Below are 55,498 nucleotides of genomic sequence, written 5' to 3'. Positions count from 1 at the left end.
TGCTTGTTCTCCAGCGCCACGTTCTGCTCGCCGGCGATGGTCTGGCCATTGATCCGGTAGCTGCTGGCGGCATTGAGCTCGAAGCCGCGCACGTTGAAGTTCTCGTAGTAGCCGACGGGGGCGTAGCTTTCGCCGACCGAGGCATCGCTTTGCAGCACTTCGCTGAGCGTGCGCACCTGGCGGTCGTCGAGCAACTGGCGGCTGAATACGCTGACCGAGGCCGGGGTGTCGAGCAGTGGCGCGGCATGCCAGCCGCCGACCTGGGCTTCACCAGGTTGATAGCCGTCGTCGCTGCGCTCGGTGACCTGCAAGGGGGCGAGGGTCACGCGTTCATCGGCCAGACCATGGCCAGCATGCAGCGCAAGGCCCAGGCCGAGCAGGCCGAGGGGCAGGCGGGGGCGAAGCGGGGTCATGCAAGGCTCCTTGGAAAACGGACGCGCCGGTATGCTCCGGCTATTGTCGGTGAGGCGGTTGGCAAAGGGGGCGCAATGGTAGCAGGGGTGTCAGGGGCTGTGCGGTGTTCTTTTCGCGGGCAAGCCCGCTCCCACGAACTCAGAGCAGTGTGATACCTGTGGGAGCGGGCTTGCCCGCGAAAAGAACACCTCGATCATTCAGACGAACTCGAATCAGCTTGCTTTATTGCTGACTTGGTTTTTGCCGCTGGCGCCAGGTGTCGTCGATCTTCGACCAGGTCTTGCCATCGGTAATGGCCAGCAGCTTGCGGCCATCCTTGAACGTGGCAAGAAAGGTGGCTTCTTCCTCTTTGCCGCCCAGCCACAAGCCGGCGAGCAGGCCGACCGGTCCGGCCACCAAGGCACCGGCCACACCCCAGCCGAGGGTGGCGCCCAGATTGCGGTTCGATTCCAGGCTGGCAAGCCTGAGGTCCTTGATACGGGCCAGTGAGATGCGCTCACCGGCCTGGCTGCGTGGGGTCTTGAGTGTGAGCGATCCGTTGCGATACTCGCCTTCACCTTGCAAGAAGTCGCCGGATTGCACCGTGAGTCTTGTCATTGTGTCGTCCTGTCAGTGGAAGGGCTGTGACCAGCACCTACTGAGCGCCGCACCCCTCGGCAAGTCAACGAGCAGGCGACGGAGGGTCATGCGACCGGTTGTCGCGACATCCGCGCCAATAACGAATGGCCTCATTGAAACACCAGCACTACGTCGCTTTTTCATAATAAAACTTCCCCGTCCTGAATATTAAACCGATCAGTCATTATCTGGATTGGGGGTATTCACTAATGCAATTGATCGATAACAGTTTGCGCAAATAACAGCGATACAGCAGATGATGATTCACGCAGAAAAAATGACGTCAAAAAACACTGGACAGAAAGTTTCAGGATGTGTCAGTTTTTTTGCGCCTCACAAGGGCGAGTGACAGGATGCTCTCGCCGAAAGTTTGAGCGTTCCTGTCGAACATCAACTATTCCGCAAACAAGGAAGTGTCTGCATGTCGAAAGTCAAAGCAAATGCTGTTGTTTCCGCCGCCTCGGTGTTGCAGCCGAACGGGCCGAGTTCGGCCTTCGGGCTGATCAACAACTTCGCCCACCAGTACGATCGCGGTGGCGCGAACATCAATGGCAAACCTTCGTTCACCGTCGACCAGGCAGCCACCCAGCTGCTGCGCGACGGGGCGTCCTGGAAGGACCTGAACAAGGACGGCACCATCAGTCTCACCTACACCTTCCTGACCAAGGCACCGGCGGACTTCGTCAGCCGTGGCCTGGGCAGCTTCAGCCAGTTCAACAACCAGCAGAAGGCCCAGGCCAAGCTGGCCATGGAGTCCTGGGGCGATGTGGCCAAGGTGACCTTTACCGAAGCCGCTTCGGGCGGCGACGGGCACATGACCTTCGGCAACTTCAGCGCCAGCAATGGCGGGGCGGCATTTGCCTACCTGCCGTTCGATGGCCGGGGTTCGCACAAGGGTGAGTCCTGGTACCTGATCAACAGCGGCTATCAGGTGAACATCAACCCGGACACCGGCAACTACGGCCGCCAGACCCTGACCCACGAGATCGGTCACGTACTCGGGCTGTCCCATCCCGGCGACTACAACGCCGGCGAAGGCAATCCGAGCTATCGTGACGCTTCGTATGCGCAGGACACCCGTGGCTACAGTGTCATGAGCTACTGGAGCGAGAGCAACACGGCGCAGAACTTCGTCAAGGGCGGCGGGCAGTACTATGCCTCGGCCCCGCTGATGGACGACATCGCCGCCATCCAGAAGCTCTACGGCGCCAACTACGCCACCCGCTCGGGCGATACCGTGTATGGCTTCAACTCCACCGCCGACCGCGATTTCTACTCGGCTACCTCGGCGTCGTCGAAGGTGGTGTTCAGCGTGTGGGATGGTGGTGGCAACGACACCCTGGATTTCTCCGGGTTCACCCAGAACCAGAAGATCAACCTCAACGAGGCTTCGTTCTCCGATGTTGGCGGCATGATCGGCAACGTCTCGATCGCCAAGGGCGTGACGGTGGAGAACGCCATCGGCGGTTCGGGCAACGACCTGCTGATTGGCAACGCGGTGGCCAACGTGCTCAAGGGCGGTGCCGGCAACGACATCATCTACGGCGGTGGCGGGGCTGACACCCTCTGGGGGGGAAGCGGTGCGGATACCTTCGTCTATGGCGCCATCAGCGACTCCACGGTCAGTGCGCCGGATCGGATCATGGATTTCGTCAGTGGTCAGGACAAGATCGATCTGTCTGCGATCTCGGCGTTTTCCCAGGGCAAGCTGCCGTTGGAGTTCGTCAGCGCCTTCACCGGACATGCCGGCGAGGCGGTCCTGAGCTATGACCAGGCGACCAACCTGGGCAGTCTGTCCATCGATTTCACCGGAAACAGCCTGGCTGACTTCCTGGTGACCACGGTGGGTCAGGCCGTCGCCACGGATATCGTGGTCTGATGGGCCGGGAGCGGCTCACGCTGTATTGCATGGGTCGCTCCCAGCCACGTGAGGTGGGTGGATGCGAGCAATCAAACGAATGATCGCGCTGGCCGCGATTTCCCTGATGTCGATGACCGAGGTAGGTATGGCGAGCAGCCTGCTACTCCCCAACGCCGCGCAACTGGCCGGGCGCTGGCAGCTTTATGCGCAACCGCAGCAGGCCAGCGCCTGCAGCCTGAACCTGGCCGCCAGCGAGGGCGCGCTGGACGGCGACCTGGCCTGCGCCGAAACCTTGCTCGGCGTGCGCCCGGGCAGTTGGCTGGTGACCCCCGACACCCTGGCCCTGGTGGGCAGCGACGGCAGCACGGTGGTGCATTTCAGCCGCCAGGGCGCCGGTCGCTATACCTGGACGTCTGCTGCCGGCAGTGCAGTGGTGCTGGAGCGTGTGGATAACTAATTACCCGGCCAGGTTATAACGGCCATAAGGGCGAAACATGAAACTTCCGAGCAACAGGCCCGGCGCACTTCTGTGGGCGGCACTTGGCGAATTCAAATCGACGTTGATCAGCGTCGGTTGTTTTACTGCGTTGATCAATATTCTCATGCTCGTGCCATCGATATATATGCTGCAAGTGTACGACCGTGTACTGACTTCGCAGAATGAAACCACCTTGTGGATGTTGACCCTGATGGTGGTGGGTTTCTTCGTCTATATGGGCGTACTGGAGGCGGTGCGCAGTTTCATTGTGATTCGAGTCGGCCATCGACTGGAGCAGCGCTTCAACCTGCGGATTTATCGCGCCGCGTTCGAGCGTCACTTGCGCCAAGGTGATGGCGCCGCTGGCCAGGCTTTGAACGACATGACCCAAGTGCGTCAGTTCGTCACCGGCCCCGCGTTGTTCGCCTTCTTCGATGCACCGTGGTTTCCGGTGTATCTGGCGGTGATCTTCCTGTTCAACGTCTGGCTGGGTGTGCTCGCCAGTGCCGGAGCCTTGCTGTTGGTGCTGCTGGCTGTGCTCAACGAACGCCTGACCCAGCGCCCGTTGGCCGAGGCAAGCAGCCTGCAGCAGCAGTCGAGCAGCCTGGCCGGCAGCCAACTGCTCAACGCCGAGAGCATCCAGGCCATGGGCATGCTCGGTGCGCTGCGTCAGCGCTGGTTTGCCTTGCACGGACGCTTTCTCGAGTTGCAGAACCGTGCCAGCGACACGTCGGCAGTGATCACGGCCACCAGCAAGTCCCTGCGCTTGTGTTTGCAGTCGCTGGTGCTGGGCCTTGGGGCGTTGCTGGTGATCGAGGGCCAGATGACGCCGGGCATGATGATTGCCGGCTCCATTCTCATGGGCCGGGTGCTGGCGCCAATCGACCAGCTCATCGCGGTGTGGAAGCAGTGGAGCGGTGCCCAGTTGGCCTACAAGCGTCTGGAAACCCTGCTGCAGGAGCACCCTGAACCGGCGCTACCAATGCCGCTACCGGCGCCTGGCGGCCAGTTGTCCATCGAGCAGGTCAGCGGCGGGCCACCGGGGCGCAGGGTGGCTACCGTGCAGCAGGTCAGTTTTGCCCTGGCACCCGGTGAGGTGCTGGGGGTGCTGGGGGCTTCGGGCTCTGGCAAGTCGACCCTGGCCAGGCTGCTGGTTGGCGTCTGGCAACCACTGGCGGGCCAGGTGCGCCTGGATGGCGCCGAGCTTTGCCAATGGGACCGCGATGCGCTTGGTCCGCATATCGGCTATCTGCCGCAAGGCATCGAGCTGCTGCGCGGCAGCATCGCCGAGAATATCGCCCGCTTCGGCGAACTTGATGGCCACAAAGTGGTGGAAGCGGCGCGCCTGGCGGGTGTGCATGAGTTGATCCTGCGCTTGCCGCAGGGTTACGACACACGCCTTGGCGAGGGCGGCGGCGACCTCTCCGGAGGCCAGAAACAACGCATTGCCCTGGCGCGTGCGCTCTATGGCAACCCGTGCCTGATCGTGCTCGACGAACCCAACTCCAACCTCGACAGCCTTGGCGAGGCGGCGCTGGCCAATGCCATCGTTCAGTTGAAGGCGCTGGGGCGCACTGTGGTGCTGGTGACCCATCGCAGTGCGGCTCTGGCCCAGGCCGACAAGCTGCTGGTGATGAACGACGGGCGTGTGCAGGCGTTTGGCCCTGCGCGGGATATTCTCCAGGCGCTGGGCCAGGGCACCACGCAGCGGCCGCTGCAAGCCGGAGGTGGCGCATGAGCCGCACGACAAGCGATGCGCGTTTTTATGTCCGCCTTGGTTGGCTGCTGACCCTGCTGGGGTTTGGCGGGTTCATGGCCTGGGCCAGCCTTGCGCCGCTGGATCAGGGCGTGGCGGTGCAGGGCACCGTGGTGGTGTCGGGCAAGCGCAAGGCAGTGCAGTCCATGGCTGCCGGGGTGGTCAGCCGGATTCTGGTCCGCGAAGGGCAGACGGTGCGTCAGGGTGAGCCGCTGTTCCGTCTCGACCGTACCCAGGTACAGGCAGATGTCGAGGCGCTGCAGGCCCAGTACCGCCTGGCCCTGGCCAGCCTGGCGCGTTGGCGCGGTGAGCGTGACAACGCGGGGCAGGTGCAGTTTCCTGCTGAGCTGATGGATGAGTCCGACGCGCAACTCGGCCTGGTTCTTGAAGGTCAGCGCCAGTTGTTCGACAGCCGTCGCCAGGCCCTGGCCCGTGAACAGGGCGCGGTGTCGGCCAGCATCGAAGGCTCCCAGGCCCAACTGGCCGGCATGCGCCGGGCACGGGGCGACCTGCAGGCCCAGGCCGACTCCCTGCGCGAGCAGTTGGACAACCTGCGCCCGCTGGCTGGCGAGGGCTACATCCCGCGCAATCGGGTGCTCGAATACCAGCGTCAGTTGTCCCAGGTGCAACGTGACCTGGCGCAGAATGCGGGCGACAGCGCGCGCCTGGAACAGGGCATCGTCGAGGCTCGGCTCAACCTGCAGCAGCGCCGTGAGGAATACCAGAAAGAGGTGCGCACCCAACTGGCCGAGGCCCAGGTCAAGGCCGCGACGCTGGAGCAGCAGCTCAACTCGGCGCGCTTCGAGTTGCGTCACAGCGAGATCCTCGCGCCAGCCGACGGCATCGCCGTCAACCTGGGGGTACACACCGAAGGTGCAGTGGTGCGGGCAGGCGACACGTTGCTGGAGATCGTGCCGCAAGGTACGGCGCTGGAGGTGGAAGGGCGCCTGCCGGTGAACCTGGTGGACAAGGTCGCGCCGCAGTTGCCGGTCGATATCCTGTTCACAGCCTTCAACCAGAACAGCACGCCACGGGTCACCGGCGAAGTGGCGCTGGTGTCGGCCGACCAGTTACTCGACGAGCGCAGTGGCCAGCCGTACTACGTGCTGCGCAGCACCGTCAGCGAAGAGGCGCTGGCGCGTTTGCAGGGCTTGGCGATCCGCCCGGGCATGCCAGCCGAACTGTTCGTGCGCACTGGCGAGCGCTCGCTGCTCAACTACCTGTTCAAGCCCCTGCTCGACCGTGCAGGCAGCGCCTTGACCGAACAATAAGGACGCGCTGATGAACACATCTGCAACCAGGCTGCTGCTGGCCTTCGTGCTGCTGCCGACACTGGCCCAGGCCAGCATGGGGCCGTTCCAGGTCTACGAGCAGGCGCTGCGCCGCGATCCGACCTACCTTGCAGCCTTCAAGGCCCGTGAGGCGGGCCAGGAGTACCGGGCCATCGGCCGCGCAGGCTTGCTGCCCAACCTTTCCTACAGCTACAACAAGGGCCGTAACGATTCGAAGGCCAGCTACCTCGGTGATTCGCGTCGCTCCAGCGAAGACAGGCGCTATGACAGCTATGGCTCGACCTTCATCCTCCAGCAACCGTTGTTCGACTACGAAGCCTATGCGGCCTATCGCAAAGGGGTGGCCCAGGCGCTGTTCGCCGACGAAAGCTTTCGCGACCAGAGCCAGCAGTTGCTGGTGCGAGTGATGACCAGCTATACCCAGGCCCTGTACGCCCGAGACCAGATCGCTATCAGCGTGGCAAGCAAGCAGGCCTACCGCCAGCAATTCCAGCAGAACCAGCGCCTGTTCCAGGCAGGCGAGGGGACGCGCACTGACATTCTCGAGGCCCAGGCGCGTTTCGAACTGGCCGATGCCGAGGAAATCCAGGCACGTAACGACGAGGATGCCGCCCTGCGTGAACTCGGCGCGTTGATTGGCGAACCGGCGGTGCAGATCGACATGCTCGCCCCCCTGCGCAGCGGCTTTGCCTTGCCGCAGGTGATGCCCAGCGGTTACGAGGCCTGGCAATCGCTGGCCCTGGCCAGCAACCCGCAGCTCGGCTCGCAGCGCCATGCGCTGGAAGTGGCGCGTTACGAGGTCGAGCGCAATCGTGCCGGGCACCTGCCCAAGGTCAGCGCCTTCGCGACTTCGCGGCGCCAGGAGTCGGACAGTGGTAACACCTACAACCAGCGCTACGACACCAACACCGTCGGTATCGAAATCAGCGTGCCGCTGTTTGCCGGTGGTGGCGTCAGCGCCTCGACGCGCCAGGCCAGCCGGCATCTGGAGCAGGCCGAGTACGAGCTCGACGGTAATACCCGCAGCACCTTGATCGAGCTGCGCAAGCAGTACAACGCCTGCGAGTCCGGTGCCAGTCGCCTGCGCGCCTACGAAAGGGCGCTGCAGGCGGCCGAGGCTCTGGTGGTGTCGACGCGCAAGAGTGTGCAAGGGGGCGAGCGGGTCAATCTGGATGTGCTCAATGCCGAACAGCAACTGGCGACCACCCGGCGTGACCTGGCGCGGGCGCGCTACGACTACCTGCTGGCCTGGATCAAGCTGCATTACCAGGCGGGGACCTTGAGCGAAGCGCAGCTGGCGCGGGTGGACGAAGCCTTCGTGGCGGCCGGCGGATAGGGGCGGCCATTGGGCCGCTCCCTGTCGCCATGGCCTCAGGCGGCGAACCCGCCATCGGCCAGCAGGCTGGCACCGGTGATGTAGCCAGCTTCCGGGCCGGCCAGATAGGCGACGAAGCTGGCGATTTCATCGGCATGCCCGTAGCGTCCGATCGCCATCAGCGGGATCAGGCTGTCGGCGAACTCGCCGTCGGCCGGATTCATATCGGTGTCCACCGGGCCAGGCTGCACATTGTTGACGGTGATGCCCTGGGGCCCGAGGTCGCGGGCCATGCCGCGGGTCAGGCCGACCAGCGCCGACTTGCTCATGGCGTAGGGCGCGCCGCCAGCGAACGGCATGCGTTCGGCGTTGGTGCTGCCGATGTTGATGATCCGGCCGCCCTGGCCCATGTGCCGGGCCGCAGCCTGGCTCGCCACGAACACGCTGCGCACGTTGATCGCCAGCATGCGGTCGAAGTCGTCGAGGTCGAATTCGGTCACTGGCGCCACGGCCAGTACACCGGCGTTGTTGACCAGGATGTCGAGGCGGCCGAAGGCTTTGACGGTGTCTTCCACCGCTTGCTGCACCGCACTGGCATCAGCGCTGTCGGCGCGCAAGGCCAGGGCGCGGCCACCCTCGGCGTTGATGGCATCAGCCAGGGCCTGCGCGGGGGCAGCGGAGCTGACATAAGTGAAGGCGACTTGCGCGCCTTCGCGGGCCAGGCGCCGGACGATGGCGGCGCCGATGCCGCGGGAACCGCCCTGGACGAGGGCGACTTTGCCTTCGAGGTTCGATACGTGGGACATGCTGCTCTCCTGAAGCGAGCAAGGCGGTGTGCCTTGGATGAGCCCAGTATCGGCTGGGTATTACCTGCTGATAAGATGGCAATCGCTATCGTCAGAGTGAACTTCTGGTTGGGAATCGCCCATGGAATCCTTCAGCAGCCTCGAGTGCTTCATCACCAGTGCCGAGGTCGGCAGCTTCGCCGAGGCCGCCCGGCGCTTGTCGATCACGCCTGCGGCGGTGGGCAAGAACGTCGCCCAGTTGGAGTCCCGTCTGGGTGTGCGCCTGTTCCAGCGCAGTACGCGCAAGTTGACCCTGACCGAGGCCGGGCAACGCTTTCTCGGTGAAGTGAGCGAGAGTTTTCGCAGCATCCAGTACGCCGTCGCCAACCTGGCCAGCAGCGAAGGCCAACCGGCCGGGGTGCTGCGGGTCAGCATGGGCATCGTGTTCGGGCGTTTGTACGTGCTGCCGTTGCTGGGGGAGTTCCTGCGCCGATACCCGGCAATCACCGCGGACTGGCATTTCGACAACCGCCAGGTCGATCTCATCGGCCAAGGGTTCGATGCCGCTATCGGCGGCGGCTTCGACCTGCCGCCGGGTGTCGTTGCGCGCAAGCTGGCGCCTGCACACCGGGTCTTGGTAGCGGCGCCTGAGTACCTGCAGCGGCACGCGCCGATCCAGATGCCGGAACAACTACCCCAGCACGACGGCATCCTGATCCGGTCGCCGCAGACCGGGCGAGTGCGTTCCTGGCCCCTGACCAGCCGCAGCCAGGAGCAGCGCCCGCTGCAATTGCGCCAGGCGATGACCATGAGCGACTCGGATGCCGCCTGTGCTGCGGCGGAGCAAGGGTTGGGGATTGCCTTGGTGAGCATGCCGTTCGCCGTGCCGTACTTCGCCAGCAAACGCCTGTGCAGGGTGTTGCCGGACTGGTATGTGGACGATGGCAGCGTCAGCGTCTACTACGCCGAGCGCAAGCTGCTGCCGGGCAAGACCCGCGCGTTCATCGACTATCTGGTGGCGTGTTTTGAGGCGCAGGGGTTGGCGAAGCAGTTCGATGCGATGGCAGGCGTCTGAATCCTGCCGTCAGTCGACTTCGACTACGAACTGCACCTGCGCCACCCCGGCGAGCATCAGGCTTACTTCGTCATCGAGTTTCTTGCCGATCAACTGCTTGCCAAGCGGCGAGCGCGGGGTGATCACGGTCACCAGTCCAGGGCCTTCGCCGATTTTCAGTCCGGCGCCCTCGGGGCCGAGAAACAGCAACTGCTGGCGACCTTGCTCGTCTTCAAGCGTTACCCGGTTGCTGAGCTGGATCCCCCGCGCCGGGTCGTAGTCGCGCAGCAGCAACTGCTGGTAGCTCAGCAGCGCCTGGCGGATTTCCGCGGTACGACGCGCCTGGCCGGTGGCGAGGTAGGAAGCTTCGAGCCCCAGGGTGTCGTACTTGTTCTCGGCGATGTTCTCTTCGGCAGTGGCGGTTTCGTAGGCGGTCTGGGCGGCGCGGCGCAGCACCTCCATGTCGTGCTCGAGGGTGTCGATGATGCGTGCGAGAAGGGTTGGCTTGTCCATGGTCAGCGGCAGAACTCCAGCACGTTGGCCTGGCTCTTGTCGGTCGGTGCATTGCGGTTCTGCTGTAGCCAGAACTGGCATTTGGGGTTGTTCAGGTTGCGCGGGTTGGCCTCGATGGCCTGTTGGGCTTGCTGCGTGTTCAGGATCTCCTTGTAGCGCTCGAACATCGCCTGCTGCGCGTCGGCCGGTTGCGGCGGGGCAACCGGGGCGGGGGCGGTGCGTGCCGGGGCCACTGCCTGGGCCAGTGGTGCGACCTGCTGCGGCCACAACTGCCAGGCCAGCCACAGGCTCAGGGCGATGGCCACGGCGCCGAGCCACAGGCCGAGGGCCACGCAGACAATCAACTGCAAAGGGTTCAGGGTGATCTTCAGTTCGCGGCGACGGGGCATCGTGGCCTCCTGGCAGGGGTCGATCGAGGGGCCATTGTCGCATGGCTGTGCGATTTGTTTTATTGCCGGATGCGGGTAGCGCTTTTGTCGGTGCCGGTTTATCCGCACAATCCATGGTTTTCTGCGCTGCGAGGGGAGTGGTCGTGAAAGCCACCTGGGACATTTTCTGCACGGTCGTCGACAACTACGGCGATATTGGCGTCACCTGGCGCCTGGGGCGCCAGCTCGCCGATGAGCATGCGTTGACCGTGCGCCTTTGGGTGGACGACCTGCAGGCGTTCGCACGCCTGTGCCCGGAGGCTGATCCACAGGCCGCGCGGCAATATCAGCGAGGCGTCGAGGTATGCCATTGGCCGGTCGATTGGCCCGCATGCGAAACCGCCGAGGTGGTGATCGGTGCCTTCGGTTGCCAACTACCGGCGGCCTATGTCGAAGCCTTGGCCGAGCGCTCGACACCGGCATTGTGGCTGAACCTCGAATACCTGAGCGCCGAGGACTGGGTCGAGGGTTGTCATGGGCTGCCTTCGCCACAACCCAATGGCCTGCGCAAAGTGTTTTTCTTCCCAGGCTTCACCGCCAATACCGGCGGCTTGCTGCGTGAAGGCGAACTGCTGGGCAAGCGTGCTGCGTTCGAGGAGGATGCTGCCGCGCGCAAGGCATTCCTTGCCGGCCTCGGCGTGAAACCTGCGCCCGAGGCGCGACTGATGTCGTTGTTCGCCTACGAGAACGCACAGTTGGGCCATTGGCTGGAAGCCCTGGCGGCAGACGATCAGCCCACCCACCTGTTGGTCCCCGAAGGTCGAATCCTGTCCGACCTGCATGCGTGGCTGGGTGAACGACTGGCCGTGGGCGAGGTGCGCCAGCGCGGGGCGCTGACCTTGCAGGTGCTGCCATTCGTCAGCCAGGACGACTACGACCGTATCCTCTGGTGCTGCGACTTCAATGCCGTGCGCGGCGAGGATTCCTTCGTGCGTGCCCAGTGGGCCGGGCGCCCTCTGCTGTGGCACATCTACGTGCAAGAGGAGAATGCTCACTGGGAAAAGCTCGAGGCTTTTCTCAAGATCTATCGACAGGGGCTGTCGGACGATGCCGCAGATGCGCTGGTGGCGTTGTGGCGTGCCTGGAACATGGATCGTGACATGGGCGAGGCCTGGCGCGGGGTGCTGAAACACTGGCCGCAACTGCAGACGCACGCCCGGCAATGGTGTCTGGAACAGGCCACTCGGCCGGACCTTGCCACAGCGCTGGTACAGTTTTACCGAAATTGGATATGATATGCGGCCTCGATTTTTATAAATCCATCCAGATTCGGATACTTCGTAATGAAAACTGGTAAAGAGCTGAAACCCGGTACCGTACTGCGGATCGACAACGACCCGTGGCTGGTCCAGAAAGCGGAATTCACCAAGTCGGGCCGTAACAGCGCGATCATGAAGACCAAGCTGAAGAACCTGCTGACCGGCTACAAGACCGAAACCGTCTACGGTGCGGACGACAAGCTGGACGACGTGATCCTGGATCGCAAAGAAGCGACCCTGTCGTTCATCAGCGGTGACTCGTACACCTTCATGGACACCACCGACTACACCATGTACGAGCTGAACGCCGAAGACATCGACGCCGTTCTGCCGTACATCGAAGAAGGCATGGAAGATGTCTGCGAAGCCGTCTTCTTCGAAGGCCGCCTGGTATCGGTTGAACTGCCGACCACCATCAGCCGTCAGGTTGTCTACACCGAGAACGCTGCTCGCGGCGATACCTCGGGCAAGGTCATGAAGCCTGCCAAGCTGAAGAACGGTACCGAGATTTCGGTAGCTGACTTCATCCAGATCGACGAGTGGATCGACATCGACACTCGCGACAACAGCTTCAAGGGCCGTTCCAAGAAGTAATCTTCTTGCGACCCACAAAAAACCCGGCCTTGGCCGGGTTTTTTGTGTCTGGCGTTTACTCAGACCGTCACGTGCAGGCGCACATCGACGTTGCCGCGGGTGGCGTTGGAGTATGGGCAGACTTTGTGCGCCTTCTCCACCAGGCCTTCGGCATCTGCCTGGGCCAGGCCCGGCAGGTTGATGTGCAGGTCGATGTCCAGGCCGAAACCACCGGGGATCTGGCCGATACCGACCTTGGCGGTGATCGAGGCGTCGGCAGGCAGGGCTTTCTTTTCCTGGCCGGCAACGAACTTCAGCGCGCCGATGAAGCAGGCCGAGTAGCCGGCAGCGAACAGCTGCTCGGGGTTGGTGCCTTCACCGCCAGCACCACCCAGCTCTTTAGGGGTGCTCAGCTTGGCTTCGAGCTTGCCGTCGCTGGAACGGGATTTGCCGTCGCGACCGCCAGTGGAGGTTGCTTCTGCGATGTACAGGGGAGTGACCTTTTGCATCTTGAGCCTCGCTTGTGTGCTGTGCGCCTTGGCGCTGGGTGGGTGTGGGTTTAAATTAGCGCGCAATCATTTAGTGCGCAAGATAAATTTTCGACCATTCGTCCGACAGGCTTTCACAGCATAGTCCTCAGAGGCTTTTTTGCAGGCTGTCGCGCAGGTCGAGCAGTTCGGCCTGCAGCTTCTGCAAGCGTTCCACCGTGCGCCCGGAGGCTTCCAGGATGCAGTGCGGCACCTTGCTGGCCTCATCGCGCAAATCACGGCCCTTGTCGGTCAGTTGCACCAGCACCACGCGCTCATCGTCGCGGCTGCGGGTGCGCTTGAGCAGGCCTTCGCTTTCCAGGCGCTTGAGCAGCGGGGTGAGCGAGCCGGGGTCGGTCAACAGGCGCTGGCTGATTTCGCCTACGGTCAGGCCGTCCTCCTCCCACAGCACGAGCATGGCCAGGTATTGCGGGTAGGTGAGGCCCAGGGCCTGCAACAAGGGTTTGTAGACCTTGGTCATCAGCAACGAGGTGGAGTGCAGGGCGAAGCACACCTGGTTGTCCAGCAGCAGCTCGTCGCAGGGGGCTTTGGTGTCGGCGTTCATGCAAGTCCTTGAATGAGTTCAGTTAAGAATCTAGCACGCAGATCGTTAGCGCGCTCATCAACCACGCATTCCACTGCGTAGCGCCAGGTCCCAGGGAGGGACCGGGCTGAAGCGGCTCTTGAGGAATTCGAGCAGCAAGCGGCTGCGAGAGTTCGTTTCATGTTCGAGCCGGAGTGCATAGATACCGGTGGTTTCCGGTTCGGGCAGGCCGTTTTCGCAGAATAGCGGCAGCAGTTCACCCCGTAGCAGGTATTCGCTGACCAGCCAGGTGGGCAGATGGGCGATGCCGAGGCCGGCGAGGGCGCCGAACAGCAGGGTTTCGGCGTTGTTGGCGGTCATACGCAGGCGTGCCGGGCGGTACAGGCGCACTTGGCCATCGACGGCGAAGCGCCAGGCGAACGGTGGTGCAAGGCCATCCCAGTCCAGGCCGTCGTGCTGCGGCAGCTCGCTGGGGCAGGTAGGCACCCCTCGCGCGGCCAGGTAGGCCGGGCTGGCGCAGGCGATGCGCACCATGTAGGCCAGCGGTGTGGCGACCAGTCGTGTGTCGGCCAGAGTGCCTGCGCGCAGCACCAGGTCGACCTCGCCCAGGTGGCTGCCGTGCATGTCGACGAAACTGTCGATCAGGCGCAGTTGCACATCGAGCCCGGGGTAGGCCACCAGGAAGTCGGCGATCGCGGGTGCCAGGTGACGGCGTCCGAAGGCTGCCGGGGCATCCATGCGGATCAGGCCTTCCGGTGCATTGCTCAGGGATACCGCTTCAGCGCGTGCCAGGCGCAGTTCCTCGATGATGCGCCGGGCGCGTTCGGCGAAGGCATTGCCCGCTGGGGTCGGGCGCACGGCATGGGTGCTGCGCACGAACAGGCGGCTGCCCACGGCGTTTTCCAGGTTGTCGATGCGTCGTGCGACTGCCGAAGGCGTCAAGGGGTGACGACGCGCGGCGGCAGAGAAGCTGCCGGTTTCCAGCACGTCGAGAAACAGACTCAGTTGTTCGGTGAGGATATCTGGACTCATGACCCTTCCCATGCTTTTGCGTAAAACGCAAAGCCATTGTGCGCTGCTGTGCGTTTCCCCGCCAGCCTGCACTGGGTAGCATGCCTGGATTGAGAATGCTGTCGGATGAGGCACTGATGATCGAGTGGGTGATGTACATCGTTTTAGGCGCGGCGCTGGGCACCATGGGTGGCCTGTTCGGCATCGGCGGCGGGTTGATTGCTATTCCCGCGCTGGGAGTGCTGTTCGGTCTCGACCAGCAACTGGCCCAGGGCACGGCGTTGGTGATGGTAGTGCCCAACGTGCTGCTGGCGCTGTGGCGCTACCATCAGCGCAACCGCATCGAGCTGCGCCATGCGGTGCCGCTTTCGCTGTGCAGTTTCATTTTTGCGTGGCTGGGGTCGATCTGGGCGGTCGGGCTCGATGCGCACTCCATGCGCCTGGGTTTCGTCGCGTTCCTGGTGGCGCTGGCGGTGTGGAACGTGGCACGCATGTTCATGAAGGTCAGCCCGCCGAGCAGCCAGTTGCGTTATCCCTGGCCTTGGCTGGGTGTGCTGGGTTGCTTCGCCGGTAGCATGGGCGGGCTGTTCGGTGTTGGCGGCGCGGTAGTGGCCACGCCGATCCTGACCAGCGTGTTCGGCACCACCCAGGTGGTGGCCCAGGGGCTGTCGCTGGCGCTTGCGGCGCCGAGCACCATGGTGACACTGCTCACCTATGGCGTTCATGGCAGCGTTGACTGGCATGCCGGTATTCCACTGGCGGTGGGCGGTCTGCTCAGCATCAGCTGGGGCGTGAAGCTGGCCCATGCGTTGCCCGAGAAAGTGCTGCGTACGCTGTTCTGCGTGTTTCTGATTGTCTGTGCGGTGATGCTGGGCCTGGAGCTGTAATCGCGTTTACCTGAAGCCGTCGATCACGTAGTCGGCCATGCAGTCGGTGATCGGCGAGTGGCTTTGCGCATTGCGCAGCAGCATCACATTGGCCACCGGTAACTGCGGCAGGCCCTGGTCTTCGCCGAGGATGCACAGAGGGTCGCTGATGAGGCTCTGCAACTGGGCTGTAACCGCCAGGCCTGCGCCGACGATGGCAAAGATGGCCGCCAGGCTTGGGCTTGTGTAGGCGATGCGGTAATCGATCCCCTGATGGTCCAGGGCGTTGCAGGCCCAGGTGCGGCAGAAACAGTCGGTGTTGAACATCGCCAGGGGCATCGGGCTCTGTTCGTGGGGGCAGAAGCCCTTGGCGGCTGCCCATACCAGGCGCTCCTGACGCAGCAGCTGGCCCACCTCGGCACCTGGCTCGCGGGTGATGATGGTCAGGTCCAGGTCCTGGCGCTGCATCAACTGCTTCGATGGCTCGCAATGCACCTCCACCTGGATCAGCGGATAGCTGCAGGCGAAGCTGGCGAGAATCGCCGGCAGAAAGCGCATGGCGTAGTCGTCTGGAGTGCCGATGCGCACCACGCCGACCATGTGCGGCATGCGCAAGGTGTTGAACACCTCACCGTGCAGCTTGAGGATGCGCCGGGCGTAACCCAGCAGCACCTGGCCCTCGGCGGTCAGGCGCACCTGGCGTCCGTCGCGTTCGAACAACTGGCGTTGGAGGATGTCTTCCTCCAGGCGTTTCATCTGCATGCTCACTGCCGACTGGGTACGGTTGACGACCTCCCCGGCGCGGGTGAAGCCGCCTTGTTCGGCGATGGCGACGAAGGTGCGCAAGACCTCGGCGTCGAGACTCTGGTAAGTGGACATTGCATCAATTCTCCAGATGCAAGACATAAGAAACATTCGTTGGATTGATCCTAAGCCCAGCGCGAGACTGAAGCCACTCACACGGAGGGCTTCACGATGAAAGGTCATTTCGGCGTCACGCACACCCCCTTCTCCTTGGGCCAACTTCTTGCACAGGCGCTTCAGCGACTGCTGCGCTGGCAACAGCTGTACCGCCAGCGGCGGCAATTGGCCAGCCTCAGCGACGATGCGCTGCACGATCTGGGGTTGAGTCGGGCGGATACCCTGCAGGAGGTGGAGCGCCCGTTCTGGGACGATCCATTGCGCAAATGAAGGTGTCGCTGCGGGGCAGGGCTGCCCCGCGGCGTTTACAGGCTGTAGTAGTAGCCGCGGCTGCGCAGGGCGACGATGCGGGGGCGGCCATCGGCGTGGGGGCCGATCTTCTTGCGCAGGTTGCTGACGTGCATGTCCAGGCTGCGGTCATAGAGCGTCAGTTTGCGGCCCAGGCCGATCTGTGCCAGCTCCTGCTTGTCCAATGGCTCGCCGGGTTGACGCAGCAGTGCTTCGAGGATGCGGCTCTCGGAGAGTGTCAGGCTCATCTCGCGCTGATCGATGCTGACCACCCCGCGCACGGGGCTGAAGGCCAGGTCGCCGATCTCGATCTGGGTGCTGGGCGCCGCCGGGTGGCTGCGGCGCAGCACGGCACGCAAGCGAGCGGTCAGCTCACGCGGGTCGCAGGGTTTGGCCAGGTAATCGTCGGCACCCAGTTCCAGGCCCAGGATGCGGTCCAGCGGTTCGCCACGGGCCGACAGCATCAGCACCGGCAGTTCGGCGTGGTCGCTGCGCAGTTGCTTGAGCAGTTCCAGACCGCTGCCATCGGGCAGCATTACATCCAGCACCACCGCCGCCGGGGCGTGGGCGGCCAGGGCCTGTCGCGCGCTCTCGCCGTCGTGGCAGGCGCGGACCGCAAAGCCTTCCTGGGTCAGCCAGCTGCCGAGCAGCTCGCACAACTCCTGGTCATCATCAATCAGTAACAGCTCGCTCATGACTCACTCAATTCAACCATTGTCGGCGTCTTCTGTGTCCGCCGCTGGCTAAGATACCGCAGACTGCCGACAACAGTGCAACGACCGATCCGATCAGGAACCATTGCTGCTGGTCGGTAAGCAGGTGCAGGGGGCTGCTGGCCTGCAGTTTTTCCACCGCAGCCTGCAGGCGCTGGTTGTCCTGGCGCAGGCGTTCGAGTTGGGTGCTTTCCCGGGCGCTGTCGGCATCTTGCAGCTGTTTGCTCAGCGCAGCGCGCTGTTTCTCGCTGTCTTCCAGGCGCTGCTGCAGCTCGGTGATGCGCGCGCCAGCTTCCAGCGACAGAGGTTGTTCGGCGAGAGCGAGGGGAGAGAGCAGCAACAGCCAGAAAAGCAGCAGGGACATCGGACCTTGGCGCATCGGAACTCCTGATTCTTGTTCGATTCAGAAGGTTGTCGGCAGTAGGTCGCAATAGATGAATCCGTGGATTGCCTGGGCCTGTTCGCGTGCAAGTCGTCGTCACGGCTTGCACGCGAACAGAAACGATCGGGCTCAGGGCAGCACTTGCTTGAACGGTTTGACTACCACCTTCTCGTACACGCCTGCTGCGATGTACGGGTCGGCGTCGGCCCAGGCCTGTGCGGCGGCAAGGGAGTCGAACTCGGCGACGATCAGGCTGCCAGTGAAACCGGCAGCGCCCGGGTCGTTGCTGTCGATGGCCGGATGCGGGCCGGCCAGGATCACTCGACCTTCGGCCTTGAGTTGCTGCAGGCGCTCGATGTGCGCAGGGCGGGCAGCCAGGCGTTTTTCCAGGGAGTTCGCGACGTCGCTGGCGATGATGGCGTAGAGCATGTCAATCCTTGGGTTTGGAGGTGGAAGGGTCGGCGTCGTGCAGATGGCGCGACAGGTACACGCCCTGGGCCACCAGGAAGATCACGGTCATGCCCAGGCTGCCGAAGACCTTGAAGTCGACCCAGAACTCCTGGAACGTGAAGGCGACGAACAGGTTGGCTGCGCCGCAGACCAGGAAGAACAGGATCCAGGCGACGTTCAGGCGGTTCCAGATCGTTTCGGGGAGTGTCAGTGCGTGCCCCATGATGCGCTTGATCAGAACCCGGTCGCCGATGAAGTGGCTGCCGGCGAAGGCCAGGGCGAACAACCAGTTGACCACCGGCGCCTTCCATTTGAGGAAGGTTTCGCTGTGGAAGGCCAGGGTGAGGCCACCGAAGACAAGGCACGCCACCAGTGTCAGCAACTGGCCTTTTTCGAGCTTGCGATGGCGCAGGAACAGCGCGCCGTAGACCACCACGGAGCTGAGGATGAGCATCGCCGTGGCGCTGTAGATACCGCCGAACTCAAAGCTTTGACCGGCAAACTCGACCGGGCGCGGGTCCAGCTTGTAGACGATGAAGAACAGCAGCAGCGGGATGAAATCGATGAATTGTTTCACAGTGGCAGCCAGAAGCGGGATGTGACGGCATAATAACAAACATCGATTCCGGCGAAAGCGCTCCTCCATGAATGTTGATCTGCACTGTCACAGCACGGCCTCCGACGGCGCCCTGTCGCCCACGGCACTGGTCGCCCGCGCCCACGAGCACGGGGTGCGCACGCTGGCGCTGACCGATCACGACACCCTCGAAGGGCTCCCCGAGGCGCGCCAGGCGTGTCTTGACCTGGGCATGCAATGGGTCAGCGGGGTGGAGCTGTCATGCACCTGGGGTGGGGCGACCATCCATGTGCTGGGTTACAACTTCCCCCTCGATGCACCGCCCCTGCTGGAGGCCATCGAGCAATTGCACCGTGGTCGCTGGCTGCGCGCCGAGGATATCGCCAGGCGTCTGGCGGGCAAGGGCATGCCGGATGCGCTCGAGGGCGCGCGTGCCGTACAGCAGGAGCTGGGTGACAGTGGCAACGCCCCGGCGCGCCCGCACTTCGCCGAGTTCCTGGTGCGCGCCGGGCACGTCAAGGACCGCGGTGAGGCGTTCCGCAAATGGCTGGGTGCCGGCAAGCTGGGCGACGTCAAGCTGCATTGGCCGACGCTCGAGGAAACTGTCGGGACCCTTCGCCAGTCCAACGCTTGGGTGAGCCTGGCCCATCCCATGCACTACGAACTGACTCGCAGCAAGCGCAGACGCCTGATCGCCGACTATATTCAAGCGGGAGGGCAGGCGCTTGAAGTGGTCAATGGCATGATGCCGCCCGAGCAAGTGGGCACGATGTCCATCCTTACCCGTGAGTTCGGCCTGCTGGCAAGCGCTGGCAGTGACTTCCACGGCCCCGGCACCTGGGGCGAGATCGGTGCCTACCGGCCATTGCCCGAGGACCTGCCACCTCTGTGGCGCCGATTCAGCCATGAACAGCCTATGGCGGTATGAACAGGACGATTACGTGAGTCAATTCTTCCAGATTCATGCGGAGAACCCGCAAGCGCGCCTGATCAAGCAGGCCGTGGAGATCATCCGCAAGGGCGGGGTGGTGGTGTATCCGACCGACTCGGCATACGCCTTGGGTTGCCAGATCGGCGACAAGGCGGCGATCGAGCGGGTCCGGCGCCTGCGCGGCCTGAATAAAACGCACAATTTCACCTTGATGTGCTGCGACATGTCGCAGCTGGGGTTGTATGCCAAGGTCGATACCGGCACCTTCCGCCTGCTCAAAGCCCATATCCCCGGCCCGTACACCTTCATTCTCAACGGGACCCGCGAGGTGCCGCGCCTGTTGCTGCATGAAAAACGCCGTACCATCGGCCTGCGCGTGCCGGACCATGGCATCACCCTGGCGCTGCTCGCGGAACTGGGCGAGCCGTTGATGAGCGTCAGCCTGATCCTGCCCGGCGACGATGAGCCGATGACCGATCCCTACGAAATCCGCGAACGCCTGGAGCACCACGTCGATCTGGTCATCGACGGTGGCTTCGGCGACCTGAAGGCGTCCACCATCATCGACCTGTCCGGTGACGAGCCACAGCTGATCCGCGAAGGCTGCGGCGACCCCACGCCCTTCTTGGTCAACGCGTGAGCCAGGTGCAGGCCCCCGAAGCGCCGCAGCAACTGCAGTTGGCGCTGGTCTACGGTGAAGCCCTCACCGAAATGCCGGTTGATCTGTACATTCCCCCGGATGCCCTGGAGGTCTTCCTCGAAGCCTTCGAGGGCCCGCTGGACCTGCTGCTGTACCTGATCCGCAAGCAGAACATCGACATCCTCGACATCCCCGTGGCCGAGATCACCCGGCAGTACATGGGCTACGTCGAGCTGATGAAGTCGGTGCGACTGGAGCTGGCTGCCGAGTACCTGGTGATGGCCGCGATGCTCGCCGAGATCAAGTCGCGCATGCTGCTGCCGCGCTCCAGTGAAGTCGAGGAAGAAGAGGGCGATCCGCGCGCCGAACTGATCCGCCGCCTGCAGGAGTACGAGCGTTTCAAGGCTGCCGCCGAGGGCATCGATGAGTTGCCGCGGATCGGTCGCGAAGTGCTGGTGCCGCAGTTGGAGGCGCCGCAGGCCAAGGTACGTAAGCTGCTGCCCGACGTTGCGCTGGAAGAAATCCTGCTGTCCATGGCCGAGGTCATGCGCCGCAACGACTTGTTCGAGAGCCACCAGATCACCCGCGAGACCTTGTCGACCCGCGAGCGCATGAGCGAGGTGCTCGAGCGTCTGAAGGGCGGCGGCTTCGTGCCCTTCATCGAGCTGTTCAGCGTCGAGGAGGGCAAGCTCGGCGTGGTGGTCACCTTCATGGCGATTCTCGAGCTGGTGAAGGAATCGCTGATCGAACTGGTGCAGAATGAGCCTTTCACCCCGATCCATGTCCGTGCCCGGGCCGAGTGACAGTTAAGAGCGCCGATGAACCTGAACGAACCCCGCGACCTGGCGTCGCTGATCGAGGCCTTTCTGCTGGCCTCTGGCAAGCCGCAGTCCCTGGAGCGCCTCTTCGAGTTGTTCGAGGAGGCAGAGCGCCCGGCGCCGGCCGTGTTCAAGAAGGCCCTGGAGGTGCTCGGCAAGTCGTGCAATGGCCGCGCCTTCGAGCTCAAGGAAGTGGCCAGCGGCTACCGCTTGCAGATTCGCGAGGACTTCGCGCCCTGGGTCGGTCGCCTGTGGGAGGAGCGCCCGCAGCGCTATTCCCGTGCGCTGCTCGAAACCATGGCCTTGATCGCCTACCGCCAGCCGATCACCCGGGGCGAGATCGAGGACGTGCGCGGGGTGGCCGTCAACAGCAACATCATCAAGACCCTGATGGAGCGCGAGTGGATCCGCATCGTCGGCTACCGCGAGGTGCCGGGCCGTCCGGCCATGTTCGCCACCACCAAGGCGTTCCTCGATCATTTCAACCTCAAGAGCCTCGATGAGTTGCCGCCGCTGGCCGAACTGCGCGAGATGGAGCCAGAGCCTGTGCTCGACGACCTGGACGATGCGCCGGTGCCCGCGCACCTGCAGGCGTTGGCCGATGCCAGCTTGGGCGAGGATGAGCTTGAGGGCGAGGGTGAGCCGAAGGAGGAAACCAGCTTCCGCAGCCTGCTGGTGGAGCTGGATGCCATGGAAGAGGGGCTCAAGATCGACTTTGATGATTTACGCGAGGAAGAGGATGTGGTCGAGGACGAGGACAAGCCTTGATCTGCGCTGGCGTTTTGCGGGCTAACCGCCGAGCAGAAAAACTTCATCACCCCGATGCATCCGCCCCATGAACCGCGTACAATGCGCGCCCCCTTGGCGCATTCGCCGCCAAACCGCTTTCACTACACCGTACACCGGGAGGTGCCCAGATGAGTGACAAAGACCTGCAAGAAACCCAGATCACCCCGCCGTCCGGCGAAAAGCTGCAGAAAGTGCTGGCACGCATCGGCGTGGGTTCACGCCGTGACGTCGAAGCCTGGATCAGCCAGGGTCGCATCAAGGTCAACGGCGTCGAGGCCACCCTCGGCCAGCGCGTCGACCTGCACGATGCCATCGCTGTCGACGGCAAGCTGATCAAGCGCGAGGAAGCCGCCGAGGCGACCCGCCGCGTCATCATGTACAACAAGCCAGACGGCGAGATCTGCACCCGTGATGACCCGGAAGGCCGTCCGACCGTGTTCGACCGCCTGCCGCGCCCGAAAGAAGGCCGCTGGATCAATATCGGTCGTCTCGACATCAACACCACGGGCTTGCTGCTGTTCACCACCGACGGTGAACTGGCCAACCGCCTGATGCACCCCTCCTATGAGATGGACCGCGAGTACGCGGTGCGTGTCCGTGGCGAGGTCGACGACGAGATGATCGAGCGCCTCAAGGCGGGCGTGATGCTCGAGGACGGCCCGGCCAAGTTCACCGATATCCAGAAGGCGCCGGGCGGTGAAGGCTTCAACCATTGGTACCATTGCGTGGTGATGGAAGGCCGCAACCGTGAGGTGCGTCGCCTGTGGGAGTCCCAGGGCATGGTGGTCAGCCGCCTGAAGCGCGTGCGTTTCGGCCCGGTGTTCCTCAACTCCGACCTGCCGATGGGCCGCTGGCGTGAAATGAGCCAGGGCGAGATCGACATCCTCGCTGCCGAAGTCGGGCTGCAGCCGGTGGCGCTGCCGACCCTCAACCTCAAGGCCAAGGACAAGCTCGAGCGTCTGCAGCGCAAGTCCACGCGCCCCATGGGTCGTGGCGAGCGCGTGCGTGACCTGCGCCCCGCCAAGGACGCCGGCGAGCGTCAGCCACGCGCGGCCAGCGAGCGCCCGGCGCGTCCGGCACGTGAGGAAGCGCCGCGCAAGGGTAGCCGCGGCAGCGCCGTTGCCGAACGTCCTAGCGAGATGCGCAAGCGTCCTGCGCGTGCGGAAGGCGACAAACCAGCCGGCCGTGGTCGCGGTAAACCGCGTGGTTGATCGCATGTGGCGGTAAAAGGGCCAGCCTTCGGGCTGGCTTTTTTGTGCCTGGTCGAAAAGTGCGAGCCTTCAAGCTGCTGAACAGGAAGCGTTTTTTGTCATGCTGGAAAGTATTTGAACCATCTTGTAACGAAATTTATACGGAATCTGCCGGGATTACCGTTCGGTTTCCTGCCTTCCAGGCTGGTGTAAACAGATCTTGCCGCATGCCGCGCCGCAGAGCCTTCCATCGGCCATTCGCGCTATTGCCCAAAGCCCCGTCCCGCGCTGATATGACGGACATTGCCAAGTGCATCAGCCCACTCCTGCAGTCGGGCCTACACAACAACAAATGGAGGCGCCATGTACGCCGATCACTACGCCATTGATGGCCCTTGCCCCAGGACCGCTGCGTTTTTTCTCGAGGAAACGACGCAACGCGTTGACGCCTGCGCGCTCGCAGGGGTATACAATGCGCCGCGTTTTACCTGTGACCCCCTCGCGTACCACGCATTCTCGCCGACTCCCGGCTGATCCGCCCCAGGCTCCGTGCCAGGCGCGGCGCCAGGGTCCGGGAACCCAAGGTAACCACCTTGCCTCATTCCGCTGTGCCACGAGCGCGGCGGGTCCGATTCCGTCACAGATAAAAACAAGCAGGTGACTTCGTTCATGAGTGGACACAATTCGCAGCCGTCAGGCGAACTCAAGCGTGGCTTGAAGAACCGCCATATCCAGCTGATCGCCCTGGGGGGCGCCATCGGTACCGGCCTGTTCCTCGGCTCGGCCGGGGTGATGAAATCCGCCGGGCCCTCGATGATCCTTGGCTACGCCATCTGCGGCTTCATCGCCTTCATGATCATGCGCCAGCTCGGCGAGATGATCGTCGAAGAGCCCGTGGCCGGCTCCTTCAGCCACTTTGCCCACAAGTATTGGGGCGGCTTTGCCGGGTTCCTGTCGGGCTGGAACTGCTGGGTGCTTTACATCCTGGTGGGCATGTCGGAGTTGTCCGCCGTCGGCAAGTACGTCCACTACTGGTGGCCGGAAATCCCGACCTGGGTGACGGCGGCGGGCTTCTTCCTGCTGATCAACGCGATCAACCTGATGAACGTCAAGGTGTTCGGCGAGGCCGAGTTCTGGTTCGCGATCATCAAGGTGGCCGCCATCGTCGGCATGATCGCCCTGGGCGCGTACCTGCTCACCAGCGGCAGTGGCGGCCCGGACGCCTCGGTGGCCAACCTGTGGAGCCATGGTGGTTTCTTCCCCAATGGCGTGAGCGGATTGGTGATGGCGCTGGCGATCATCATGTTCTCCTTCGGTGGCCTGGAAATGCTCGGCTTCACCGCCGCCGAGGCCGACAAGCCCAAGACCGTGATCCCGAAGGCGATCAACCAGGTCATCTACCGCATCCTGATCTTCTACATCGGCGCCTTGGTTGTGCTGCTGTCGCTGACCCCGTGGGACAGCCTGGTGGCCAGCATCGATGCGTCGGGTGGTAGCTATGGCAGCAGCCCGTTCGTCCAGGTGTTCTCGCTGCTGGGCAGTGATGTCGCGGCGCACCTGCTGAACTTCGTGGTACTGACCGCGGCACTGTCGGTGTACAACAGCGGCACCTACTGCAATGCGCGCATGCTCTACGGCATGGCCGACCAGGGCGATGCCCCGGCGGGCCTGGCGAAGATCGACCGTCGTGGCGTGCCGGTGCGGGCGATCCTGGCGTCGGCAGCGTTCACCCTGATTGCCGTGCTGCTCAACTACTTCATGCCGCAGCATGCCCTGGAGTTGCTGATGTCGCTGGTGGTCGCGGCGCTGGTGATCAACTGGGCGATGATCAGCTACTCGCACCTCAAGTTCCGCCAGCACCTTGACCGTACCGGCCAGAAGCCGCTGTTCAAGGCGCTGTGGTACCCGTACGGCAACTACCTGTGCCTGGCCTTCGTGGTGCTGATCCTGGGCATCATGCTGCAGATCCCGGGGATCCAGATTTCGGTCTATGCGATTCCGGTGTGGCTGGTGGTGATGTATGTGTTCTATGTGATCAAGAGCAAGCGCATGGCGCAGGCGGGTACTGCGGCGGGTAGCGTGGCCAAGTAAGCCGGTAGCTTGATTCGGGAAACCCGGTGCCAGGGGCTGGTGCCGGGTTTTTTGTTGTCTGCTCGGGCCCTGTGGGAGCGGGCTTGCCCGCGAAAGCGCCCAACCAGGCAACCGCTAAATCTGCTCCAACAACCACCCGCGAAACGCCCTGAGAGAGGGCAGCGCCTCGTTGCGCGGCGGGTAGATCAGGTAATAGCTGCGCTGGCTGGCGAACGCCTCGCCCGGGCTGAACAGCTCGCCCTTGGCCAACTCCTCGGCCACCAGAATCCTCGGCACCAGGCCGATGCCGATCCCGGCGCGTACTGCCTGGATCAGGTGCGATGTCAGCTCGAAGCTCGGCCCCAGCCGCATGGCGCGGTGCGCCAGGCCGTGATGAGAAAACCATTCGCCCCAGGCATGCGGGTTGTTGGCGACATTGAGCAGCAACTCTTCGCTGATCCGTGCCGGCGTCCATGTGTCAGCTGCGCCCGCAGCCTGCGGCGGCAGGATCACCACCAGTTCCTCGGCATGCAATCGATGGCAGATCAGGCCGGGCAGGTCGTGGCTGGCCACGCCGATGGCGGCATCGATCTCGCTGGTGTCGAAGTTTATCGCCTCGATGCGTGAATGGATGTGCACCAGCATCCCGGGATGCGCGCTGTAGAACGCGTTCAGGCGCGGCAGCAGCCATTTCGAACCGAAGGTGGGAAGTGTCGCCAGGCGCAGGGTGCCTACCCCGGACTGATAGGCGAGGGCCTGCAGCGTGGCGCTGCGAATGCGCCCGAGGGCTTCGCTCAACTCGCGCTGGTACAGGCGCCCGACATCGGTCAATTGCACCTGGCGCCCCTCGCGGCGGAACAAGGTCAGGCCCAGTTGCTGCTCCAGCGCCTGGACCTGGCGGCTGACGGCGCTCTGGGTCAGTGACAGCTCGACGGCCGCGCGGGTGTAGCTTTCATGCCGGGCAGCGGCCTCGAACGCCAGCAGCAAGGACATCGATGGGGTCAGGTGGCGGTAATTCATTCATGAAACTCATCGATAGCGGCAGGATTATCCGTTTGCCCTCGGCTGGAAAGTACAGGAACATTGGCCTACTCGTCATCCGGCTCTGAGTTATTCATGCCGGCTGAGCAACAGAGCGTCGCCCGCCGGGTGATGCCAGACCGTGAACCTGCCCATACAAGAGGCCATCCTTCGATGATCGCCCAGTTGCCTGTCCGTGCGCCTGCCGCCGGCTACCCCGAATTCCTCGAAGCCCTGAGCGCCAGCGGCTTCCGTGGCCAGATCAGCGCCGACTACGGCACCCGTACGGTGCTGGCCACCGACAACTCGATCTATCAGCGCCTGCCCCAGGCGGCCGTCTTCCCGCTCGACGCTGACGACGTGGCACGCGTCGCCACGTTGATGGCCGAGCCGCGTTTTCGCCAGGTCAAACTGACCCCGCGCGGCGGTGGTACAGGGACCAACGGCCAGTCATTGACCGACGGCATCGTCGTCGACCTGTCGCGGCACATGAACACCATCCTCGAAATCAACACCCAGGAGCGGTGGGTGCGGGTGCAGGCCGGTGTGGTGAAGGATCAGCTCAACGCTGCGCTCAAGCCGCACGGGCTGTTCTTCGCCCCTGAGCTGTCGACCTCCAACCGCGCCACGGTCGGCGGCATGATCAATACCGATGCCAGCGGCCAGGGCAGTTGCACCTACGGCAAGACCCGTGACCATGTGCTCGAGCTGCACAGCGTGCTGCTCGGTGGCGAACGCCTGCACAGCCTGCCGATCGACGACGCTGCGCTGGAGCAGGCCTGCGCCGCACCTGGCCGGGTCGGCGAGGTCTATCGCATGGCCCGCGAGATCCAGCAGACCCAAGGCGAGCTGATCGAGAACACCTTCCCCAAGCTAAACCGTTGCCTGACCGGTTACGACCTTGCGCACCTGCGCGACGAAGAGGGCCGCTTCAACCTCAACAGCGTGCTGTGCGGTGCCGAAGGTTCGTTGGGCTACGTGGTCGAGGCCAAGCTCAATGTACTGCCGATCCCGAAATACGCGGTGTTGGTCAACGTGCGTTACACCAGCTTCATGGACGCCCTGCGTGATGCCAATGCGTTGATGGCGCACAAGCCTCTGTCGATCGAGACCGTCGACTCCAAGGTACTGATGCTGGCGATGAAGGATATCGTCTGGCACAGCGTCGCCGAGTACTTCCCCGCCGACGCCGAGCGCCCGACCCTGGGTATCAACCTGGTCGAGTTCTGTGGCGACGAGCCGGCTGAGGTCAATGCCCGTGTCGAGGCGTTCGTCGAACACCTGCGCAGCGATACCAGCGTCGAGCGGTTGGGCCACACCCTCGCCGAGGGCGCCGAGGCCGTGACGCGCGTCTACACCATGCGCAAGCGTTCGGTCGGTTTGCTCGGCAACGTCGAAGGCGAGGTGCGGCCGCAGCCGTTCGTGGAAGATACCGCGGTACCGCCGGAGCAGTTGGCCGACTACATCGCCGAATTCCGTGCGCTGCTCGATGGCCATGGCCTGGCCTATGGCATGTTCGGTCATGTCGATGCCGGCGTGCTGCACGTGCGTCCGGCGCTGGACATGAAAGACCCCGCCCAGGCCGCGTTGGTCAAGCCGATCTCCGATGCGGTGGCGGCGCTGACCAAGCGCTATGGTGGTTTGCTCTGGGGCGAGCATGGCAAAGGGTTGCGTTCGGAATACGTGCCGGAGTACTTCGGTGAGCTGTATCCGGCCCTGCAGCGGCTCAAGGGTGCATTCGACCCGTACAACCAGCTCAATCCGGGCAAGATCTGCACGCCGCCAGACAGCGCCGAGGGCCTGACGCCGGTCGATGGTGTCACCCTGCGTGGCGACCTGGACCGAAACATCGACGAGCGCGTGTGGCAGAGCTTCGGCAGCGCCGTGCACTGCAACGGCAACGGCGCCTGCTACAACTATGACCCCAACGACGCCATGTGCCCGTCGTGGAAGGCCACCCGCGAGCGCCGCCATTCACCCAAGGGGCGCGCTTCGCTGATCCGTGAATGGCTGCGCCTGCAGGGCGAGGCCAACATCGATGTGCTGGCCTCGGCGCAGCGCAAGGCGTCGTGGATCAAGGGCCTGCCCAAGCGCCTGGGCAACCTGCGGGCCCAGCGTCAGGGCCAGGAGGACTTCTCTCACGAGGTGTACGACGCCATGGCCGGCTGCCTGGCGTGCAAGTCGTGCGCGGGGCAGTGCCCGATCAAGGTCAACGTACCGGACTTCCGTTCACGCTTCCTCGAGCTCTACCACGGTCGCTACCAGCGCCCGCTGCGTGATTATCTGATCGGCTCGCTGGAGTTCACCATTCCGTACCTGGCCCATGTGCCGGGCGTGTATAACGCGGTGATGGGGTCGAAGTGGGTCAGCCGTCTGCTGGCTGACAAGGTCGGGATGGTCGACAGCCCACTGATCAGCCGCTTCAATTTCCAGTCCACCCTGACCCGCTGCCGTGTGGGTGTGGCCAGTGTGCCCGCCCTGCGCGAGCTGACCCCGGCCCAGCGCGAGCGCAGCATCGTGCTGGTGCAGGACGCTTTCACGCGGTACTTCGAGACGCCGCTGCTGGCTTCGTTCATCGAGCTGGCCCACCGGCTGGGCTACAAGGTGTTCCTGGCGCCCTACAGCGCCAACGGCAAGCCGCTGCACGTGCAGGGTTTCCTTGGTGCCTTCGCCAAGGCGGCGATTCGCAATGGCCGGCAGCTCAAGGTCCTGGCGGATTGCGGTGTGCAGCTGGTGGGGCTGGACCCGGCGATGACCCTGGTCTATCGCCAGGAATACCAGAAGGTCGACGGCCTGCAAGGCTGTCCGACGGTGTTGTTGCCGCAGGAATGGCTGATGGAGGCGCTGCCCGAACAGGCCGCAGGGCAGGGTGGCAGCTTCCGCCTGATGGCGCACTGCACCGAGAAGACCAACGTCCCGGCCAGCACCCGGCAGTGGGAGCAGGTCTTCGCGCGGATGGGGCTGAAGCTTTCCACCGAGGCCACCGGATGTTGCGGGATGTCCGGGACCTACGGGCACGAGGCACGCAACCAGCAGGCTTCGAAGACCATCTTCGAGCAGTCGTGGGCGACCAAGCTGGACAAGGAGGGTGAGGCGTTGGCAACCGGTTATTCGTGCCGCAGCCAGGTCAAGCGCATGACCGAGAAGCAGCTGCGCCATCCGCTGGAGGTGGTGTTGCAGTACGTGGTGCGCTGATCTCGCGGCCTCTTCGCGGGCAAGTCCGTGAAGAGGCCAGCGCAACCTTCAGCCGTGCTGCTCCCGTCCGAGCCGTGCCTGGCGGTACAGGTACAGGCTCAATACCAGCCCGCACATCGCCGCCCCGGCGGCAAACAGGAAGATCGACCTGAAGCCGAACCCTGAGGCCACCGCGCCCACCAGTGGCCCGGTGATCCCCAGCGACAGGTCGATGAACAGCGAATAGGCGCCGACCGCCGCGCCACGGTTGGCTGCCGACACCTGGTTCACCGCTTCCACCCCCAGTGCCGGGAACACCAGCGAGAAGCCGAAGCCGCTCAAGGCCGCGCCCACCAAGGCCAGCTGGGCGTTGGGTGCCAGCCACAGCATCAACAGCCCCAGGGTTTCCACCGACAGGCAGGCGATGGCCACGCGAAAACCGCCGATGCGGTTGATCAGATTGCCGAACAGCAGGCGTGCGCAGATGAAGCTGGCGCCGAACAGGCTCAGGGTCAGCGCCGCATCTGGCCAGTTGCGGCTGGCGTAGTAGAGGGTGATGAAGGTCGCGATGGTGCCGAAGCCGATCGAGCCCAGCGCCAGCCCCGAACCATGCGGGAACACCTTGCCCAGCACCTGCAGGAAGGGCAGGCGCTTGCCCGCCACCACCGGCGCGGCCTGCTTGGGCCAGGCCAGTGCCAGGCCAAGAACGCCCAGCAGAATGATGCTCGCACCCATGCTCCACAGCCCCAGGCCCTTGACCATCAGCACCCCCAGCGGTGCGCCGACGGCCAGCGCACCATAGCTGGCGATGCCATTCCAGGAGATGACCTTGGCGGTGTGTTCGGCGCCGACGCGGCCGATGCCCCAGCCGATCGAACCCGAGCCCACGAGGCTTTCCGCGCTGCCCAGTACCAGGCGCCCGATGAGCAGGCAGGTGAGGCTCAGCCAGGGCAGGTGGGTGAGGAAGCTGCAGGCCAGCATGAACACCCCGCTCAGGCCGCAGCCGAACAGGCCCCACATTACCGCCTTCTTGCTACCGAGGTTGTCGATGATACGGCTGGCGGTCGGGCGGCTGAGCAGGGTTGCCAGGTACTGCACGCTGATGACCAGGCCTGCGAGCACGGCGCTGAAACCCAGGTCGTTGTGCACATAGCTGGGCAGTACGGCAAGGGGGATGCCGATGTTCAGGTAGCCGATGAAGGTGAAGAGAACGATGGAGACGACTTGCAGGGTGACCGCAAGAGGGCGCGGTGAGTCGGGCATGGGGGCCTTCGAGGTTCTGGACTGTGTGAAAACGCGATGACGGGGGGTAGCCGCAGGTCAGCCGTTTTCACACGGTCGGTGGGGATGCGCGGTTATTCCTGATCGGCGCTGGATTGATCGTCACCTTCCTGCGAAGCAGGTGCCGGCTCGGCGGCGTGGGCGGTAACGGTTTGCTCTTCGGGGTTCAGGCTTGGGAAGGGAAGATTCGGGATTTCATGCATCTCGTCGTTCCTCGCAAGTGTGAGTGAAAAGGCGGCGCGTAGCGCAGTGGAAGCTTTTGCAAAGCCGGGGCAGGATACAGCAGTCTGGATGACAGTTTATAAATTTTCCTGTTCGCCGGTCGATTTGCGGGCGAATAGCGGACGATGTTCGCTTGGGTTCTGCCGGGAATGCATTCGCGCCGAACCGCTGCGGACGGTTCGGCGCGATCTGCCGGGCGTTACTTGCGCCCTTCAGCCGTCTCGGCCACCTTGTCGGTGCGTGCGCACATTATGAAATCGTTGCGGTGCAGCCCCTTGATCGAGTGGCTCCACCAGGTCACGGTGACCTTGCCCCACTCGGTGAGCAGGCCAGGGTGATGGCCCTCGGCTTCGGCGATTTCGCCGACGGCGTTGGTGAACGCCAGGGCGTGCTTGAAGTTCTTGAACAGGAACACGCGCTCCAGTTCCATGTGACCGTCGCGCACTTCAACGCTCCAGTCCGGGATCTCGCGGATCAATTCGGCCAGCTCTTCGTCGCTGACCTTCGGGGCGTCGGCGCGGCAGGCTTCGCAGTGGGCTTGGTTCAAGGCATTCATGGAGGTTTTCCGCTTTCGAGTTGTTGTCGGTAAGGCGGCTCAGGCCGCCTTGGGTGGGAATTTCGGCGCGTGCAGACCCAGCTGCATGGCGTGCTGGACCATGCCCATGATGTCTTCGTGGGCCAGGTCGAACAGGCGTTTCATGTTCGGCAGGACAAAGTACACCGGCTGCAGGATATCGATCCGGTAGGGCGTACGCATGGCTTCGATCGGGTCGAACACCTGGTGCTCGGGCTCGCTGGACAGGCTGTAGACGGTCTCTTTCGGTGACGAGAGGATGCCGCCGCCATAGATCTTGCGGCCCTGGGCGGTTTCCATCAGGCCGAACTCGATGGTCATCCAGTACAGGCGCGCCAGGTACACCCGTTGTTCCTTGGTGGCCGCCAGGCCGAGCTTGCCATAAGTGTGGGTGAATTCGGCGAACCAGGGGTTGGTCAGCAGGGGGCAGTGGCCGAAGATCTCGTGGAAGATGTCCGGTTCCTGCAGGTAGTCCAGCTCCTCCGGGGTGCGGATGAAGGTGGCGACCGGGAAACGCTTGCTGGCCAGCAGTTCGAAGAAGGTCTGGAAGGGGATCAGCGCCGGCACGCGGGCGACCTGCCAGCCTGTGGTGGCGCCCAGTACCTTGTTGACTTCGCCCAGTTGCGGGATGCGGTCATGGGGCAGCTTGAGCTGGTCGATACCGTCCAGGTATTCCTGGCACGCGCGGCCCTCGATCACTTTCAGTTGGCGGGTGATCAGAGTGTTCCACACGGCGTGCTCTTGCTGCGGGTAGTCGATAAAACCCTGCGCATCGGGCTCGCGGGCCACGTATTGCGTCTGTTTCATGGAGCTCTCCTGGTGAGGGCTTTCTTGTTATGGGTGGGGCGTGCCCTAGGAATAGCCCTCCGGCGGCGGTTTTGCACTGGCCTACCTGACAGGGAAGAAGCAGGAGGTAGAGTGTTTCTGTAACGATAATTTTACAATTTTAGGGTTATCCCGGAAAATCAAGGGAATCACGCTGATAGCCAAGGTATTTCTGTCAGCTTATCTTTACGAATTTTCTGCGCACCGATGAAAAAGTCGGCTGCCTCGGGGCCTTCCATGCGTATCAAAGTCCATTGCCAGAACCGCATCGGCATCCTGCGCGACATCCTCAACCTGTTGGTGGAGTACGGCATCAACGTGTTGCGTGGCGAGGTCGGCGGCGACCATGGCAACGCCATCTACCTGCACTGCCCAAACCTGATCAACCTGCAGTTCCAGGCCTTGCGTCCGAAATTCGAGGCCATCGCCGGGGTGTTCGGGGTCAAGCGCGTCGGCCTGATGCCCAGCGAGCGGCGGCACATGGAGCTCAATGCGTTGCTCGGGGCGCTGGAGTTTCCGGTGTTGTCGGTCGACATGGGAGGCAGCATCGTCGCAGCCAACCGTGCTGCAGCCCATTTGCTCGGGGTGCGCGTCGATGAGGTGCCGGGGCTGCCGCTGGCGCGCTATGTCGAGGATTTCGACCTGCCGGAGCTGGTCCGGGCCAACAAATCGCGGATCAACGGATTGCGCATCAAGGTCAAGGGTGACGTGTTCCTGGCCGATATCGCGCCCTTGCAGTCCGAACATGACGACAGCGAAGCCCTGGCCGGCGCGGTGCTGACCTTGCACCGCGCCGATCGCATCGGCGAGCGCATCTACAACGTGCGCAAGCAGGAGCTGCGTGGTTTCGACAGCATCTTCCAGAGTTCACGGGTGATGGCCTCGGTAGTGCGCGAGGCGCGGCGCATGGCGCCGCTGGATGCGCCGCTGCTGATCGAGGGGGAAACCGGCACCGGCAAGGAGTTGCTGGCCCGTGCCTGTCACCTGGCCAGCCCGCGTGGACAGGCGCCGCTGATGGCACTCAACTGCGCAGGGTTGCCGGAGTCGATGGCCGAGACCGAGCTGTTCGGCTATGGCCCTGGTGCGTTCGAGGGGGCGCGGGCCGAGGGCAAGCTGGGGCTGCTGGAGTTGACCGCGGGCGGCACGCTGTTTCTGGACGGGGTGGGGGAGATGAGCCCGCGCTTGCAGGTGAAGTTGCTGCGCTTTCTGCAGGACGGCTGTTTTCGTCGGGTCGGCAGCGATGAGGAGGTCTATCTCGATGTGCGAGTGATCTGCGCCACCCAGGTCGATTTGTCGGAGCTGTGCGCGCGGGGCGAATTCCGCCAAGACCTCTATCACCGGCTCAACGTGCTGTCGTTGCACATTCCGCCACTGCGTGAGTGCATGGATGGGCTGGAGGGGCTGGCGCAGCACTTCCTCGACCAGGCCAGTCGGCAGATCGGCTGTGCGTTGCCACGTCTGGCGCCGGCGGCGATGGACAAGTTGAGTCAATATCACTGGCCGGGCAATGTCCGGCAACTGGAAAACGTATTGTTCCAGGCCGTGTCGTTATGCGAGGGCGGCGTGGTCAAGGGCGAACATATACGCCTGCCGGATTATGGGGCGCGACAACCCCTGGGTGAGTTTTCGCTGGAAGGGGAACTTGCGCAAATCGTCGGGCGCTTTGAAAAAGCGGTGTTGGAAAGTTTGATGGCGGAGTTTCCAACTAGTCGGGCACTGGGGAAAAGACTGGGTGTTTCCCATACCACGATTGCCAACAAGTTGCGGGAGTATTCGTTGGGCAAGTCGGTGGATTGAAGAAGGTCCGAGTAAAGAACATCTAATCGACGGTGTTGTTTTCGCGGGCAAGCCCGCTCCCACAGAAGTATCGAGATCGGCCGAAGGGAGCGGGCCTTGGCGTTAGCCGTTGGAGCAACCGTTGCCCATCACGCGGTATTCGAGAATGTGCTTCTGGCCCTTGGAGTCTTCGTAGGTCATGCGCGCCGGCACCACTTCACAGACATTCGGGACTTCGCTCATGGACAGCACCTTGGCAATGTCCAGGTGTTGCGAGTAACTGTACTGTTCAACCGGAATCTGCTCGGCGTTCGTTGCAACATCATCGGCCATTGCCGCGCTGCAAACACTGCCAAGTACCAATACCAGTAACGCTTTCATTTTCAATTTACCTGTCTAAGGTCGTGAGGGGGCACGCGGCACTTGTGGTGCCGCGAGTACATCCAGAGTCTTACTGTCGAATTAGAGCGGGATTAACGTGCCTTCGTGGGGGCTGTTACAAGAAGTTAATCGCCTTGCCGTTGCTGGCGAGGTGAATTCTAGGAGTGCACCTTGAATTGAAAAAGACCCGGTTTTGATAAAGTTTTTCGGGCTTTTGACAGAATCGGTAACAATCATCGGTACGAACGTACCGGATTCTTCAGTGATGGCCTTATGCACCGCATGCTAGAGCGCCTCGATGAAATTTCGCCGTGGCGCATGCTGTTCGTTACTACCAACGTCGAATGGTCATGGCCGCTCTGGTACAGTTAAAACCGTCTCATACAAAAACAACTATTACACCGAGGTAACACAGATGAGTGCGGCTCCACTGTATCCCGTTCGTCCCGAGGTTGCGGCAAACACCCTGACCGACGAGGCCACCTACAAGGCCATGTACCAGCAGTCGGTGATCAACCCGGACGGCTTCTGGCGTGAGCAGGCCCAGCGCCTGGACTGGATCAAGCCCTTCACCAAGGTCAAGCAGACCTCGTTCGACGACCACCATGTCGATATCAAGTGGTTCGCAGACGGCACTCTGAACGTTTCCTACAACTGCCTGGACCGCCACCTCGCAGAGCGCGGCGACCAGCTGGCGATCATCTGGGAAGGCGATGACCCTTCCGAACACCGCAACATCACCTACCGCGAGCTGCACGAGCAGGTCTGCAAGTTCGCCAACGCCCTGCGTGGCCAGGACGTACACCGTGGTGATGTGGTCACCATCTACATGCCGATGATCCCGGAAGCCGTGGTGGCGATGCTGGCCTGTGCCCGTATTGGCGCTATCCACTCCGTGGTGTTTGGTGGTTTCTCTCCCGAAGCCCTGGCCGGGCGCATCATCGACTGCAAGTCCAAGGTCGTCATCACCGCCGACGAGGGGCTGCGTGGTGGCCGCCGCACGCCACTCAAGGCCAACGTTGACCTGGCGCTGACCAATCCGGAAACCAACAGCGTGCAGAAGATCATCGTGTGCAAGCGCACCGGTGGTGACATCGCCTGGCACCAGCACCGCGACATCTGGTACGAAGACCTGATGAAGGTCGCCTCCAGCCATTGCGCGCCCAAGGAGATGGGGGCCGAGGAAGCACTGTTCATCCTCTATACCTCCGGTTCCACCGGCAAGCCCAAGGGCGTGCTGCACACCACGGGTGGCTATCTAGTCTATGCCGCGCTCACCCACGAGCGCGTATTCGACTACCGCCAGGGCGAGGTCTACTGGTGCACCGCCGACGTGGGTTGGGTCACCGGTCACAGCTATATCGTCTATGGCCCGCTGGCCAATGGCGCGACCACACTGCTGTTCGAGGGTGTGCCGAATTACCCGGACATCACCCGCGTGTCGAAGATCGTCGACAAGCACAAGGTCAACATCCTCTACACCGCGCCGACTGCCATCCGCGCGATGATGGCCGAAGGTCAGGCGGCGGTCGCCGGTGCCGATGGCTCGAGCCTGCGCCTGCTGGGTTCGGTGGGCGAGCCGATCAACCCTGAAGCCTGGAACTGGTACTACAAGACCGTCGGCAAGGAGCGCTGCCCGATCGTCGACACCTGGTGGCAGACCGAGACCGGCGGCATCCTGATCAGCCCGCTGCCGGGCGCCACCGGCCTCAAGCCGGGCTCGGCGACCCGTCCGTTCTTCGGTGTGGTGCCGGCACTGGTGGACAACCTGGGCAACCTGATCGATGGCGCGGCCGAGGGCAACCTGGTGATCCTCGATTCCTGGCCGGGGCAGTCGCGTTCGCTGTATGGCGATCACGACCGCTTCGTCGACACCTACTTCAAGACCTTCCGTGGCATGTATTTCACCGGTGACGGTGCGCGCCGCGACGAAGATGGCTACTACTGGATCACTGGTCGGGTAGACGATGTGCTCAACGTTTCCGGCCACCGCATGGGGACTGCCGAGATCGAGAGCGCGATGGTCGCCCATTCGAAGGTTGCCGAAGCCGCGGTGGTGGGTGTGCCGCACGACATCAAGGGGCAGGGCATCTATGTCTACGTCACCCTCAATGCAGGCGAGGAGTCCAGCGAGCAATTGCGCCTCGAGCTGAAGAACTGGGTGCGCAAGGAAATCGGCCCGATCGCCTCGCCGGATGTCATCCAGTGGGCGCCGGGCTTGCCCAAGACCCGCTCGGGCAAGATCATGCGGCGTATCCTGCGCAAGATCGCCACGGGTGAGTACGATGCGCTGGGGGATATCTCCACTCTGGCCGACCCGGGTGTGGTGCAGCACCTGATCGACACGCACAAGGCCATGAGCCTGGCGACGGCGTGATGACTCTCGCGGGGTAAACCCACAGGCTCTGCTCAAGCAAACCCCGCCGTATACCGGCGGGGTTTTTGCATTCTGTTACCCGACATTCATCGGTAACCCGCTGCTGTCACCGTGATTGCACTGAAACGGGGCCAGAGGAAACATTTCTGTGCCTTCGGAGTGCGTTCTTGTAGCCATTTCTTGCAGCCTTGCACCCTGCACTTGCCGGATTACAAGGCTTTGCCAATAATAGGCCCGCTTATTGCTTCGTCTAAAGGTTGTTTTCCTTTTGCGCTTGCATGTTTCGCAAGAGCTGTCAATATCGCCGCCCGCAGCTTCAGGCGCTTCTGTACGTAGTTGTCGCTTTGAAGAAATATCGACTACCGGGCTGTCGTTAAAATGCCACTCACTCGCTCGTGGTCTGCGACCTTGGTCGAACCCTGCGCGGCTCGCGTTGTACTCATTCGCATATCCGGCAATCGTGTCCCTGCCGGGTATTGCCCCGTACCGATGGAGTTACCTGATGAAGAAGCTTGCACTGCTTGGCGCCCTGGCGCTGTCTGTGTTTTCCCTGGTCTCGCAGGCCGACGAGAAGCCGTTGAAGATCGGTATCGAAGCCGCCTACCCACCCTTCGCCTTCAAGCAGCCTGATGGCAGCATCGCTGGTTTCGACTACGACATCGGCAACGCCCTGTGCGAAGAGATGAAAGCCAAGTGCACCTGGGTCGAGCAGGAGTTCGATGGCCTGATCCCGGCGCTGAAAGTGCGCAAGATCGACGCCATCCTGTCGTCGATGTCGATCACCGATGATCGCAAGAAGTCCGTCGACTTCACCAAGCGCTACTACCTCACCCCAGCGCGCCTGGTAATGAAGGAAGGTATCACCGTCAGCGACAGCCTCGACGAGCTCAAGGGCAAGAAGATCGGCGTGCAGCGCGGCTCTATTCACGACCGTTTCGCCAAGGAAGTGCTGGCACCCAAGGGCGCCACTGTCGTGCCTTACGGCACCCAGAACGAAATCTACCTGGATGTCGCCGCAGGTCGCCTCGATGGCACCGTGGCCGATGCTACCCTGCTCGAAGACGGCTTCCTGAAAACCGACGCCGGCAAGGGCTTTGCCTTCGTCGGTCCGTCCTTCACCGACGTGAAGTACTTCGGTGACGGCGTCGGCATTGCCGTGCGCAAGGGCGACAAGGCCAACGCCGATCGCATCAACGCTGCCATCGACGCCATCCGCGCCAATGGCAAGTACAAGCAGATCGAGGCCAAGTACTTCAACTTCGACATCTACGGCCCCGAGTCGAACTAAATCGTCGAGTTTCACCTGTGCAATGGTGCAAACAGCAGAATCTCTGAGGTTTGCACCATTTTTCATTCCCAAGTCCTGAGGAATCCCAATCATGTTGAAAGGCTACGGGGCAGTCATCCTCGAGGGGGCGTGGCTGACGTTGCAGCTCGCCCTGTCGTCGATGGCCCTGGCCATCGTTCTCGGCCTGATCGGCGTGGCCTTGCGGCTGTCGCCGGTGCGCTGGCTGGCCTGGCTGGGCGACCTGTACTCCACGGTGATCCGTGGCATTCCGGACCTGGTGCTCATCCTGCTGATCTTCTACGGCGGCCAGGACATCATCAACCGGGTCGCGCCACTGGTCGGCTACGATGACTACATCGACCTGAACCCGATGATCGCCGGCATCGGCACACTGGGCTTCATCTTTGGCGCGTATCTGTCGGAAACCTTCCGCGGCGCCTTCCTCGGCATTCCCAAGGGGCAGGCCGAAGCTGGTGCGGCCTATGGCATGAGCAGCCGGCAGGTATTCTTCCGCATCATGGTGCCGCAGATGATCCGCCTGGCCATTCCGGGCTTCACCAACAACTGGCTGGTGCTGACCAAGGCCACTGCGCTGATTTCCGTGGTCGGCCTGCAGGACATGATGTTCAAGGCCAAGCAGGCGGCGGATGCCACCCGCGAACCCTTCACCTTCTTCCTGGCGGTGGCGGCGCTGTACCTGGTGCTGACCAGCGTCTCGCTGCTGGCGTTGAAGTATCTCGAGAAGCGCTACTCGGTGGGCGTAAAGGCGGCTGAACTATGATCTTCGACTACAACGTCATCTGGGAGGCCATGCCGCTGTACATCGGCGGTTTGCTGACCACCCTCAAGCTGCTGGCGCTGTCGCTGTTCTTCGGCCTGCTGGCGGCCATCCCGCTGGGGTTGATGCGGGTGTCGAAGCAGCCGCTGGTGAACATGACCGCATGGCTCTACACCTACGTGATCCGCGGCACGCCGATGCTGGTGCAACTGTTCCTGATCTACTATGGCCTGGCCCAGTTCGAGGCGGTGCGCGAGAGCATCTTCTGGCCGTGGCTGTCGAGTGCGACCTTCTGCGCCTGCCTGGCGTTCGCCATCAACACCAGCGCCTACACCGCCGAAATCATTGCCGGCAGCCTCAAGGCCACGCCTCATGGCGAGATCGAGGCGGCCAAGGCCATGGGCATGTCGCGCTTCAAGATGTACCGCCGCATCCTGTTGCCTTCGGCCCTGCGCCGGGCGCTGCCGCAGTACAGCAACGAAGTGATCATGATGCTGCAGACCACCAGCCTGGCGTCGATCGTCACCCTGATCGACATCACCGGTGCTGCGCGCACGGTCAACGCCCAGTACTACCTGCCTTTCGAGGCCTACATCACGGCGGGCGTGTTCTACCTGTGCCTGACCTTCATCCTCGTGCGCCTGTTCAAGATGGCCGAACGTCGCTGGCTCAGCTACCTGGCGCCGCGCAAGCACTGACCGCTCTGTGAGAATCGACAGCATGTACAAACTCCAAGTCCAAGACCTGCACAAGCGCTACGGCAGCCACGAGGTGCTCAAGGGCGTCTCGCTCGAAGCCAAGGCAGGCGATGTGATCAGCATCATCGGCTCGAGCGGTTCGGGCAAATCCACCTTCCTGCGTTGCATCAACCTGCTCGAACAGCCGCATGCCGGCAAGATCCTTCTCAACAACGAGGAGCTCAAGCTGGTCGCCGGCAAGGACGGCGCGCTCAAGGCCGCCGACCCCAGGCAACTGCAGCGCATGCGCTCGCGCCTGTCGATGGTGTTCCAGCATTTCAACCTGTGGGCGCACATGACCGCACTCGAGAACATCATCGAGGCGCCGGTGCATGTGCTGGGCATGAGCAAGAAGGAGGCGCTGGAAAAGGCCGAGCACTACCTGGCCAAGGTGGGTGTGGCGCATCGCAAGGATGCTTTCCCCGGGCACATGTCCGGCGGTGAGCAGCAGCGCGTGGCGATCGCTCGCGCCCTGGCCATGGAGCCTGAGGTGATGCTGTTCGACGAGCCGACCTCGGCGCTCGATCCTGAACTGGTGGGCGATGTGCTCAAGGTCATGCAGTCGCTGGCCCGGGAAGGCCGCACCATGGTGGTGGTCACCCACGAGATGGGCTTTGCCCGCGAGGTGTCCAACCAGCTGGTGTTCCTGCACAAGGGGGTGGTCGAGGAGCGGGGCAATCCGCGTGAGGTGCTGGTCAATCCGCAATCCGAGCGTCTCAAGCAGTTTCTCTCCGGCAGCCTGAAGTAAAGGCTGCATTCCTGCACCAGAATAGGGCATGCTGCGCAGCGAGCGCGGCATGACCCGTGCCTCACTCGACTTCAGGTTTCGGACCTAGCCTATGACCACCCAGCGAATCGGATTTCTTATCTGGCCCGGCACCAAGCCGCTGACCCTGGCCCTGGCCGAGGAAGTGCTGCAGGTGGCCCAGCGGGTGCATCCTGATGTGGTTTACGAGCTGGCGTACCTGCAGGCCGAGCCAGCCGAGGAGGGCGCCTGGCGCTTGCCGGGCGAGCCCTGGAACGGGCGCCTGGAGGGCCTCCAGAAGCTCCTGCTGCTTGCTGACGAGCCGCCGCTGGCGGTGGGTTCGGCGCTGTCGGCGGCGCTCAAGCACCTGGCCCGCAGTGGCTGCATGATCGGTGGGTTGTCGGCGGGCGTGTACCCGCTGGCCTTGCTGGGCCTGCTCGATGGTTACCGGGCCGCGGTGCACTGGCGCTGGCAGGACGACTTTGCGGAGCGTTTCCCCAAGGTCATCGCCACCAGTCATCTGTTCGACTGGGATCGCGATCGTCTGACCGCCTGTGGCGGCATGGCGGTGACCGACCTGCTGCTGGCGGTTCTGGCCCGTGACCATGGCGCGGAGCTGGCCGGGGCGGTGTCCGAGGAGCTGGTGGTCGAGCGCATTCGTGAAGGCGGGGAGCGTCAGCGTATCCCGTTGCAGAATCGTCTGGGCTCCAGCCACCCCAAGCTGACCCAGGCCGTGCTGTTGATGGAGGCCAACATCGAGGAGCCGCTGACCACCGACGAGATCGCCCAGCATGTCTGTGTCTCGCGCCGGCAGTTGGAGCGGATCTTCAAGCAGTACCTCAATCGCGTGCCCAGCCAGTACTACCTGGAGCTGCGCCTGAACAAGGCGCGGCAGATGCTGATGCAGACCAGCAAGTCGATCATCCAGATCGGCTTGTCGTGCGGGTTCTCCTCCGGGCCGCATTTCTCCAGCGCTTACCGCAACTTCTTCGGCGCCACGCCGCGGGAAGACCGCAACCAGCGGCGCAGCAGCAGCCCGTTCGAGTTGAGTTCGGCGCCGGCCGAGCGCGGGTGAGGTCGGGGCGAGTCCGCTCCCATAGCTGCCCCGCTGATTCTGAGTTCGGCGGGGTAGCTGTGGGAGCGGGCTGATCCCGCGATAGGGCCGCCGCGGGCGCCTCCCTCTCCTGTGAACACCCGTTCTCTCAATTTCCCCGCCCCTCTCCCCGCCACCCCGCCCGCCCGTTACACTGCGCGATTGCGACACTGTTTGTCGCATTGCCGAAAACCCAGGTAAAACAGGGGTTGGCGCTGTAACAAGTTGTCGCCTGGCAGCAAGGACAGGCGCCGATCAGTCCTTACAATCCCCCCATCGCTCGCCACTTTCAGGCCAGCGTTCCTCTTCAGGAGACTCAGATGTCCGTTGAGCAAGCCCCGGTGCAACGTGCCGATTTCGACCAGGTCATGGTTCCCAACTACTCCCCGGCGGCCTTCATTCCTGTTCGAGGCGAGGGCTCCCGCGTCTGGGACCAGTCGGGCCGCGAGCTCATCGACTTCGCCGGCGGCATCGCGGTGAACGCCCTGGGTCATTGCCACCCGGCGCTGGTCAAGGCACTGACCGAACAGGCCAACACCCTGTGGCATGTGTCCAACGTCTTCACCAACGAGCCGGCCCTGCGCCTGGCTCACAAGCTGGTCGACGCCACCTTTGCCGACCGTGCCTTCTTCTGCAACTCCGGCGCCGAAGCCAACGAGGCCGCCTTCAAGCTCGCCCGGCGCGTCGCCCATGACCGCTTCGGCCCGGAAAAGCACGAAATCATCGCCACCGTGAACAGCTTCCACGGTCGCACCCTGTTCACCGTCAGCGTCGGCGGCCAGCCCAAGTACTCCGACGGTTTCGGGCCGAAGATCACCGGCATCAGCCATGTCCCGTACAACGACCTGGAAGCGCTGAAGGCACAGATCTCCGACAAGACCTGCGCCGTGGTGATCGAGCCGATCCAGGGCGAGAGCGGCGTGGTTCCGGCGGACAAGGCCTACCTGGAAGGCGCGCGCAAACTGTGCGACGAGCACAACGCCCTGCTGATCTTCGATGAAGTGCAGACCGGCGTCGGCCGTACCGGTTCGCTGTACGCCTACCAGCACTACGGCGTGACCCCGGATATCCTGACCAGCGCCAAGAGCCTGGGCGGCGGCTTCCCGATCGGTGCCATGCTGACCACCACCGAGCTGGCCAAGCACCTGGCCGTTGGCACCCACGGCACCACCTATGGCGGCAACCCGCTGGGCTGCGCCGTCGCCTGTGCGGTGCTGGACGTGATCAACACCCCTGAGACGCTGGCAGGCATCAAGACCAAGCACGCGCGTTTCAAGACCCGCCTGGAAAAGATCGGCCAGGACACCGGTCTGTTCACCCAGGTGCGTGGCGTCGGCCTGCTGATCGGCTGTGTGCTGAGCGAGGCCTGGAAGGGCAAAGCCAAGGACATCCTCAATGCCGCCGAGAAAGAAGGCGTGATGGTGCTGCAGGCCGGTCCTGACGTCGTGCGCTTCGCGCCGAGCCTGGTGGTCGAGGACGCTGACATCGACGAGGGCCTGGACCGCTTCGAGCGCGCTGTGGCCAAGCTGACCCAGGGCTGATCGCCCTGCGGTCCCATCGCCGGGGCGGATCGTACTGCGCCGGCGATACCTGAATTCCAGTGCAGGTGCCTGCTTGTGCAAGCAAGGGTGTGCCCGCCGTTCTTCCGTGCCGACCGGGTCGGCCCGTATTCCAAAGGAGTGACACCATGCTGGTGATGCGCCCCGCGCAAATGGCGGATCTGAATGAAGTGCAGCGCATGGCTGCCGACAGCCCCATTGGTGTCACCTCGCTGCCCGATGACGCGGGCCGCCTGGGCGACAAGATCGCCGCCTCGGAAACCTCCTTCGCCGCCGAGGTGAGCTTCAACGGTGAAGAGAGCTATTTCTTCGTGCTTGAAGACAGCACCTCCGGCAAGCTCGCCGGCTGCTCGGCCATCGTCGCCTCGGCCGGCTATTCCGAGCCGTTCTACAGCTTTCGCAACGAAACCTTCGTGCACGCCTCGCGCGAGCTGAAGATCCACAACAAGATCCATGTCCTGTCGCTGTGCCACGACCTGACCGGCAACAGCCTGCTGACCAGCTTCTACGTATTGCCCGAACTGGTGAACAGCGGCTGGGCCGAGCTCAATTCGCGCGGTCGCCTGCTGTTCATGGCCTCGCATCCCGAGCGTTTTGCCGACTCGGTGGTGACCGAGATCGTCGGCTACAGCGACGATCAGGGCGAGTCGCCGTTCTGGGACGCCATCGGGCGCAACTTCTTCGACCTCAACTACGCCGACGCCGAGCGCCTGTGCGGGCTGAAGAGCCGGACCTTCCTCGCCGAGCTGATGCCGCACTACCCGATCTATGTGCCCCTGCTGCACGACGAAGCCCAGGAAGCCATGGGCCAGGTGCACCCGCGCGCGCAGATCACCTTCGACATCCTGATGCGCGAGGGCTTCGAGACCGAGCACTACATCGACATCTTCGACGGTGGTCCGACCCTGCATGCGCGCACCTCGGCGATCCGCTCGATTGCCCAGAGCCGCGTGGCGCCGGTCAGGCTTGACGATACGCCAGTCAAAGGCGGCCGCCCCTACCTGGTGTGCAACGGCCAGTTGCAGGACTACCGCGCCGTGCTGCTGGAGCTGGACTGGGTGCCGGGCAAGCCGGTGGCACTGAGCAATGAAGCTGCCGACGCCCTGGGCGTCGGTGAAGGTGGCAGCGTCCGTCTGGTTGCCGCCTGAGCCTGCGCGAAGCTGGCAAGCGCGATTCGCGGCAGGCAGAGGCCGCCGCACAAGGAGATAGCATGATCGTTCGTCCTGTACGCAGCAGCGATTTACCTGCGCTGATCGAATTGGCCCGCAGCACCGGTACCACCGGGCTGACCACGCTTCCTGCCAACGAGGAGCGACTGGCCCGCCGTGTCGGCTGGGCCGAGAAGAGCTTCAGTGGCGAAGCCGAGCGCGGCGACACCGACTACCTGTTCGTGCTGGAGAACGACGAAGGCCTGGTGGTCGGCATCAGCGCCATCGCCGGCGCCGTCGGTTTGCGCGAGCCTTGGTACAACTATCGGGTCGGTCTGACGGTCAGCGCTTCGCAAGAGCTGAACATCTACCGCGAGATCCCGACCCTGTTCCTGGCCAACGACCTGACCGGCAACTCCGAGCTGTGCTCGCTGTTCCTGCGCAGTGACTACCGCAGCGGGCGCAATGGGCACCTGCTGTCGAAGTCGCGCATGCTGTTCATCGCTGAATTCCCTGACCTGTTCGGCAAGAAGATCATCGCCGAGATGCGTGGCATGTCCGACGCTGCCGGTCGTTCGCCGTTCTGGGAAAGCCTGGGCCGTCACTTCTTCAAGATGGAATTCAGCCAGGCCGACTACCTCACCGGCGTGGGCAACAAGTCGTTCATTGCCGAGCTGATGCCCAAGTTCCCGCTGTACACCTGCTTCCTGTCGGAGGCTGCGCGCAGTGTCATCGGGCGTGTGCACACCGACACCGAGCCTGCGCTGGCGATGCTCAAGCGCGAGGGCTTCAACTATCAAGGCTACGTCGACATCTTCGATGCCGGCCCGGCGATCGAATGCGAGACCGCGAAGATCCGCGCCGTGCGCGAGAGTGAGACCCTGGTACTGGCCGTCGGTACGCCGGGTGACGACGCCACGCCTTACATCATTCACAACCGCAAGCGCGAAGACTGCCGCATCACCGCAGCGCCCGCGCGCCTGGCGGCCGGGACATTGGTCGTCGATCCGCAGACTGCCAAGCGCCTGCGCCTGGGCGTTGGCGATAACGTTCGCGCTGTGCCGCTGACTGCACCTCGGGAGGCCCAATAATGACCACGCATTACATCGCCGGAAACTGGCAGGCCGGCCAGGGTGACGCCCTGCAATCGCTCGACCCGGTCAGCCAGGCCGTGGTCTGGCAAGGGCAGGGCGCGGCGCCTGCTCAGGTCGACGCTTCTGTGCAGGCGGCGCGCAAGGCCTTCCCGGCCTGGGCGCAACTGAGCCTGGAGGCGCGCATCGCCGTACTAGAAGGCTTTGCCGACCAGCTCAAGGCCAACGCCGAGGAGCTGGCCCGCTGCATCGGTGAGGAAACCGGCAAGCCCTTGTGGGAGTCGGCCACCGAAGTCACCAGCATGGTCAACAAAGTGGCGATCTCAGTGCAGAGCTACCGCGAACGCACCGGTGAGAAGAGCGGCCCGCTGGCGGACGCGACCGCCGTGCTGCGCCACAAGCCGCATGGTGTGGTGGCAGTGTTCGGCCCATACAACTTCCCCGGCCACCTGCCTAACGGTCATATCGTGCCGGCATTGCTGGCGGGCAACTGCGTGGTGTTCAAGCCCAGCGAACTGACCCCCAAGGTCGCCGAGCTGACGGTCAAGTGCTGGATCGCTGCCGGGCTCCCGAGCGGTGTGCTCAACCTGGTGCAGGGCGCGCGCGAAACCGGCGTGGCGCTGGCGGCCAACCCGGGTATCGATGGGCTGTTCTTCACCGGTTCCAGCCGCACCGGCAACCTGCTGCACCAGCAGTTCGCCGGTCGCCCGGACAAGATCCTGGCGCTGGAAATGGGCGGCAACAATCCGCTGGTGGTCGATGAGGTCAAAGACCTGGACGCCGCGGTCTACACCATCATCCAGTCAGCGTTCATTTCGGCCGGGCAGCGTTGCACCTGTGCCCGCCGCCTGCTGGTGCCGCACGGCGCCTGGGGTGACAAGCTGCTTGCGCGCCTGGTCGAGGTCAGTCGCAGCATCAGTGTCGGCGCCTTCGATCAGCAACCAGCGCCGTTCATGGGTTCGGTGATTTCGCTGCAGGCTGCCGCTGCCTTGCTGGCGGCGCAATCCGAACTGCAGGCCAAGGGCGCGCAGGCGCTGCTGGAAATGACCCAGCCAAAGGCCGGTGCGGCCTTGTTGACGCCAGGCATCCTCGATGTGACGGCAGTTGCCGACCGGCCCGACGAAGAGTTCTTCGGCCCACTGCTGCAGGTGATTCGCTACAGCGACTTCGACGCCGCGATCGATGAGGCCAACAACACCCAGTACGGCCTGGCAGCCGGGCTGCTGTCCGACTCGCGCGCCCGTTACCAGTACTTCTGGCTGCGCAGCCGCGCCGGTATCGTCAACTGGAACAAGCAACTCACCGGCGCCGCCAGCAGCGCACCGTTCGGTGGCGTGGGGGCCAGCGGCAACCATCGGGCCAGTGCCTATTACGCGGCGGACTACTGCGCCTATCCTGTGGCTTCGCTGGAGACCGCCAGCCTTGCCCTGCCGGCGACCCTGACGCCGGGCGTCACCCTATAACAACAGGTCTCGGAGCTAGCCGATGAAATCCTATGAAGTGAATTTTGATGGCCTGGTGGGGCCAACCCACAACTACGGCGGCCTCTCGTACGGCAACGTGGCCTCGCAGAGCAATAGCCAGCAGTGCTCCAATCCGCGAGAAGCGGCGCGCCAGGGCCTGGCGAAAATGAAAGCCCTGATGGAGATGGGCTTCAAGCAAGGCGTGCTGGCCCCGCAGGAACGACCGGATGTGGCTGCCCTGCGCCGCCTGGGCTTCACCGGCAGCGACGGCGAAGTGATCCGTCGCGCCGCCAAGGAGGCCATGCCACTGCTGGTCGCCAGTTGCTCGGCCTCGAGCATGTGGGTGGCCAACGCCGCCACCGTCAGCCCCAGCGCCGACACGGCAGACGGCCGGGTGCATTTCACTGCAGCCAACCTCAACTGCAAGTACCACCGCAGCATCGAACACCCGACCACCAGCCGTGTGCTGGCGGCGATGTTCGCTGATGAGCAGCATTTCGCCCATCATGAGGCGCTGCCGGCGGTGGCCCAGTTCGGCGACGAGGGTGCGGCCAACCATACGCGTTTCTGCCGTGCGTACGGCGAGTCGGGCGTGGAGTTCTTCGTCTATGGCCGCAGCGCCTTCGATGCGCGCTACCCGGCGCCACAGAAGTATCCGGCGCGCCAGACCCTCGAGGCCTCCCAGGCTGTGGCCCGGTTGCATGGCCTGGGTGAGCAGGGCGTGGTCTACGCTCAACAGAATCCGGCGGTGATCGACCAGGGTGTGTTCCATAACGACGTGATTTCGGTAGGCAACGGCGAGGTGCTGTTCTACCACGAGGACGCCTTCCTCGAGACCGACACGGTGCTTGGCCAGCTGCAAGCTAAACTGGCTGCAAAGGGCGGCAACTTCCAGGCCATCCGCGTGCCGCGTTCGGCCGTGACGGTGGAAGACGCAGTGCGTTCGTACCTGTTCAACAGCCAGTTGCTGTCGCGCGACGACGGCTCCATGCTGCTGGTGGTGCCTGAAGAGTGCCGCAACAACGAGCGGGTGTGGAGTTACCTGAACCAGCTGACCGGCCAGCAGGGCGTGGTGAAGGAGGTCAAGGTGTTCGACCTCAAGCAGAGCATGCAGAACGGCGGTGGCCCTGCCTGCCTGCGCTTGCGCGTGGCCCTGAAGGAAACGGAACTGGCGGCGGTCAACCAAGGCGTTATCATGACCGCCCCGCTGTACGACACCTTGGTGCAGTGGGTCGACAAGCACTACCGCGACCGCCTGGGCGAAGCTGACCTTGCCGACCCGCAATTGCTGGACGAATGCCGTACGGCACTGGATGAGTTGACCCAGATCCTGAAGTTGGGTTCGGTCTATCCGTTCCAACGCCAACCTTGATAGAGAGAATTGCAATGTCCGACGCCCTGCGCCTGATCCTGGAAGATGAAGACGGCACCCAGCTGGAAACCTCCTGCACCCGCTTTGCGGTGGTCTGGCAAGGCAAGGAGGTCTGGATTCAGCAGGATGGCCGCGGTCAACTGCTGATCGGTGTCGATGTCGAGGAAGGCGATACCGAGTACGCCAACCTGCTGCTGCGCCCGATGGCCACCAACCTGGTCAGCCTGCAACTGGAGATGGAGCCTGCCGAGGTCGGTGAAGAAGACGATCACGTGCACGGTCCGGACTGCGGTCACCACCACTAAGGAAATACCCTATGCTCGCCCTCGGCAAACTGCTTGAGCTGACCCTGACCGATCACGAACCGGCCGAGAAGACCCAAGTGACCCCCAAGGGCGTGCGTTTGCGCTGGTTGGGGGAGGGCGCGCTGGAAGTGCGTCCGGCCGAGAGCGAGGATTGTGGGCTCGACCTGTTGTTGTCGGCCGGCATCCATGGCAACGAGACCGCGCCGATCGAGTTGCTCGAGCGGCTACTGCATGGTGTGGCCAACGGCAAGATCAAGCCGCGTGCCCGGGTGTTGTTCCTGTTCGGCAATCCAGCGGCGATACGCAAGGGCGAGCGCTTCATCGAGCAGGACATCAATCGCCTGTTCAACGGTCGTCATGAGCTTTCCAGTGGTTTCGAGGCGCTGCGCGCCGCGGAACTCGAGCAGTTTGCCCGGGTGTTTTTCAGCAAGCCCGAGCGCACTCGCCTGCATTACGACCTGCACACGGCCATTCGTGGTTCGAAGATCGAGCAGTTCGCGCTGTACCCGTTCAAGGAAGGGCGCAAGCACTCACGGCGCGAGCTGGCGCGCCTGGCGGCCGCCGGCATGGAAGCTGTGCTGCTGCAGAGCAAGTCGTCGATCACCTTCAGCGCCTTTACCTATGAGCAGCTCGACGCCGAAGCCTTCACCCTGGAGTTGGGCAAGGCCCGTCCGTTCGGGCAGAACGAGCAGGTCAACCTCGACAAGCTCGAGACGCGCCTGGTGCAGTTGATCGAGCATACCGAACCTGAGACCGAGCAGAGCCTCGATGGCCTGAAGCTCTTCAGTGTCGCCCGGGAAATCATCAAGCACAGCGACAGTTTCCACCTGCACCTGCCGGCGGATATCGAGAACTTTTCCGAGCTGAGCAAGGGCTATCTGCTGGCCGAGGACCTGGCCGAAACACGTTGGATCGTGGAAGAGGAGGGGGCACGTATCATTTTCCCCAACCCAAAGGTCAGGAACGGTTTGCGGGCAGGGATCCTGATCGTGCCGGATTCCGGGCAGCGCCTGGGATAGGTGTTCAGGGGTAGGTCAGTCTCGGTGGTAGGCCCAGTTCGTGTCGCAAGGCATTTTCGTTGAACGGCGCAGGATTGGTGTCGGTGTCAGGGGTCCTTGGGTCGTCGTCGAAATCGAACAAGGAACCTGGGTTCTCTAGTCCGACAGCCAAGCGTTCGATGTTGTCGTTTACGCTTCCGGTCGCGAAGTTCCAGACGTGACAGAGCTCATGGTAGAGCATCACCAGCGAGGGTGCATCGAGCCTGGAGGCTAGCGGGTTGTAGCCGACTTCGCAGTTCAGGATGCGGTCGCCTCGTGCGCCGTTTCGGATTGTCGGGTCCCCTTGGGCAGGATCAAATCGAGCATAAGCATTGTCCATCGCTGATGTCGGCGTAATGACGACTTTCACCTTGTGCGCCACCAACTGTTCCAGAAGCACCGAGGCACTCGGGCTGGCCCGTAGCATCACCAGCTGGCGCCTGACTTTGTCGGTGTACGCGGTATCACCCTGGATATCGAAGGTTTCGAGGTATTCCGCTGGTAGCTCTGCAGCGTATGCCTCGTAGAGCAGTGGTGCGTTGAAACCCTCCTCGACGAGAATGCTGGTGGCGTTGCCGTAGAGTCGATCGTCCAGTGGCCCTGTTGACAGGCGATTATGTCCGGCGAAGGCCTCGATGGTCGCATTGCCCGCGTTGACCCTGATGACATCGTCGCCAGCGCCAGCATACAGCGTGCTGTGGGCGGCGGCGCTGTGCAGGGCGTCGTTGCCCTTGCCGCCATCGATTTCCGCTTGCCGGACCCCCTCTACCACGATGTGGTCATCGCCTGCCCCGGCATCAATGAGCACCGAGCCGGCATTCAGGGGCTGGCCGTCAGGAGGCAATTGGCCCTCGATCCGGATGCTGTCGTTGCCATCGCCGGTCTCTATCACGATGCGGCTGTCGAGGGTGGATTCGACAAATACGTTGTCGTCACCGGCGCCGGTGCGGATATGCAGCATCTCTGTTTTTGCCAGGGCCAGCGTATAGCGGGCGCCTTCGATGCGCAGCACGATGCCTTCGGGGCTTGGATGAACCGACAGTTCGGTGTCTGGGGCCAGTGCTTCGATCAGCAGCGTGTGGTCATGGCGGCTGATCGCCAGTGGGCCGCTTCTGTATGGCAGTCGTTGTGTCAGCACAAGGCCGGAAGGGGTGTGGATCTTCAGGTCTTCGGGCGCCATGGGCGTCTCCTTTCATGGGGGAGATTGCATTCTGACGTTGGTTCGGTGGTTCCAGTGGTACTCATGTACCGCCTGAATAATCAGCATGAGAAGGCGGATGAAGGGGATTTAATTTGCCGCCTATTCCCTTTTCCCTTCCTCTGGGCGGTAATTGGCTTGTCAGTGACGAAAGCCGCGATTTAGCATCCGCTCATGTCGTTTTTGCCCGGTCGCAACGGAAAAACTGTCCGATTGCCGGTTTCCATCGCATAAACACACTGCACCTCGATTGCAGGACCGATATAATGCGGCCCTTTGCCGTCGTTTCGTCGATCCGACGCGTTAGCCCAAACGGCCGCCGTTTCCGTGGAAGAACCTATGAAAAGCGCAGAAATCCGTGAAGCCTTCCTTCGCTTCTTCGAAGAGCAGGGACATACCCGAGTCGCCTCCAGTTCGCTGATCCCGAACAACGACCCAACCCTGCTGTTCACCAACGCAGGCATGAACCAGTTCAAGGACTGCTTCCTGGGTGCCGAAAAGCGTGCCTACACCCGCGCTGTCAGCAGCCAGAAGTGCGTGCGCGCCGGTGGCAAGCACAACGACCTGGAAAACGTCGGCTACACCGCGCGTCACCACACCTTTTTCGAAATGCTGGGCAACTTCAGCTTCGGTGACTACTTCAAGCGCGACGCGATCACCTTCGCCTGGACCTTCCTGACCTCCGACAAGTGGCTGAACCTGCCCAAGGAAAAGCTCTGGGTCACCGTCTACGCCACCGACGACGAAGCCTACGACATCTGGACCAAGGAAGTCGGCGTGCCGGCCGAGCGCATGGTGCGGATCGGTGACAACAAGGGTGCTCCGTACGCTTCCGACAACTTCTGGACCATGGGCGATACCGGTCCTTGCGGTCCGTGCACCGAGATCTTCTACGACCACGGCGCCGACATCTGGGGTGGCCCGCCCGGCTCGCCGGAAGAAGACGGCGACCGCTACATCGAGATCTGGAACAACGTCTTCATGCAGTTCAATCGCACTGCCGACGGCGTCCTGCACCCGCTGCCCGCCCCGTCGGTGGACACCGGCATGGGCCTTGAGCGCATCAGTGCGGTCATGCAGCACGTGCACTCGAACTACGAGATCGATCTGTTCCAGAGCCTGCTCGACGCCGCGGCCCAGGCCATCGGTTGCCGCAACGAAGAGCAGTCGTCGCTGAAAGTGGTCGCCGACCACATCCGTTCCTGCGGCTTCCTGATCGCCGACGGCGTACTGCCGTCCAATGAAGGCCGTGGCTATGTGCTGCGCCGCATCATTCGCCGCGCCTGCCGCCATGGCAACAAACTTGGTGCCAAGGGCAGCTTCTTCCACAAGGTCGTGGCTGCACTGGTCAACGAGATGGGTGAAGCCTTCCCCGAGCTCAAGAACCAGCAGGCGCACATCGAGCGCGTACTCAAGACCGAGGAAGAACAGTTCGCCAAGACCCTCGAGCAGGGCCTGCGCATCCTCGAGCAGGACCTGTCGCAGCTGCAGGGCAAGGTCGTGCCGGGCGACGTGGTGTTCAAGCTGTACGACACCTACGGCTTCCCCATGGACCTGACTGCCGACATCGCCCGCGAGCGTGAGCTGACCATCGACGAAGCCGGCTTCGAGCGCGAGATGGACGCCCAGCGCGAGCGCGCCCGCTCGGCCAGCGCCTTCGGCATGGACTACAACAGCCTGGTCAAGGTCGATACCGCCACCGATTTCCTCGGGTACAGCACCACCGAAGGCCAGGGCAAGATCATCGCCCTGTACAAGGATGGCCAGTCGGTCGATCAGCTGGGCGAAGGCGAGGAGGGCGTGGTCGTCCTGGATCGCACGCCGTTCTATGCCGAATCTGGCGGTCAGGTCGGTGACAGCGGCTACCTGCAGGCTGGGGCTGCGCGCTTCGACGTGCGCGACACCACCAAGACCGGCGGTGCCTTCCTGCACCACGGCGTGGTCGCCAGCGGCGCGCTGCTGATTGGTGCCCCTGTCGAGGCTCGCGTGGATGCCGACGTGCAGCACGCGACCTCGCTGAACCACTCCGCCACCCACCTGCTGCACGCTGCACTGCGTCAAGTGCTGGGCGAGCACGTCCAGCAGAAGGGCTCGCTGGTCGACAGCCAACGCCTGCGTTTCGACTTCAGCCACTTCGAGGCGGTGACGCCTGCGCAGATCAAGGCCCTGGAAGACATCGTCAACCGCGAAGTGCGCAAGAACTCCGCGGTCGAAACCATCGAGACCGATATCGAGACCGCCAAGCGCAAGGGCGCCATGGCGCTGTTCGGTGAGAAATACGGCGACACCGTGCGTGTGCTGAGCATGGGCGGCGACTTCTCGGTCGAGCTGTGCGGGGGTATTCATGCCAAGCGCACCGGCGATATCAGCCTGTTCAAGATTATCAGTGAAGGTGGCGTAGCCTCCGGTGTGCGTCGTATCGAGGCGATCACCGGTGCTGCGGCGCTGGCCTACCTGAACGCTGCCGAGGAGCAGGTCAAGGAAGCTGCGCAACTGGTCAAGGGTAACCGCGACAACCTGATCGACAAGCTGTCGGCTGTGCTCGAGCGCAACCGTCAGCTGGAGAAGCAGCTCGAACAGCTGCAGGCCAAGGCCGCCAGCGCCGCAGGGGACGATCTCTCCAGTGCGGCCGTTGAGGTCAAGGGTGCCAAGGTGCTTGCCGCTCGCCTGGATGGGCAGGATGGCAAGGCGCTGCTGGCGCTCGTCGATCAGTTGAAGAACAAGCTCGGCCATGCAGTGATCCTGCTGGGCAGCGAGCATGAGGGCAAGGTCGTGCTGGTGGCCGGCGTGACCAAGGACCTCTCCAGCCAACTCAAGGCTGGTGACCTGATGAAACAGGCCGCTGCGGCGGTTGGCGGCAAGGGCGGTGGTCGTCCGGACATGGCCCAGGGTGGCGGCGTCGACGTCGCTGCACTGGATCAGGCCCTGGCACTGGCCGTGCCGTTCGCCGAGCAGGGGCTTTGAGATGACGCGCCCCGTAGTCTTGTTGCGGGGCGCGTCAGGAAGGATTGTTTACTGGGTGCCCTTCGTGGGCTGAGGCACTTTGAAATGGCGTTGATCGTACAAAAATTTGGCGGCACCTCCGTCGGCTCCATCGAGCGGATCGAGCAGGTGGCCGACAAGGTCAAGAAACACCGCGAGGCGGGCGATGACCTGGTGGTTGTGCTGTCGGCCATGAGCGGGGAAACCAACCGCCTGATCGACCTGGCCAAGCAGGTCTCCGATCAGCTGGTTCCGCGTGAACTGGACGTTATCGTGTCGACCGGCGAGCAGGTGACCATCGCGCTGCTGGCCATGGCGCTGATCAAGCGTGGCGTGCCGGCGGTGTCCTACACCGGCAACCAGGTGCGCATCCTGACCGACAGCGCGCACAACAAGGCGCGCATCCTGCAGATCGATGACCAGAAGATCCGCGCCGACCTCAAGGCTGGCACCGTGGTCGTGGTCGCAGGTTTCCAGGGTGTCGACGAGCACGGCAACATCACCACCCTCGGGCGTGGTGGCTCCGACACTACCGGTGTTGCCCTGGCGGCAGCGCTGGGTGCCGACGAGTGCCAGATCTACACCGACGTCGACGGCGTCTATACCACCGATCCACGCGTGGTGCCGCAGGCCCGTCGCCTGGAGAAGATCACCTTTGAAGAGATGCTGGAAATGGCCAGCCTCGGTTCCAAGGTGCTGCAGATCCGTTCGGTGGAGTTCGCCGGCAAGTACAACGTTCCGCTGCGCGTGCTGCACAGCTTCAAGGAGGGTCCGGGTACCCTCATTACCATCGATGAAGAGGAATCCATGGAACAGCCGATCATTTCCGGTATCGCCTTCAACCGTGATGAGGCCAAGCTGACCATTCGCGGCGTGCCGGACACCCCGGGCGTTGCTTTCAAGATCCTCGGCCCGATCAGCGCCGCGAACATCGAAGTGGACATGATCGTGCAGAACGTCTCGCACGATAACACCACCGACTTCACCTTCACCGTGCACCGCAACGAGTACGAGAAGGCTCTGAGCGTGCTGGAGAACACCGCGCGCGAAATCGGTGCCCGTGAAGTGATCGGCGATACCAAGATCGCCAAGGTGTCGATCGTCGGCGTCGGCATGCGCTCCCATGCGGGCGTGGCCAGCCGTATGTTCGAGGCCCTGGCCAAGGAGAGCATCAACATCCAGATGATCTCCACCTCCGAGATCAAGGTGTCGGTGGTGATCGAAGAGAAGTACCTGGAGCTGGCCGTACGCGCGCTGCATACCGCGTTCGAGCTCGATGCGCCTGCTCGACAGAGCGAGTGACGCATTGCCCTGGGGGGGCGCGGCTCTGGCCGCGCCCTTCGCGTTTCTGGCGGTCATGCAGGTTACTGTCCTTTCCTGCCTGACCGCCGATAAAGAGGGCTGGGCCTTCGTCCCGAGCTGCCCTCTGTTTCCAACAGACTGTTGTCCCTGAATGAACTGCGTGAGGAGAAAGCTATGTTGATTCTGACTCGTCGGTGCGCCGAGAGCCTGATCATTGGTGATGGTGAGATCACCGTGACGGTCCTGGGTGTCAAAGGCAACCAGGTACGAATCGGTGTGAGTGCCCCTAAGGAAGTGGCTGTTCACCGCGAGGAAATCTACCTGCGGATCAAGAAAGAGAAGGACGAAGAACCAACCCTTTAATTTTTTTGAAGTTTTTTTCAAAAAAGGGTTTGCAAACGGGGAAGGGTCTGGTTAATATACGCCCCGTGTTGCGGTGAGGTGGCCGAGTGGCCGAAGGCGCTCCCCTGCTAAGGGAGTATACCTCATAAGGGTATCGGGGGTTCGAATCCCCCCTTCACCGCCATTCTTCGTGTAGGGCGCTGTAATCGGTCAAAACGCTTAAGTCGTTGAAATTAAACGAAAAAGTACTTGGCAAAACGATTTGGCGAACTATAATGCGCGGCAAGACACGGACTCATAGCTCAGCTGGATAGAGTACTCGGCTACGAACCGAGCGGTCGGAGGTTCGAATCCTCCTGAGTCCG

Annotated in this window: 54 protein-coding genes and 2 tRNA genes (1 of these 56 only partly in view); 36 read left to right on the top strand and 20 right to left on the bottom strand. The window is 63.1% G+C overall.

The window, feature by feature from the left end; all coding sequences use genetic code 11:
* Both AC2CGW_RS01745 and AC2CGW_RS01740 read right to left on the bottom strand, forming a co-directional pair.
* On the bottom strand, window positions 1-413 hold the beginning of the coding sequence (locus AC2CGW_RS01745) for a TonB-dependent siderophore receptor (protein WP_484573417.1). 1,717 nt of this gene lie to the left of the window's left edge; the window shows 413 of its 2,130 coding nt (coding positions 1-413); the start codon lies at window positions 411-413; its stop codon lies beyond the left edge, outside the window.
* Between the two features lie 223 nt (window positions 414-636).
* On the bottom strand, window positions 637-1,011 hold the full coding sequence (locus AC2CGW_RS01740) for a hypothetical protein (protein ID WP_186666536.1): 375 nt from the start codon (window positions 1,009-1,011) through the stop codon (window positions 637-639).
* Between the two features lie 442 nt (window positions 1,012-1,453).
* Between AC2CGW_RS01740 and AC2CGW_RS01735 the strand changes: the two genes are divergently transcribed.
* From AC2CGW_RS01735 to AC2CGW_RS01715, 5 genes are all read left to right on the top strand, one after another.
* The gene (locus AC2CGW_RS01735; RefSeq protein WP_186711675.1) at window positions 1,454-2,911 is read left to right on the top strand and encodes a serralysin family metalloprotease; all 1,458 of its coding nucleotides are present in this window, start codon (window positions 1,454-1,456) and stop codon (window positions 2,909-2,911) included.
* Between the two features lie 61 nt (window positions 2,912-2,972).
* Window positions 2,973-3,350 carry an AprI/Inh family metalloprotease inhibitor gene (locus tag AC2CGW_RS01730; protein ID WP_186711674.1) on the top strand — a complete coding sequence of 126 codons (378 nt, stop codon included), beginning with the start codon at window positions 2,973-2,975 and terminating at the stop codon, window positions 3,348-3,350.
* Between the two features lie 37 nt (window positions 3,351-3,387).
* Window positions 3,388-5,109 (top strand): type I secretion system permease/ATPase, encoded by a 1,722-nt coding sequence (locus AC2CGW_RS01725; protein WP_186666530.1) that lies wholly within the window; start codon window positions 3,388-3,390, stop codon window positions 5,107-5,109.
* Window positions 5,106-6,398 (top strand): HlyD family type I secretion periplasmic adaptor subunit, encoded by a 1,293-nt coding sequence (locus tag AC2CGW_RS01720; RefSeq protein WP_186719081.1) that lies wholly within the window; start codon window positions 5,106-5,108, stop codon window positions 6,396-6,398. The genes AC2CGW_RS01725 and AC2CGW_RS01720 overlap by 4 nt, the downstream gene beginning before the upstream one ends.
* A gap of 10 nt (window positions 6,399-6,408) precedes the next feature.
* Window positions 6,409-7,755: a TolC family outer membrane protein gene (locus AC2CGW_RS01715; RefSeq protein ID WP_411383013.1), complete on the top strand. Its 1,347-nt coding sequence runs from the start codon at window positions 6,409-6,411 to the stop codon at window positions 7,753-7,755.
* Between the two features lie 35 nt (window positions 7,756-7,790).
* Here AC2CGW_RS01715 and AC2CGW_RS01710 read toward each other — a convergent pair whose 3' ends face one another.
* Window positions 7,791-8,540 (bottom strand): 3-oxoacyl-ACP reductase family protein, encoded by a 750-nt coding sequence (locus AC2CGW_RS01710; protein ID WP_484573416.1) that lies wholly within the window; start codon window positions 8,538-8,540, stop codon window positions 7,791-7,793.
* 121 nt (window positions 8,541-8,661) lie between these two features.
* Here AC2CGW_RS01710 and AC2CGW_RS01705 point away from each other — a divergent pair, with 121 nt between their 5' ends.
* The gene (locus tag AC2CGW_RS01705; protein WP_186711669.1) at window positions 8,662-9,594 is read left to right on the top strand and encodes a LysR family transcriptional regulator; all 933 of its coding nucleotides are present in this window, start codon (window positions 8,662-8,664) and stop codon (window positions 9,592-9,594) included.
* A 9-nt stretch (window positions 9,595-9,603) separates the two neighbouring features.
* Here AC2CGW_RS01705 and AC2CGW_RS01700 read toward each other — a convergent pair whose 3' ends face one another.
* Window positions 9,604-10,086 (bottom strand): GreA/GreB family elongation factor, encoded by a 483-nt coding sequence (locus AC2CGW_RS01700; RefSeq protein ID WP_426352001.1) that lies wholly within the window; start codon window positions 10,084-10,086, stop codon window positions 9,604-9,606.
* Window positions 10,087-10,088: 2 nt separating this feature from the next.
* Complete coding sequence (locus AC2CGW_RS01695) at window positions 10,089-10,475, bottom strand: hypothetical protein (RefSeq protein ID WP_484573415.1); 387 nt, start codon at window positions 10,473-10,475, stop codon at window positions 10,089-10,091.
* A 143-nt stretch (window positions 10,476-10,618) separates the two neighbouring features.
* Between AC2CGW_RS01695 and earP the strand changes: the two genes are divergently transcribed.
* Together earP and efp are read left to right on the top strand one after the other, a co-directional pair.
* Window positions 10,619-11,749 (top strand): elongation factor P maturation arginine rhamnosyltransferase EarP, encoded by a 1,131-nt coding sequence (earP, locus tag AC2CGW_RS01690; protein ID WP_484573414.1) that lies wholly within the window; start codon window positions 10,619-10,621, stop codon window positions 11,747-11,749.
* A 48-nt stretch (window positions 11,750-11,797) separates the two neighbouring features.
* Window positions 11,798-12,367: an elongation factor P gene (gene efp / locus AC2CGW_RS01685; protein WP_028691737.1), complete on the top strand. Its 570-nt coding sequence runs from the start codon at window positions 11,798-11,800 to the stop codon at window positions 12,365-12,367.
* A 59-nt stretch (window positions 12,368-12,426) separates the two neighbouring features.
* Here the strand turns inward: efp and AC2CGW_RS01680 are convergent, their stop codons facing one another.
* The 3 genes from AC2CGW_RS01680 to AC2CGW_RS01670 form a co-directional block, all read right to left on the bottom strand.
* A complete protein-coding gene (locus tag AC2CGW_RS01680) occupies window positions 12,427-12,855 on the bottom strand; it encodes an organic hydroperoxide resistance protein (RefSeq protein WP_484573413.1) in 429 nt (142 codons plus the stop codon).
* Window positions 12,856-12,982: 127 nt separating this feature from the next.
* Window positions 12,983-13,438: a MarR family winged helix-turn-helix transcriptional regulator gene (locus tag AC2CGW_RS01675; protein ID WP_484573412.1), complete on the bottom strand. Its 456-nt coding sequence runs from the start codon at window positions 13,436-13,438 to the stop codon at window positions 12,983-12,985.
* A 57-nt stretch (window positions 13,439-13,495) separates the two neighbouring features.
* Window positions 13,496-14,449 (bottom strand): LysR family transcriptional regulator, encoded by a 954-nt coding sequence (locus AC2CGW_RS01670; RefSeq protein WP_186666517.1) that lies wholly within the window; start codon window positions 14,447-14,449, stop codon window positions 13,496-13,498.
* 116 nt (window positions 14,450-14,565) lie between these two features.
* Here AC2CGW_RS01670 and AC2CGW_RS01665 point away from each other — a divergent pair, with 116 nt between their 5' ends.
* The gene (locus tag AC2CGW_RS01665; RefSeq protein WP_186666678.1) at window positions 14,566-15,315 is read left to right on the top strand and encodes a sulfite exporter TauE/SafE family protein; all 750 of its coding nucleotides are present in this window, start codon (window positions 14,566-14,568) and stop codon (window positions 15,313-15,315) included.
* 6 nt (window positions 15,316-15,321) lie between these two features.
* On the opposite strand, the gene AC2CGW_RS01660 is transcribed toward AC2CGW_RS01665, so the two are convergent.
* Window positions 15,322-16,173: a LysR family transcriptional regulator gene (locus AC2CGW_RS01660; RefSeq protein ID WP_186666515.1), complete on the bottom strand. Its 852-nt coding sequence runs from the start codon at window positions 16,171-16,173 to the stop codon at window positions 15,322-15,324.
* Between the two features lie 96 nt (window positions 16,174-16,269).
* Between AC2CGW_RS01660 and AC2CGW_RS01655 the strand changes: the two genes are divergently transcribed.
* Window positions 16,270-16,485, top strand: a complete 216-nt coding sequence (locus tag AC2CGW_RS01655) for a DUF1127 domain-containing protein (protein ID WP_186666513.1) — start codon at window positions 16,270-16,272, stop codon at window positions 16,483-16,485.
* A 35-nt stretch (window positions 16,486-16,520) separates the two neighbouring features.
* Here AC2CGW_RS01655 and AC2CGW_RS01650 read toward each other — a convergent pair whose 3' ends face one another.
* The 4 genes from AC2CGW_RS01650 to AC2CGW_RS01635 form a co-directional block, all read right to left on the bottom strand.
* Window positions 16,521-17,198 (bottom strand): response regulator transcription factor, encoded by a 678-nt coding sequence (locus AC2CGW_RS01650; protein WP_054891952.1) that lies wholly within the window; start codon window positions 17,196-17,198, stop codon window positions 16,521-16,523.
* A 7-nt stretch (window positions 17,199-17,205) separates the two neighbouring features.
* On the bottom strand, window positions 17,206-17,580 hold the full coding sequence (locus AC2CGW_RS01645) for an SH3 domain-containing protein (protein ID WP_411384492.1): 375 nt from the start codon (window positions 17,578-17,580) through the stop codon (window positions 17,206-17,208).
* 147 nt (window positions 17,581-17,727) lie between these two features.
* Window positions 17,728-18,027, bottom strand: a complete 300-nt coding sequence (locus AC2CGW_RS01640) for a YciI family protein (protein ID WP_186666509.1) — start codon at window positions 18,025-18,027, stop codon at window positions 17,728-17,730.
* Between the two features lies 1 nt (window position 18,028).
* Window positions 18,029-18,625 (bottom strand): septation protein A, encoded by a 597-nt coding sequence (locus AC2CGW_RS01635; RefSeq protein ID WP_186666507.1) that lies wholly within the window; start codon window positions 18,623-18,625, stop codon window positions 18,029-18,031.
* A 67-nt stretch (window positions 18,626-18,692) separates the two neighbouring features.
* On the opposite strand from AC2CGW_RS01635, the gene AC2CGW_RS01630 reads away from it, so the two are divergent.
* From AC2CGW_RS01630 to AC2CGW_RS01605, 6 genes are all read left to right on the top strand, one after another.
* Window positions 18,693-19,553, top strand: coding sequence for a PHP domain-containing protein (locus tag AC2CGW_RS01630; protein WP_186666505.1), 861 nt, complete (start codon window positions 18,693-18,695; stop codon window positions 19,551-19,553).
* 13 nt (window positions 19,554-19,566) lie between these two features.
* Window positions 19,567-20,196 (top strand): L-threonylcarbamoyladenylate synthase, encoded by a 630-nt coding sequence (locus tag AC2CGW_RS01625; protein ID WP_081255296.1) that lies wholly within the window; start codon window positions 19,567-19,569, stop codon window positions 20,194-20,196.
* 104 nt (window positions 20,197-20,300) lie between these two features.
* Window positions 20,301-20,999 (top strand): segregation and condensation protein A, encoded by a 699-nt coding sequence (locus tag AC2CGW_RS01620; RefSeq protein ID WP_484573676.1) that lies wholly within the window; start codon window positions 20,301-20,303, stop codon window positions 20,997-20,999.
* A gap of 15 nt (window positions 21,000-21,014) precedes the next feature.
* Entirely contained in the window at window positions 21,015-21,782 is a 768-nt protein-coding gene (gene scpB / locus AC2CGW_RS01615; RefSeq protein ID WP_186719089.1) for an SMC-Scp complex subunit ScpB, read from the top strand.
* A gap of 149 nt (window positions 21,783-21,931) precedes the next feature.
* Complete coding sequence (gene rluB / locus AC2CGW_RS01610) at window positions 21,932-23,014, top strand: 23S rRNA pseudouridine(2605) synthase RluB (protein ID WP_186666501.1); 1,083 nt, start codon at window positions 21,932-21,934, stop codon at window positions 23,012-23,014.
* 648 nt (window positions 23,015-23,662) lie between these two features.
* Window positions 23,663-25,084 (top strand): amino acid permease, encoded by a 1,422-nt coding sequence (locus tag AC2CGW_RS01605; RefSeq protein WP_186666500.1) that lies wholly within the window; start codon window positions 23,663-23,665, stop codon window positions 25,082-25,084.
* A gap of 114 nt (window positions 25,085-25,198) precedes the next feature.
* Here AC2CGW_RS01605 and AC2CGW_RS01600 read toward each other — a convergent pair whose 3' ends face one another.
* Window positions 25,199-26,083, bottom strand: coding sequence for a LysR substrate-binding domain-containing protein (locus tag AC2CGW_RS01600; RefSeq protein ID WP_186666499.1), 885 nt, complete (start codon window positions 26,081-26,083; stop codon window positions 25,199-25,201).
* 174 nt (window positions 26,084-26,257) lie between these two features.
* Here AC2CGW_RS01600 and ydiJ point away from each other — a divergent pair, with 174 nt between their 5' ends.
* Window positions 26,258-29,278, top strand: coding sequence for a D-2-hydroxyglutarate dehydrogenase YdiJ (gene ydiJ / locus AC2CGW_RS01595; RefSeq protein ID WP_484573675.1), 3,021 nt, complete (start codon window positions 26,258-26,260; stop codon window positions 29,276-29,278).
* Window positions 29,279-29,326: 48 nt separating this feature from the next.
* Here ydiJ and AC2CGW_RS01590 read toward each other — a convergent pair whose 3' ends face one another.
* The 4 genes from AC2CGW_RS01590 to phhA all read right to left on the bottom strand — a co-directional run bounded on the left by AC2CGW_RS01590 (window position 29,327) and on the right by phhA (window position 32,141).
* Window positions 29,327-30,520: an MFS transporter gene (locus AC2CGW_RS01590; protein WP_186666498.1), complete on the bottom strand. Its 1,194-nt coding sequence runs from the start codon at window positions 30,518-30,520 to the stop codon at window positions 29,327-29,329.
* 92 nt (window positions 30,521-30,612) lie between these two features.
* The gene (locus tag AC2CGW_RS01585) at window positions 30,613-30,741 is read right to left on the bottom strand and encodes a hypothetical protein (RefSeq protein WP_256093873.1); all 129 of its coding nucleotides are present in this window, start codon (window positions 30,739-30,741) and stop codon (window positions 30,613-30,615) included.
* A gap of 218 nt (window positions 30,742-30,959) precedes the next feature.
* Window positions 30,960-31,316 (bottom strand): 4a-hydroxytetrahydrobiopterin dehydratase, encoded by a 357-nt coding sequence (locus AC2CGW_RS01580; RefSeq protein ID WP_186666497.1) that lies wholly within the window; start codon window positions 31,314-31,316, stop codon window positions 30,960-30,962.
* 39 nt (window positions 31,317-31,355) lie between these two features.
* Complete coding sequence (gene phhA, locus AC2CGW_RS01575; protein WP_186710978.1) at window positions 31,356-32,141, bottom strand: phenylalanine 4-monooxygenase; 786 nt, start codon at window positions 32,139-32,141, stop codon at window positions 31,356-31,358.
* A 255-nt stretch (window positions 32,142-32,396) separates the two neighbouring features.
* Between phhA and AC2CGW_RS01570 the strand changes: the two genes are divergently transcribed.
* Window positions 32,397-33,956: a sigma-54-dependent transcriptional regulator gene (locus AC2CGW_RS01570; RefSeq protein ID WP_186666494.1), complete on the top strand. Its 1,560-nt coding sequence runs from the start codon at window positions 32,397-32,399 to the stop codon at window positions 33,954-33,956.
* Window positions 33,957-34,058: 102 nt separating this feature from the next.
* Here AC2CGW_RS01570 and AC2CGW_RS01565 read toward each other — a convergent pair whose 3' ends face one another.
* A complete protein-coding gene (locus AC2CGW_RS01565) occupies window positions 34,059-34,316 on the bottom strand; it encodes a DUF2790 domain-containing protein (protein ID WP_054891937.1) in 258 nt (85 codons plus the stop codon).
* 415 nt (window positions 34,317-34,731) lie between these two features.
* Here AC2CGW_RS01565 and acs point away from each other — a divergent pair, with 415 nt between their 5' ends.
* The 13 genes from acs (at window position 34,732) to astE (ending at window position 49,291) form a co-directional block, all read left to right on the top strand.
* Window positions 34,732-36,693, top strand: a complete 1,962-nt coding sequence (gene acs / locus AC2CGW_RS01560; protein WP_186666490.1) for an acetate--CoA ligase — start codon at window positions 34,732-34,734, stop codon at window positions 36,691-36,693.
* Window positions 36,694-37,195: 502 nt separating this feature from the next.
* On the top strand, window positions 37,196-37,981 hold the full coding sequence (locus AC2CGW_RS01555) for an ABC transporter substrate-binding protein (protein WP_186666488.1): 786 nt from the start codon (window positions 37,196-37,198) through the stop codon (window positions 37,979-37,981).
* A gap of 91 nt (window positions 37,982-38,072) precedes the next feature.
* Window positions 38,073-38,762 carry an ABC transporter permease gene (locus AC2CGW_RS01550; RefSeq protein WP_054891934.1) on the top strand — a complete coding sequence of 230 codons (690 nt, stop codon included), beginning with the start codon at window positions 38,073-38,075 and terminating at the stop codon, window positions 38,760-38,762.
* Entirely contained in the window at window positions 38,759-39,457 is a 699-nt protein-coding gene (locus tag AC2CGW_RS01545) for an ABC transporter permease (RefSeq protein ID WP_186666486.1), read from the top strand. Before AC2CGW_RS01550 ends, AC2CGW_RS01545 begins: the two co-directional genes overlap by 4 nt.
* A 22-nt stretch (window positions 39,458-39,479) precedes the next feature.
* Complete coding sequence (locus AC2CGW_RS01540) at window positions 39,480-40,244, top strand: ABC transporter ATP-binding protein (protein WP_484573411.1); 765 nt, start codon at window positions 39,480-39,482, stop codon at window positions 40,242-40,244.
* Between the two features lie 91 nt (window positions 40,245-40,335).
* Window positions 40,336-41,316, top strand: coding sequence for a transcriptional regulator ArgR (gene argR / locus AC2CGW_RS01535; RefSeq protein WP_426352010.1), 981 nt, complete (start codon window positions 40,336-40,338; stop codon window positions 41,314-41,316).
* Between the two features lie 338 nt (window positions 41,317-41,654).
* Window positions 41,655-42,875, top strand: a complete 1,221-nt coding sequence (locus AC2CGW_RS01530) for an aspartate aminotransferase family protein (RefSeq protein ID WP_186710980.1) — start codon at window positions 41,655-41,657, stop codon at window positions 42,873-42,875.
* A 146-nt stretch (window positions 42,876-43,021) separates the two neighbouring features.
* Window positions 43,022-44,041: an arginine/ornithine succinyltransferase subunit alpha gene (aruF, locus tag AC2CGW_RS01525; protein WP_186666478.1), complete on the top strand. Its 1,020-nt coding sequence runs from the start codon at window positions 43,022-43,024 to the stop codon at window positions 44,039-44,041.
* Window positions 44,042-44,103: 62 nt separating this feature from the next.
* A complete protein-coding gene (gene astA, locus AC2CGW_RS01520; protein WP_186666477.1) occupies window positions 44,104-45,132 on the top strand; it encodes an arginine N-succinyltransferase in 1,029 nt (342 codons plus the stop codon).
* The gene (gene astD, locus AC2CGW_RS01515; RefSeq protein WP_411384490.1) at window positions 45,129-46,595 is read left to right on the top strand and encodes a succinylglutamate-semialdehyde dehydrogenase; all 1,467 of its coding nucleotides are present in this window, start codon (window positions 45,129-45,131) and stop codon (window positions 46,593-46,595) included. The genes astA and astD overlap by 4 nt, the downstream gene beginning before the upstream one ends.
* A 22-nt stretch (window positions 46,596-46,617) precedes the next feature.
* Window positions 46,618-47,967 (top strand): N-succinylarginine dihydrolase, encoded by a 1,350-nt coding sequence (astB, locus tag AC2CGW_RS01510; RefSeq protein WP_186666475.1) that lies wholly within the window; start codon window positions 46,618-46,620, stop codon window positions 47,965-47,967.
* A gap of 14 nt (window positions 47,968-47,981) precedes the next feature.
* Window positions 47,982-48,272: a topoisomerase II gene (locus tag AC2CGW_RS01505; protein ID WP_288376156.1), complete on the top strand. Its 291-nt coding sequence runs from the start codon at window positions 47,982-47,984 to the stop codon at window positions 48,270-48,272.
* 11 nt (window positions 48,273-48,283) lie between these two features.
* Window positions 48,284-49,291, top strand: a complete 1,008-nt coding sequence (gene astE, locus AC2CGW_RS01500; protein ID WP_186666472.1) for a succinylglutamate desuccinylase — start codon at window positions 48,284-48,286, stop codon at window positions 49,289-49,291.
* A gap of 4 nt (window positions 49,292-49,295) precedes the next feature.
* On the opposite strand, the gene AC2CGW_RS01495 is transcribed toward astE, so the two are convergent.
* Complete coding sequence (locus AC2CGW_RS01495) at window positions 49,296-50,489, bottom strand: M91 family zinc metallopeptidase (protein WP_484573410.1); 1,194 nt, start codon at window positions 50,487-50,489, stop codon at window positions 49,296-49,298.
* Window positions 50,490-50,846: 357 nt separating this feature from the next.
* Between AC2CGW_RS01495 and alaS the strand changes: the two genes are divergently transcribed.
* The 5 genes from alaS to AC2CGW_RS01470 all read left to right on the top strand — a co-directional run bounded on the left by alaS (window position 50,847) and on the right by AC2CGW_RS01470 (window position 55,498).
* Window positions 50,847-53,471 carry an alanine--tRNA ligase gene (alaS, locus tag AC2CGW_RS01490; protein WP_484573409.1) on the top strand — a complete coding sequence of 875 codons (2,625 nt, stop codon included), beginning with the start codon at window positions 50,847-50,849 and terminating at the stop codon, window positions 53,469-53,471.
* Between the two features lie 84 nt (window positions 53,472-53,555).
* Window positions 53,556-54,791, top strand: a complete 1,236-nt coding sequence (locus tag AC2CGW_RS01485) for an aspartate kinase (protein WP_054891921.1) — start codon at window positions 53,556-53,558, stop codon at window positions 54,789-54,791.
* Window positions 54,792-54,965: 174 nt separating this feature from the next.
* The gene (csrA, locus tag AC2CGW_RS01480) at window positions 54,966-55,154 is read left to right on the top strand and encodes a carbon storage regulator CsrA (RefSeq protein WP_043209419.1); all 189 of its coding nucleotides are present in this window, start codon (window positions 54,966-54,968) and stop codon (window positions 55,152-55,154) included.
* Between the two features lie 72 nt (window positions 55,155-55,226).
* Window positions 55,227-55,317 (top strand) — tRNA-Ser (locus tag AC2CGW_RS01475).
* A gap of 107 nt (window positions 55,318-55,424) precedes the next feature.
* A tRNA-Arg gene (locus AC2CGW_RS01470) sits at window positions 55,425-55,498 on the top strand.

The organism is Pseudomonas sp. SYWMCR5, from assembly GCF_057197165.1.
This window is presented reverse-complemented; position numbering and strand designations above follow the sequence as displayed.

Excerpts from the sequence above, each read along its gene's own strand:
- AC2CGW_RS01740 (WP_186666536.1), bottom strand. The coding sequence starts at position 1,011 with ATGACAAGACTCACGGTGCAATCCGGCGACTTCTTGCAAGGTGAAGGC.
- AC2CGW_RS01735 (WP_186711675.1), top strand. The coding sequence starts at position 1,454 with ATGTCGAAAGTCAAAGCAAATGCTGTTGTTTCCGCCGCCTCGGTGTTG.
- AC2CGW_RS01730 (WP_186711674.1), top strand. The coding sequence starts at position 2,973 with ATGCGAGCAATCAAACGAATGATCGCGCTGGCCGCGATTTCCCTGATG.
- AC2CGW_RS01725 (WP_186666530.1), top strand. The coding sequence starts at position 3,388 with ATGAAACTTCCGAGCAACAGGCCCGGCGCACTTCTGTGGGCGGCACTT.
- AC2CGW_RS01720 (WP_186719081.1), top strand. The coding sequence starts at position 5,106 with ATGAGCCGCACGACAAGCGATGCGCGTTTTTATGTCCGCCTTGGTTGG.
- AC2CGW_RS01715 (WP_411383013.1), top strand. The coding sequence starts at position 6,409 with ATGAACACATCTGCAACCAGGCTGCTGCTGGCCTTCGTGCTGCTGCCG.
- AC2CGW_RS01710 (WP_484573416.1), bottom strand. The coding sequence starts at position 8,540 with ATGTCCCACGTATCGAACCTCGAAGGCAAAGTCGCCCTCGTCCAGGGC.
- AC2CGW_RS01705 (WP_186711669.1), top strand. The coding sequence starts at position 8,662 with ATGGAATCCTTCAGCAGCCTCGAGTGCTTCATCACCAGTGCCGAGGTC.
- AC2CGW_RS01700 (WP_426352001.1), bottom strand. The coding sequence starts at position 10,086 with ATGGACAAGCCAACCCTTCTCGCACGCATCATCGACACCCTCGAGCAC.
- AC2CGW_RS01695 (WP_484573415.1), bottom strand. The coding sequence starts at position 10,475 with ATGCCCCGTCGCCGCGAACTGAAGATCACCCTGAACCCTTTGCAGTTG.
- efp (WP_028691737.1), top strand. The coding sequence starts at position 11,798 with ATGAAAACTGGTAAAGAGCTGAAACCCGGTACCGTACTGCGGATCGAC.
- AC2CGW_RS01680 (WP_484573413.1), bottom strand. The coding sequence starts at position 12,855 with ATGCAAAAGGTCACTCCCCTGTACATCGCAGAAGCAACCTCCACTGGC.
- AC2CGW_RS01675 (WP_484573412.1), bottom strand. The coding sequence starts at position 13,438 with ATGAACGCCGACACCAAAGCCCCCTGCGACGAGCTGCTGCTGGACAAC.
- AC2CGW_RS01670 (WP_186666517.1), bottom strand. The coding sequence starts at position 14,449 with ATGAGTCCAGATATCCTCACCGAACAACTGAGTCTGTTTCTCGACGTG.
- AC2CGW_RS01665 (WP_186666678.1), top strand. The coding sequence starts at position 14,566 with ATGATCGAGTGGGTGATGTACATCGTTTTAGGCGCGGCGCTGGGCACC.
- AC2CGW_RS01660 (WP_186666515.1), bottom strand. The coding sequence starts at position 16,173 with ATGTCCACTTACCAGAGTCTCGACGCCGAGGTCTTGCGCACCTTCGTC.
- AC2CGW_RS01655 (WP_186666513.1), top strand. The coding sequence starts at position 16,270 with ATGAAAGGTCATTTCGGCGTCACGCACACCCCCTTCTCCTTGGGCCAA.
- AC2CGW_RS01650 (WP_054891952.1), bottom strand. The coding sequence starts at position 17,198 with ATGAGCGAGCTGTTACTGATTGATGATGACCAGGAGTTGTGCGAGCTG.
- AC2CGW_RS01645 (WP_411384492.1), bottom strand. The coding sequence starts at position 17,580 with ATGTCCCTGCTGCTTTTCTGGCTGTTGCTGCTCTCTCCCCTCGCTCTC.
- AC2CGW_RS01640 (WP_186666509.1), bottom strand. The coding sequence starts at position 18,027 with ATGCTCTACGCCATCATCGCCAGCGACGTCGCGAACTCCCTGGAAAAA.
- AC2CGW_RS01630 (WP_186666505.1), top strand. The coding sequence starts at position 18,693 with ATGAATGTTGATCTGCACTGTCACAGCACGGCCTCCGACGGCGCCCTG.
- scpB (WP_186719089.1), top strand. The coding sequence starts at position 21,015 with ATGAACCTGAACGAACCCCGCGACCTGGCGTCGCTGATCGAGGCCTTT.
- rluB (WP_186666501.1), top strand. The coding sequence starts at position 21,932 with ATGAGTGACAAAGACCTGCAAGAAACCCAGATCACCCCGCCGTCCGGC.
- AC2CGW_RS01605 (WP_186666500.1), top strand. The coding sequence starts at position 23,663 with ATGAGTGGACACAATTCGCAGCCGTCAGGCGAACTCAAGCGTGGCTTG.
- AC2CGW_RS01600 (WP_186666499.1), bottom strand. The coding sequence starts at position 26,083 with ATGAATTACCGCCACCTGACCCCATCGATGTCCTTGCTGCTGGCGTTC.
- ydiJ (WP_484573675.1), top strand. The coding sequence starts at position 26,258 with ATGATCGCCCAGTTGCCTGTCCGTGCGCCTGCCGCCGGCTACCCCGAA.
- AC2CGW_RS01590 (WP_186666498.1), bottom strand. The coding sequence starts at position 30,520 with ATGCCCGACTCACCGCGCCCTCTTGCGGTCACCCTGCAAGTCGTCTCC.
- AC2CGW_RS01585 (WP_256093873.1), bottom strand. The coding sequence starts at position 30,741 with ATGCATGAAATCCCGAATCTTCCCTTCCCAAGCCTGAACCCCGAAGAG.
- AC2CGW_RS01580 (WP_186666497.1), bottom strand. The coding sequence starts at position 31,316 with ATGAATGCCTTGAACCAAGCCCACTGCGAAGCCTGCCGCGCCGACGCC.
- phhA (WP_186710978.1), bottom strand. The coding sequence starts at position 32,141 with ATGAAACAGACGCAATACGTGGCCCGCGAGCCCGATGCGCAGGGTTTT.
- AC2CGW_RS01570 (WP_186666494.1), top strand. The coding sequence starts at position 32,397 with ATGCGTATCAAAGTCCATTGCCAGAACCGCATCGGCATCCTGCGCGAC.
- AC2CGW_RS01565 (WP_054891937.1), bottom strand. The coding sequence starts at position 34,316 with ATGAAAGCGTTACTGGTATTGGTACTTGGCAGTGTTTGCAGCGCGGCA.
- acs (WP_186666490.1), top strand. The coding sequence starts at position 34,732 with ATGAGTGCGGCTCCACTGTATCCCGTTCGTCCCGAGGTTGCGGCAAAC.
- AC2CGW_RS01555 (WP_186666488.1), top strand. The coding sequence starts at position 37,196 with ATGAAGAAGCTTGCACTGCTTGGCGCCCTGGCGCTGTCTGTGTTTTCC.
- AC2CGW_RS01550 (WP_054891934.1), top strand. The coding sequence starts at position 38,073 with ATGTTGAAAGGCTACGGGGCAGTCATCCTCGAGGGGGCGTGGCTGACG.
- AC2CGW_RS01545 (WP_186666486.1), top strand. The coding sequence starts at position 38,759 with ATGATCTTCGACTACAACGTCATCTGGGAGGCCATGCCGCTGTACATC.
- AC2CGW_RS01540 (WP_484573411.1), top strand. The coding sequence starts at position 39,480 with ATGTACAAACTCCAAGTCCAAGACCTGCACAAGCGCTACGGCAGCCAC.
- argR (WP_426352010.1), top strand. The coding sequence starts at position 40,336 with ATGACCACCCAGCGAATCGGATTTCTTATCTGGCCCGGCACCAAGCCG.
- AC2CGW_RS01530 (WP_186710980.1), top strand. The coding sequence starts at position 41,655 with ATGTCCGTTGAGCAAGCCCCGGTGCAACGTGCCGATTTCGACCAGGTC.
- aruF (WP_186666478.1), top strand. The coding sequence starts at position 43,022 with ATGCTGGTGATGCGCCCCGCGCAAATGGCGGATCTGAATGAAGTGCAG.
- astA (WP_186666477.1), top strand. The coding sequence starts at position 44,104 with ATGATCGTTCGTCCTGTACGCAGCAGCGATTTACCTGCGCTGATCGAA.
- astB (WP_186666475.1), top strand. The coding sequence starts at position 46,618 with ATGAAATCCTATGAAGTGAATTTTGATGGCCTGGTGGGGCCAACCCAC.
- AC2CGW_RS01505 (WP_288376156.1), top strand. The coding sequence starts at position 47,982 with ATGTCCGACGCCCTGCGCCTGATCCTGGAAGATGAAGACGGCACCCAG.
- astE (WP_186666472.1), top strand. The coding sequence starts at position 48,284 with ATGCTCGCCCTCGGCAAACTGCTTGAGCTGACCCTGACCGATCACGAA.
- AC2CGW_RS01495 (WP_484573410.1), bottom strand. The coding sequence starts at position 50,489 with ATGGCGCCCGAAGACCTGAAGATCCACACCCCTTCCGGCCTTGTGCTG.
- alaS (WP_484573409.1), top strand. The coding sequence starts at position 50,847 with ATGAAAAGCGCAGAAATCCGTGAAGCCTTCCTTCGCTTCTTCGAAGAG.
- AC2CGW_RS01485 (WP_054891921.1), top strand. The coding sequence starts at position 53,556 with ATGGCGTTGATCGTACAAAAATTTGGCGGCACCTCCGTCGGCTCCATC.
- csrA (WP_043209419.1), top strand. The coding sequence starts at position 54,966 with ATGTTGATTCTGACTCGTCGGTGCGCCGAGAGCCTGATCATTGGTGAT.